This window comes from Leifsonia sp. Ger2509 (genome assembly GCF_055231915.1).
The window spans coordinates 568,061-623,870 of sequence record NZ_JBUYVB010000003.1 but is presented as its reverse complement, the minus strand read 5'-3'; the positions used below and the strand labels follow the sequence as shown (position 1 = coordinate 623,870).

Genomic DNA, 55,810 nt, shown 5'->3' with positions numbered 1-55,810 from the left:
GATGGTGCCGTCGGTGACCGCCAGCGAGTTCGCCACGACCGGGTCCGTGGCCGGCAGGATGCCGAGGCGCACGTACTCGAGGAAGCCGGCGTCGACGATCGAACGCTGATCGAGGGTCGGGCCGCCGTTGCCGACGTTGTACGAGATCGCAGCGTTCGGGTCGCCGGTCTTGGAGAGACGGATGAAGTACGGCGAGGTCGACAGCGGTCCGGTCGTCGTCACGCCCCAGGTCGTGATCGTGCGCTGGTACTGGTCGGCCGTCGCGCGCCATACCCGTGCGCTCGCCGCATCCCCGTGCGTATCGGCGATGGTGGCCGCGGCGATGAGGCCTGCGATCTCGGCGGCGATGGTCGACGGCGAGTATCCGGTCTGCTCCTCCCAGCGCTCGACGCCGAAGCTCGGGCCGTGGCTGATCAAAAAGTCGGCCGCGCTCCGGATGTGCGGCCAGAGTGTGTTGTCGGAGGCGAGGCCGGACTGGAGGGCCATGAGGATCGGGTAGGCCGTCTCGTCGAGCTGGTCGTTGAACGCATCCGCGGCCTTCGTGCCGTCGACGAGAGAGTTGCGCGGCTGCGACCCGTTCGCCTGCTGGCTCTTCGTGAGCAGGAAGCGCACGGTGTCGCGGGCGGTCGCGAGGTCGCCGTCGGTGTAGAGCGCGGTCCAGGCCTCGTAGAGGTCGCGCGAGAACACTTCGCGATAGCCGCTGGTGAAGAGGTTGTTCGGGTCGTTGGCCACGATGGACTGGCCCCACGGGGCGTCGAGCCCGGCGACGATCGCGCCGGGGAAGGTCTTGTCCTCCGAGGCTTTCACCACGTTCGCCGACTGGTAGTAGTCGAGCAGGGCCGTCCTGCGCTGGCTGCTGGTGAGCGCTGTGCCGTTCAGGGCGGGCCGCTTGAGACCGGCGTCGTATTTCAGCCAGCCCGCAAGGTAGGTGGCGGTCAGCAGTGCGAGCGGAGTGCGCGCGGTCGAGCCAGCAGTAGCGACGGCCTGGGCCTGTGAGGTTCCGAAGCCGAGAGCGACCGTGGCCGAGCCGCTGCGGTCGCGCTTCATGCCGACGGTCTGCTCGACGTTGCCTCCGGTGGCGGTCGCTGCGGCGGGGCTGAGCGAGTGGATGCTGTCCAGCTGCGTGATCGAGTCGCTCGCTGTCCCGACGAATCCACTGCTCACGGCCGAGAACGGCTGGTCCGCGCGCAGAGCGAGGAACGACGGTACGGCGTACGCCGTGCGGTTCGCCTGGCTGGTCGTGTGCGTGTCGTACGTGACGGGCACCGGGGTTCCCGTCGACGTGTCGACGACGGCACTGTCGGCGCCGCCGTTCGCGGAGCCGCCCCCGCCGTTGCCGCCGGCGTTCGCATCCAGTCGCAGGTAGAGCCCGTAGTCCCGGGCGCTCTTCGTCAGCGGAACGTACTTGGTGTGGACGACGACGCTGTCGCGGGCGGGGTCCGTCAGGTAGGTGTTCACGAGGCGGTAGGCGCCGCTCTTCGCGGTCGAGGTGACGGTGCAGGTCATGCCGGTCGGGTCGGACGCGACGGTGTAGGTCGTGTCGCGCTCCTGGAGGTCGGCGAAGGTCGAGCCGTCGGTGACGAGATACTGCATCGTCTCCACGTTCGTCGCGTCGACGGTCGGAGCGTAGACGTCGCTCAGGACGCCGTTCGCTACGGTGAACCAGATCTTCGAGCCCGTGTTGCGGGCGGTGCCGACGCAGTCCTTGCGCGACTGGCCCTGGTGACTGACCGCTCCCGGCGACCCGGTCGCTTCGGTCGCGGCCTGTGCGCTGACGGAGCTCAGGCCGATCGCGGCGAGCGCGAACGTGGTCACGGCGACGGGCAGGACGAAACGGCGACGGATCACGGTCCACTCCTTCGAGGTCAGCTCCCCTGCTGACACATCACAGGCGACGCTACGCCTGAGCGGCAGGAGAGACAACCACGGGTTTCGCACGGCCGCCTGCGCGCGTTGGGCGTACTATCCACACCGTGATCACACTCTCCTGGCTCCTGCTCATCGGCCTCGTCGGCGGAGTGCTCGCCGTCGTCGACGGCGCCGCACGCACCCGCGGGCGCGGCACGCCCATCCTCGCGGTCATCGAGATCATCGTCGGCGCGCTCTTCGTGCTCTCGCTCTTCTTCCCGGCCATCCCGTTCGGCTCGGTGACGCTCGCTGTCATCACGGTGATCGTGCTGGTGGTGCAGCTCGTGCTGCCCGGCCGGCGCGGTGGGAGCGCGATGACGATCGTCGCGCTCATCCTGACGGCCGCCTGGATCGTGCTCGCCCTGCGCTGGGTGGCGATCCCCGGCGTCAACTGACGCGAAGGGACCTGACGCGAAGGGTCAGAGTGCGCCCGGGCGCCCCCTGCGCTTGGCGGCGGTCCCTTCAGGGATTTCCTCGCGGATCTCCGCCCGGATCTCGTCGTCGAGTCGCAGACCCGAGGACGAGTTCGACGACTCCGTCAACAGCATCAGCCAGTCCTTGTTGACCGGGGGCATTCCGGGGCCCGAGTAGCGGAACAGCAGGCTGAGCGAGGGATCGATCCAGACGGTGCTCACGACGCCATCGCCGCCGCCGGTCCGGTCCGTCCAGGTCATCATGAAGCCTTCGCGGCGGCGGAGCTTGAGGCCGATCACGATCTGCAGGTGCCCGAGCACACGGTCGTCGAACGTGAACTCGGAGGTGCCGTTGTAGACGAGGGTTCCCATAGCCCGCTCCGCTCCGAACCGTTGTGCGGTGTGAACTCCCCGCGCTCCGAATGCTATTGGAAACGATCCCGTTCGCGCGCCCCCAATACGCGGATGGGCACAGGGTCCTCCCCGAAGAGACGTTGCCCCGGTGTCAGGACCCTGTGCCCGAGGGTGACGGCTTCGCGCTCAGCCCTGGCGGGCCTTGAAGCGCGGGTTGAGCTTGTTGATGACATATGTGCGGTTGCGGCGGCGGACGATCTGCGATCCCTGCTGGGTCTTCATCGAACGGAGTGAGTTGCGTACCTTCATGAGTGGTTTCCTTCCCTCTCATGAGAACGCTTCTCAGTAGGGATTCATTCCACGGTCGGTGCGCGGGGTCAGGCTGATGCGCGCTCCGGTGCCAGTCTCATCAGGCGCGTCGTGCTCGATTCGTCGAGCTCCGCGATCTCGGGGAGCGACTTCACGAAGTCCGAGAACGACCGGAAGCCCAGCGTCTTCTCGCTGAACGACGGATCCATGCGCTTCATCTGCGACTTGACCGACGAGCTGTGGAGCCAGTCGGCATCGTCCTTCTCGTGGCCGAGACGGAGCGCGCGCTCCAGCAGCCGGCTGGCGACGGCCTGCGGGTCCTCGGCAGGCTCCTCCGGCTCGGACTCTGCCTGCTCGGGTTCGGCGATCTCGAGCGCGTCGGCTCCTGCAGCGTCCGCCGGACCGGCCGACCGCGACCTGCGGCGTGAGCGCGGGGGTGCGGAAGCGGCCTCGGACTCGGTGCCCGGCTGGGTGTCAGCGCCGGCCGCAACCGGCTCGGCCTGCTCGACGACAGCATCCGCAACCACCCGCCCGGATGTCTTCTTCGCCGGCTTCTCCTTCGTCGGTGCCGCCGCAGGGGCCTGCGCGGCCGCAGGCGCCGCCTTGGCGGGCTCGCGCACCACTCGCTCGACCCCCGGCAGGTCGTCGTAGTTCACGAACTCGTCGCACGCCGCCGCGAGGGTCTTGCTCGTCGAGCCCGCCATCCCGACCCCGACCACGTACCGGCCGAGGCGCTTGCAGCGCTGCGCGAGCGCGATGTAGTCGGAATCGCCGGCCACGATCACTACGTGGGTCAGGTCGGGAAGACGGAACAGGTCCTCCACCGCGTCCACTGCGAGCCGGATGTCGGCCCCGTTCTTCGCATACGCGGCGGCCGGGAACAGCTGCACCAGGTCGACGGCCCTGCCCACGAGCTGGCCGCGGTAGTCCGCGTTCATCGGGGCCGACCAGTCCGCGTAGGCCCGGGTCAGCACCAGGGTGCCGAACGAGGACGCGAAGTCGATGACCGCACCGAGGTCGACCCGGGCGCGGGCGAGCCGCTCCGCGACATCCGGGTCCGAGTCCACGCCTGCAGCGATCTTCGCCCGGTCGCGCTGGAACGCATTGCGCCCGTTCACCTGGTCGTAACGCGACAGGATGATGTTGTCGAAGTCGATGTAGACGGCGACGCGGCCGTCACCCGGTTCAGCCATGGGTCCTCTTCTCGCCGATAGACCGCATCGTGCGGTGCGAGTCCAGTCTGGCCGAAGTTTCGCCCGGATCGACCATTGGACACCGATGAGGCGTACCGTGCCGCGTAAGGCCCCGTGCCGCGTGGGCCTTCACGGCAGGAGACGGCGAAATGACTTCTCTCTGGCTGGCACGCGCGGGCCGTGCCGACACCGATCCGTACCGGGCGGGCGAACACGTCGACACGATCGTCGTCGGCGCCGGGATCACCGGGCTCACCACAGCGCTCCTGCTCGCCAGGGCGGGCAAGCGCGTCGCCGTGCTCGAAGCACGCAGGATCGGTGCGGGCGCGACCGGGAACACCTCGGCGAAGCTCAGCCTTCTGCAGGGCGACGTGCTGGGCAGCATCCGCCACCACACCAACGACCGGGTGCTCCAGGCCTACGTCGACGGCAACCTGGCCGGGCGCCGCTGGCTCCTCGACTACCTCGATGCGCGCTCGGTCCCGGTCCAGCGCAGAGATGCCTGGACGTTCGCGACGACCGTGGACGGCGTCGCGCTCCTGGATGCGGAACTCGCGGCGTCCCGCGTCGCCGGTCTCGCGGTCGAACGCGACGACGACACGGAACTGCCCTTCCCGATCGAGGGCGCGCTTCGGCTGCGCGACCAGGCCCAGTTCGATCCGATGGACGTACTGCTCGCTCTGGCGGCCGACGTGCGGGCGGCCGGGGGAGTGATCGTGGAAGGCGAGAGGGTGGTGGGGGTGGATGCGGGCAAGCCGGCGACGGTGAGTTGCGCATCCGGGCCGATGACCGCTGACGCGGTGGTCCTGGCGACCGGCGCGCCCATCCTCGAGCGCGGCCTCTACTTCGCCAAGACCGACGTGCGCCGGTCGTACGTCATCGCGCTGCGGGTGCCGGGAGGGTCGGAGGCGATCCCCCGTGGCATGTACCTCTCGATCGAACGGCCCACCCATTCACTCCGCACGGCGTCCGATCCCGGCGGCGAGCTGCTGCTCGTGGGCGGCAACGGGCACCCCACCGGCCGGGTCGACTCGGAGCGCAGCTACGTCGACGGATTAGCGCAGTGGGGCATCGAGAACTTCCCCGGTGCCGTCGAGGCGCACCGCTGGTCGGCGCAGGACTACCGCTCCGGCAACCTGATCCCCTTCGTCGGGTGGTTCCCGCGTGGCCGCGGGCGCGTCTACGTCGCGACCGGCTACAACAAATGGGGCATGACGAACGGAGTCGCGGCAGCACTCAGCCTGACCGCCGACCTGACCGGAGAGAAGCTGGACTGGGCCGAGGTGCTGCATCACCGCGTGACACACGCAGCCGACCTCGCCGCCGGAATCGGACGCAACGCCGTGGTCGCCGCCACGATGACGAAGGACTGGGTCGCCACCGAGACCACAGGGCCGCAGATCGCGGAGGAGACGAGTCCGCCCGCAGAGGGCACGGGGCATGTCGGGCACGCCGGAAGGCACCCGGTCGCCGTCTCCACGATCGACGGCCGCACCTGCGCCCTATCGGCGGTGTGCACCCACCTCGGCGGCATCGTGCACTGGAACGACGCCGAGCTCTCGTGGGACTGCCCGCTGCACGGATCACGGTTCGCGCCCGACGGTGAGGTGCTGGAAGGCCCGGCCACGGAGTCGCTCCGCACTGCGTGAACGCTCAGACGGATGCGGCGAGCGGCTCGGGCTGTTCAGCGGTGTCGGGCGCGGGAGCGCCACATCCAGCCTCCCTCACCGGCCGGCTCAGCGACCGAGGTCACCTCGAGAACCTGGTGAAGCGTGGGAGCGTCCCGCAGCTGGGCCAGCGCCTCCTCGAACCGACGATGGTAGGTCCGCCTGCCCGGCCGGCAGATCTCGGTCACCTCGAACATCCCATCGACCTGCTGCACGAAACCGAGGAGGGAGCGGGGGTCGGCTTCGTCGCCGCCCGCCAGACTCACGCGCCATTCGGAGAGGGAGATCTCGACGACATCCACCCCGAGATGGGCATACGTCTGGAGTCTTCGGTGTTTCATGACGCTCACTCAACTCCCGCGGGCCCCCGCGCAGCAGGGGTTGACATCCGTCACTTTCGTGCTGGAGCAGCGGGCTAGGATCGCTGGAGCGAAGAGACGAGGGACTGTGACCACCGGCGCACGACGACCGCTGTATTTCGACTGCGACACAGGCGTGGACGACGCGCTCGCCCTGGCCTACCTGCTTGCGTCGCCCGAGGTCGAGATCGTCGGCATCGGCTCCGTGAGCGGTAACACCGACGCGGCCCAGGCGGCGCGCAACACCCTCGACCTGCTCGCGCTCGCGGGCCATCCCGAGGTGCCTGTTGCGGTCGGCGCGCACGACCCGCTTGTCGGGTCGTATGCCGGAGGGGCACCGGATGTCCACGGCGGGAACGGCATCGGCGGCGTCCAGCTTCCGCCGTCGGTACTGCAGCCGGTCGACGAGGACGCCGCGGCCATGCTCGTGCGCCTCGCCCACGAGTACGACGGCGACCTGACGGTTCTGGCCGTCGGCCCGCTCGCGAACCTCGCCATCGCACTGGAGCGCGATCCCACGATCGCGACACGGGTCCGCGAGGTGATCGTGATGGGCGGCGCCGTGTACGTGCCGGGCAACATCAATCCGATCGCTGAAGCGAACATCGGTCACGATCCCGAAGCGGCGCGCGCTGTCGTCGAGGCCGCGTGGCCGCTGACGCTCGTGCCGCTGGACGTCACACTGCAGCACCTGCTCGAGGAGCCGGACCGGCAGCGGCTGCTGGCGTCCTCGCATCCGCTTCCCCGGAACCTGGGGGTCATGCTGGAGCAGTACTTCGAGTTCTACGTCTCCTATCTCGGTCGGCCCGGGTGCGGGCTGCACGACCCGCTCGCTGCGGCGGTACTGGTCGGCGGACTCGGCTCCGTGCGCTCGCCGAGGGTCGCCATCGAGGTGGATGTGAGCGACGGCCCCGAGCGCGGACGCACCCGCGCGCTCGACACTGCTGATGCGTCGGGCTCTGCGCGACCGGTGACGGTCGTGCTCGAGACGGACGGATCACTGGCGCCCCATCTCATGGAGCGAATCCTCGCGACGTTCGGCTGAGCCCGAGACGCCGCTGAGCGGAGACGCAGGAGAATCCGGCACGAGATGTGAGCTCTGCACCGTCACCCCCGGCGTGTTGGGTGCAGAGCTCACAACCCGCCGCGACGGTAAGCGGCCGAGCCACATCCGAGCCGAAAGACTGACGAAATCTCGCCCGAGTCGGAGGACACTGGAAGAGCCGGCAACCGCGAAGGTGAGGAGGATGCCGTGACACGGACCGACGAGCACGACACCTGGGAGAGCGGCAGCGCCTATGAGCGCTATGTCGGCCGCTGGAGCACGGGCGTGGGCCAAGTGTTCCTCGAGTGGCTCGACCTGCCGGGTGGCCTGCGCTGGCTCGATGTCGGCTGCGGCACGGGCGCGCTCACCGCCGGGATCCTCGATCGTTGCGACCCTGCGTCCGTCGTCGGCGTGGAACCGTCCGAGGCGTTCCTGGCGGACGCGAAGCAACGGCTGGGTGCGAGAGCCGAGCTTCACCGTGCGGATGCGGAGGCGCTTCCCCTTCCCGACGAATCCGTCGATGTCACGGTCTCGGGGCTGGTGCTGAACTTCGTTCCGGATGCCCGAACCGCAGTCGCGGAGGCGAAGCGCGTGACGCGCGCGGGCGGCACTGTCGCCGCCTACGTCTGGGATTACGCCGGTCACATGCAGCTGATGCGGTACTTCTGGGATGCTGCGGTCGAACTGGACCCCCGCGCACCGGATGAGGGCACCCGGTTTCCGATCAGCGACCCCGGGCGGCTGGAGGAGCTCTTCGCGGGAGCCGGTCTCACGGGTCAGCACGCGCGATCGATCGACATTCCGACGACGTTCACCGACTTCGACGACTACTGGCAGCCCTTCCTCGGCGGCCAGGGCCCTGCACCGACCTACCTGCTGTCGCTCGACGAAGCGGCCCGCGGGCGGCTGCGCGACCGCGTCCGCGAGCGACTGCCGATCCGGCCGGACGGGTCCATCGCGCTCGTGGCGCGCGCCTGGGCCGTCCGCGCATCCGTCCCCGCCTGACGCTCACCGCCCGCCCCTCCCCGTCGCTGCTCGTCGCTGCTCGTCGCACGACTTTCGTCTCGCTGCACGCGGTAGACCACGTGCGGCAAGACGCATCTAGTGCGGCTGGACGGACGCCGACGTCGGCACCCGCGCCGGCCTGCTCAGCAGGGCCGCGATGAAGAAGCAGGCGGCGCCCAGGAGGGTGCCCGCGTTCGCCCAGAACAGGCTCAGCAGGTCGCCGGTCGACGGGATGACGTATGCACCGATCGCGGACACACCGAACAGCACGGATCCCGTCATGTTCAGCCACGTGCACTGCCACGTGCGCGCCTGCGGGTCCCAGAGCCGGTCCCGCTCGGTCGTGGCGACCCCGGCGAAGGCACTCGAGACCAGAAAGCAGATCGATCCGAACACGTCCGGGCGCCACCCGCTGTTCACCGTGGCCGCATCGTTGATCGCGTGCACGAGGGCATCCGTCGTGCTGACGTTGAAGAAGAGCGTCCCGACGAACTGCACGGCCGCCGACCACCAGTCGAACGTGTCCGGGCGGTTCGTCCGACGGCGCGGCGGACGCCGGCCGCTCAGGCCCAGCTGGATGAGTGCCGCGGCCGTGAAGAACAGCGCACCGACGAAGAACGTCAGGTTGTCGATCGTCGCGCCGACCGCCTCGGCGTAGAACGGCACAGCGCCGACCATGAAGAACAGCGAGCCGATCGCGAAGCCCCACGCCTCGCGCCGCAGCCGGAACACCGGGTCAGCTCTCACCCCACCGAAAGTAGTGCCCTGCCGCCGCGGCGACATCATCCTGTCCGGGTGAGCGCCGGGCACTGTGCAAGGACTACATTGTCGCCATGAGCGACGACAACGAACTCGACAAGTCTGCGGACGTAGTGCTGTCCGACCTGGTTCACGGACGCATCGTGCATCTGCCGGTCAGTGTGGACAGGGCCATCGAAGACTTCCACGACAGCTCCCAGGAGTGGCGGCGGCTCTTCTCCGAACTCTTCGGCACCTTCCTGCTGGTGCTCGTCGCCGCCGGTGGCGGCATGATGGGCCAGGCGTTCCCGAACACGATCACCCGGACGGACGCAGTGACCGCCCCGGGCCTCATGGTCTTCGCGATCATCCTCTTCATGGGCAAGGTGTCCGGCGCGCACCTGAATCCGGCCGTGAGCATCGCATTCGCCCTGCGCGGCGACTTCCCGTGGTCGCGCGTGCCCGGATACATCCTCGTGCAGCTGGCCGGTGCATCCCTCGCTGCCTGGTTCCTCACCGGTGTGCTGCCCGTCTCTGCGAAGTACGGCTCGAACTACCCGGCCAGCGGGTACGCGGCCGGGATCGCGTTCGTCATGGAACTGGTGCTGACATTCGGCCTGGTCAGCGTGATCCTCGGCACCGCATCCGGCGCCCAGAACCTGGGGATCATCGGCGCGTTCGGCGTCGGCGCCTACATCATCCTCGCCGGGCTCTGGGCGAGCCCGATCTCGGGCGCCTCGATGAACCCGGCGCGCACGTTCGGGCCGGACCTGCTCGCGGGCGACTGGACGTCCTACTGGGTCTACGTGTTCGGGCCGATCGCCGGCGCCGTGGTCGCCGTCGGCGCCGCCTTCCTCCTCCGCGGCCAGGGTGGGGGCGCGTCCGGCTCGGGTGCCGCCCAGGGAGCGCTGGACACGAAGGTCGCCAAGCCGGACAAGGCCTGAACCCGACACGCGCAGCACATCACCCCGATCGGATGATGCCCTCGCCCGCGTGAGTTCTTAGCGTGGCAGGCATGAGGACGGTCAAGACGACGACGAAGACGACTCTGAAACCCGGCGCTGTGCCCCAGGCTTTCACCGGCAACGGAGAGCAGAACCAGCTGAATCCACTTTTCAGCCGCCCGGGCGAATCGACGGACTTTCCGCTGAACACGATCCCGCCCGGCGAATCGCTCCCCGAGACCGCCTACCAGATCGTGCACGACGAAGCCATGCTCGACGGCAACTCCCGGCTGAACCTCGCGACGTTCGTCGGCACCTACATGGACGCGTTCGCGAGCCGGCTCTACGCCGAGTCGGCCGACAAGAACATGGTCGACAAGGACGAGTACCCGCAGACCGCAGCCATCGAGACGCGGTGCTGGAAGATGGTGGCGGGTCTGTGGCACGCGCCGGACCCGGAGAACGCCATCGGGACATCGACGATCGGGTCGTCCGAGGCGTGCATGCTGGCCGGCCTCGCTCTCAAACGGCGATGGCAGCTCGCGCGGCGTGCAGAGGGCAAGGCCGCCGACAAGCCCAACCTCATCCTCTCCAGCGCCGTGCAGGTCTGCTGGGAGAAATTCTGCAACTACTGGGATGTCGAAGCCCGATACGTCCCCATCTCGCTCGAGCACAAGGTCCTCGACGGCTCCGACCTCGAGAAGTACGTCGACGAGAACACGATCGGCGTCGTCGCCATCATGGGCGTCACCTACACCGGCATGTACGAGCCTGTCGAGAAGATCGCACAGGCTCTCGACCGCATCCAGGAGTCGACCGGGCTGAACATCCCCATCCACGTGGACGGCGCATCGGGTGGCATGATCGCTCCGTTCCTGCAGCCCGACCTGCCGTGGGACTTCCGGGTCCCGCGGGTCGCCTCGATCAGCACGTCAGCGCACAAGTACGGCCTCGTCTACCCGGGCTTGGGCTGGGTCGTCTGGCGCACCGTCGACGACCTGCCGAAGGAACTGATCTTCGACGTCACCTACCTCGGCGGCCATATGCCGAGCTTCGCCCTCAACTTCTCGCGTCCGGGCGCCCAGGTGCTGCTGCAGTATTACCAGTTCCTCCGCCTCGGCTTCGACGGGTACTACCGCGTGCAGAAGGCGTCGCAGGAGGTCGCGCTGTACTTGTCGGGCGAGATCGGCCGGATGCCCGCCTTCGAGCTCTGGAACGACGGCAGCGACATCCCCGTCTTCGCCTGGCAGCTGGCGAAAGGCCACACAGACAAGTGGAACCTGTACCACCTCTCGGAGCGGCTGCGTCTCAAAGGCTGGCTGATCCCCGCCTACCCGATGCCCGAGGACCTGACCGACATCGTCGTCCAGCGCATCGTCGTGCGCAACGGGCTCAGCCGCAACCTCGCCGAGAGTCTCGTGCGCGACATCGCCGAGGCCACCGCGTACCTCGATGCGCTCGAATCCCCGATGCCCACAGAAGGACTGGTCACGTCGTTCACCCACTGACCGCCGGGGTCAACTGAAAGGATCCGTCATGGTGTCGTCGATCGATGTCCCGTTGAACGACTTCGAAGCGAGGGAGTCGCTCGGCCGTGCCGCGCGCGAGCGGACGCCGCGATCCGTCCAGTCGCTGTGGGAGCCGCCGGACGACCGCCTCGATCCGGTGTCGCTGCTCGAGGCGCAGGCCGAGAGCCGCGTGCCCGAGCTGGTGCCCATCCGGTACGGACGGATGATGGTCTCGCCCTTCGCCTTCTACCGTGGCGCAGCACTGATCATGGCCTCCGACCTGTCCGGCACGCTCAACTCCGGGATGACCACCCAGCTCTGCGGTGACGCCCACCTCTCGAACTTCGGGCTCTTCGGCACCCCGGAGCGAACGATGATCTTCGACCTCAACGACTTCGACGAGACGCTGCCCGGACCGTGGGAATGGGACCTCAAACGACTGGTCACGAGCTTCGAGATCGCGGCACGGTATCGCGGCTTCACGCAGGAAGAGCGGCGCGAGTCGACGATCGCGGCCGCCCGCGGGTACCGCAAGCAGATGCGGTACTCCGCATCCATCCCCGTCCTCGACGCCTGGTACGACCACATGGATGCCAACCAGATGCTCGAGTGGGTGAAGCAGCAGCAGCGCGAGGAGAAGGCCGGCGCCCAGCAGACGGAGCGCACCGCCCAGATCATCGCGAAGGCCCGGACGAAGGACAGCATGGGCGCGTTCGAGAAGCTGGTGGGCGAGGTGGATGGCGAGTTGCGCATCCTGCCCGATCCGCCGCTGATCGAACCGATCGAGAACATCATCCCCGACCCGCTGGAGCGCCGGGAGAACGAAGCCATCATCGTGCGCCTCATAGAGGACTACACGAAAACCCTCCTTCTGAAGCAGCACCCGATCAACGAGTACTCCTACCTGCACATGGCGAGGAAGGTCGTCGGGGTCGGAAGCGTCGGTACCCGGGCGTGGGTCGTTCTGCTCAAAGGCCGCAATGCCAAGGACTACCTTCTGCTGCAGGCGAAGGAGGCGCAGCCGTCGGTGCTCGAGCGCTTCCTGTCGCCGAGCGAGTTCTCGTCGCACGGCGAACGCGTCGTCCGCGGGCAACGGCTGATGCAGTCGGCGAGCGATATCTTCCTCGGCTGGCAGACCGTGAAGGGCTACGACGGCCAGGTGCGCGACTTCTACCTCCGGCAGCTGCACGACTGGAAGGGCTCGATCGACATCGAGAAGGTCCGCGCGATCGGACTCAAGCTCTACGCGCAGATCTGCGGTGAGACGCTGGCGCGTGCCCACGCCCGCTCGGGCGACCGGGTGGCGATCGCCGCATACATGGGCGGCAGCAGCCGCTTCGATGAACTGATCGCCGATTTCGCCGATGCGTATGCCGACCAGAACGAACGGGACTACGAGACGTTCCTCGAGGCGATCGCGTCCCACCGCTTGGAGGCCCAGACCGGCCTCTAGCCCTGCACCCTCTACGCGAGCACAGGAAAAAGCACCTCATCCAGGCAGAATGAGGTGCTTTTCCTGTGGTCGACGAGTGCCCTCAGGCGTCGGATGGCGTGGGGGCAGCGGGAGGCGCGGGGTGCTTCTTGGCGTCGCGCCGATCCTTGCGCTCGTGCTTGGCCTCGGCCTCTTCGGCCTTCTGCAGATCGCGGGTCTCCGTCGTGGGGCCGAGTGCCGGTCGCCACCAGCGCGCCGCCGGATTGGAGTCGACGAGGATCGTCTTGCCGAGCAGCGTCAGCGGAATCGCAAGGATCGCGCCGATCGGACCGATCACGACCGCCCAGAACAGCACCGAGAAGAATGTGATCGTCTGGCTCAGCGAGACGGCGTGCCCGACGACGCGGGGCTGGATGATCGACTGGACCACCGCGTTGATCACACCGTAGACGATCACGACTGCGATCACGGTCGGCCAGCCGCCCACGAGGAAGCCGAACACGAGCGGCGGGATCAGCGCGAAGAAGTAGCCGATGTTCGGGATGAAGCTGCAGAGGAACGCCAGGAGGCCCCAGAGGAGTGCGGCGGGAACGTGCAGGATGTAGAGCGCTATCGCGTTCAGGGTTCCCTGTATGACGCCGAGCACCGTCGTCACCACCATGTAGCGGCGGACATTCGAGGCGTACGAGGTGAATGCCTCGACCAGGTCGGGATTGCGGGTCCCCAGCTGGTGGAGGATCGTGCGCGCGTATGCGGCATCGGCCGCCATCAGGATCATCATGGTCAGGATGATCACGAGCGCTCCGGTGATGCTGGCCACACTGCCGAGGACACCTGAGATGACGTGGCCCAGATTGGCGGGCGAGAGTCCGTTCTCGACCGCTTGCACCTGTTCGGGACCGACGCCGAGGCTGGCCAGCCACGACGAGATGGCCGCTCCGATCTGCTTGAACTGCTCAGAATACGTCGGAAGCATCGCGACGAATTGGGCTGTGGCGAGGATGAGCGTGTAAGTGAAGCCGGCCAGCAGCCCGAAGACCACGAGGATGACCGAACCGGTCGCGAGTCCGCCCGGCACTCCGCGTTTCAGCAATCCCGTCCGCACCGGGTTCGCGCAGATCGTCAGGATGAGAGTGAGCAGCACCGGCGCGAGGATGCCTTTGATCGAGCTGATGCCGATCGCGGTCAGCGTCGCCGCGCCCAGGGCGACGAGGATATTCGTGCCCCTGGGGAATCCCTGAGTGCCGCTCATGAGGCTTACGCTAGGGACGCGCGACAGTGGGTACATCATCCCAACGGGGTGATGTGGACGTGCGCGGGGTACGAACTATCTTTCACGAAGGGGCGTCCGCGCGCCGTCCCGGAAGGCGACGGGAACCATGCTGGCAGCTGTGGGGCATGTGCTGCCGCTCGCTGTCGCGTTCGCGCTCAGCTCCATTCCGATCATGGCGACCATCCTCATCCTGCTGTCGAAGAACAGGAACCGGTCATCGATTCCCTTCCTCATCGGCTGGATCCTCGGCATCGCCCTCGTGCTGGTGATCCTTCTCGAGGTCGCGCAGGCGGTCCCCGCAAGCGTTCCCAAGCGGTCGCAGGTCGTCCTCGGTACCGCGCTCATCGTCATCGGCGCCGCCCTCATCGCACTGTCGGTCTTCAACTGGGCGCGGGGGAGGCGCAAGCCGGCGACGGGTGTTCCCCGGTGGCTCGAGGCGGTGAGCTCGTTCGGCCCGTGGTCGTCGTTCGGCTTCGCCCTGCTCCTCAACGTGCGCCCGAAGGCCGTCCTGCTCAGCGCCGCGGCGGGTCTGTCGCTGCGCGGTGACGGACTCTCGCCCGGCGAGGCAGTGGTGGTGATCGTGATCTACACCCTCGTGTCAGCGTCCACGGTCGCCATTCCGGTCATCGCGCGGCTGGTGGCGCCCGGCCGCACAGAGATACCGCTGGTGAACGCGCGGAAGTGGCTGGAGAACAACAACCGGGTCGTGTCGGCGCTGATCCTCGTGCTCGTCGGTTTCGTGGTGATCGCGGACGGACTCACCCGGCTCTGAACGGATGCACGCGGCGGCGTCCTACGAAACGGGCCGCAGCTCGGCCTCGTCGGCGATCGCCGCGAGCGCGGACTGCCGGTGACGGAACGTCGTCCCCAGGATGAGCCCGTATGCGGCCGTGGCCGTCCACGTTCCGTCGTGCTCGACGAGGTGACCGACCAGGTAGCGGGAGTGGCCGCCGAGCACCTGGCGGTCGGCGATGGGCAGCGTCAGCGGAAAGGCGTACACGTCCCCGGCAGGGCTGACGGTGAGCTCCCAGCGGGCGCGGCCGGGGTTCGTCTTACTGGTGAAGATGCGAGACATGGTCCTACGGTCATAGCCGATGACCACCCTCGCCCGCACGGCATGTGACCCTGTGTTTCGCTTGCGGCGCTACAGGATGCGCTCGAAGCAGAGCGATTCGCGGATGGCGAGGTAGGGCTCGTACACCGGGATGCGCGTGAAACCCAGCCCCTCATACAGTCGCACGGCCTCGGGCTGGCGGTCACCCGTCTGCAGGATGAGCCGGCGTCCGCCGCGGAGCACGACATCCGACTCGACGGCGGCGATCAGCGCTCGGCTGTGGCCGCGACCCCGGCACGCGGGCAGCGTCACCAGACGTTTCAACTCCCACTCGCCGCGGAGCGAGCGTAGAGCGGCATGGGCGACCGGAGCATCGCCGTCGAGTACGAGGTAGGTGGCTGCGATGTCGGCGGGGTCGATCGCGAACGCCCGGGCGACCTCCGCAGCGCGCTCGGCGTCCGCACTGTCGGCCAGGTCGGCGTAGCGCGGCGCGATCTCCGCATCCATCGCCGCGCGCAGCGCGACAGCGCGTTCGTCGTTCCAGTCGACACGCACGATGGTCGTCTCTCCGCCAGCGGGCGCCGCGAGCTCGATGGTCGTGTCCGTCATGTGCTTTCCGTTCGTGGCGGGCACGGTCAGGCGAACCGCGCGAGGGAGAAGTCGGGATGCGCCGGCGTTCCGGTCAGCGCGAGGTCGGCCAGGATGCGGCCGACCGTGGGCGTGGACATGAAGCCGTGGCCGCTGAATCCCGCCCCGACGACGATAGGCCCGACACGGTCGAGAACGAAATCGCCCGACCCGCGACAATAGTGGGAGGGAACTGCGACGGAGGGGAATGGATGCGGGACTGGATGCGCTGGTTCGGACGCAGACGCCGCCCTGCCGCGCCAGCCATGCGCCCGTTCGACGAGTCCCTCCTCGAATCGCCCGCGCCGACGACCCTCGACCACGCCCTCGAGGAGGGCCTTATGATCGCTGAGTATTCGGCCCGCATGACGGTCAAGAACCGCATCGTCGTCGACGCCATCCGCACCGACATAGGGTTCGCGACCAAGCGCTACCTTCCGGTCGCGGCCGACGCGCTCCGGGAGCTCGCCGACGAATCGGATGCGGGTGGTGCGCGTATCGCCGAAGAGCGAAGGTTCGCCCTCGCACTCGAGGGCCAGGGCGAGCACATCCACGATTACCGGTCGATCGACACGGTCAACCTGCGCCGCCGCGAACGCGTCGCCGAAGAGCTGGCGGCAGCGCTGCGGCGGCGGGCTGAGGACGAGGACGCCCTCACCGAGCTCATCGAGACGGCCCGCGACGACGCGTGGCACGAGATCGGGTCGGCGATCGAGGCCTCCCTCGACGCCTTCTCCGGCGTCGAGGCGACCAAGGAGAACTACGAGCGGGAGCGCCCGGCCCGCCTCAACCTGCTCATCCGGCGCGACCTGGCCAAGCTCGCGGAGGAGCGCGCCGGGTACGGCGGCTACTGATCCGGCTCGTAGGCTGGACGGACCATGATCGTCTTCGCCGCCATCGTCCTGTTCGTCAACGCGCTCTTCAACGTGATCGCCTGGCCGCGCTTCTACAAGCGCGTCGCCGACGATCCGCGGGCGAGGGATGCCTCCGGCCGCCCGACGCGCTTCCTGCGGGTGCACGCGGCCCTGCTCTGGATCGCCATGCTCATCGCCCTGGCGTCGCTTGCCGCGGGAGTGCTGCTGCTCGTCGGCTAGACCCCCGTCGCCAACCTTCTGAACGACCGCCCACGGTCCACCCTGTGCGCTCGTTCAGTACCTGTGCGCGGGGCTAGGGCGACGCCGGACGCAGGTCGTCGAAGGCCACCTCAATGCCGAAGTGCCTCCGTGCGGCCTGGCGCGCCGCATACCATCCGTTCATCCCCTGCACGGACGGCCCGGGAGGGGTGGACGCCGAACACAGGTACACGCCGTCGGCCGGGGTCTCCCAGGGCGTCGGCGACAGCACCGGGCGGTCGACCAGTCGGTAGACGCTCATCGCGCCGCCCATGATCTCCCCGCCCACATCGTTCGGGTTGTTGGCCGCGACATCCCGCGCGGTCATCGTCGCGCTGGCGAGGATCGTCTCCCTGAATCCCGGCGCCACCCGTTCGATCTGGCGGATGATCGCCTCGGCAGGGTCGTAGATCGACCCGGCCGGTACGTGCACATACGCCCACAGGGTGTGCCTGCCGGCGGGCGCGCGGGTGTCGTCGAGGATGCTCGGCTGGGTGACCAGCACAAACGGGGATGACGGGATGCGTCCGCGCGTCACCTCGCGCTCGGCGCGGGCGATGGCACCCCGCGAGCCGCCGAGGTGCACGGTCGGGGCAAGGGCGACATCCGGATTCGTCCACGGAACCGGCGCTGACAAAGCGAAATCGACCTTCGCGACTCCGGGACCGCGGGGGAAGCGCCGCAGTGCACGCAGGTAGCCGTCGGGGAGCCGGTCGCCGGCGAACCGGGCGAGGAAGTCCGGGGAGGTGTCGAGCAGCGTCACCCGCGACGGTTCGAGATCGCCGGGGCCCCTCACCTCGCTGTCGAGCACGATGCGTCCGCCGTGGGCGCGCAGGTCGGCGGCGAGCGCATCCGCGATGGCCTGCGAGCCGCCGACCGGGAATCCCCATCCGGCCGCGTGGGCGTGGGCGCCGAGCAGCAGCCCTGTTCCCGCGGCGGCGAGCGACGGCTGGGCGACGATCGCGTGGGCGGACACTCCGCTCAGCATCGCGGGTGCCACGCGTTCCCGAAAGCGTTCGTTCCAGGCGGGAGTGCCCTGCTCGAGCACGCGCAGTCCGAACGCAAGTGCGTCCAACGGATGCGGTGGGATGCGCAGCAACTGCGACCCGGTGAAGCCGGTCAGGGAATCGATGCGCTCCACGAGCGGGCCGAACAGCGAGCGCCAGGCGTTGCCGTCCCGCCCGAGGTCCTCGGCCGTGCGATCGAGGTCGTGCCAGGCGATGCCGGCGATCCCGTGGTCGAGCGGATGCGCGTACGACGCGGTCGGAATGATGAACGGCACGCGCTCGGTCAGCCCGAACGCGCGGAAGAACGGTGACGCGAGCGCTGCAGGATGCACGGCGGAGCACACATCGTGACGGAATCCCGGCAGCGTCAGCTCGGCCGTGCGCATGCCGCCCCCCACGGTCGATGCCCGCTCCACGAGCGTGACCTCGAGGCCCGCCCTGGCGAGCGTCACCGCTGCCGCCAGGCCGTTCGGACCGGCGCCGACGACCGTCGCGTCGATCATCGTCCGTACCCGCGGCGGGCCTGCGTGGCCCGCGAGATCGGGGGGACCAGTATTCCGGCCTCTTCGCGCATCCACCACACCCCTTCATCCCGCCGCTCGCGTCGCGTCGCGAACCGGTACAGATACAGTCTGGCCCGAACCCAGTTCGGCGGTGTTCCCCCGAAAGGGTCGACACGCAGGAGTTTCAGCGTGCGAGGGTCGGCCTCGAGCAGCCGGGCCAGGAACGCGAGGAACCAGTGCGTGTCGCGGGAGCCGAGGGCGAGGAACCACATCAGCCAGTCGAGCCGCAGGTGGTACGGGGCGAACTGGCGGGGGATCCGCCGCGGGTCGCCGGGCTTGCCCTTGAACTCGTAGGCCTTCCATTCCGCGGTGCCCGTCGGCTGCTCGGCGCTCGTTCCCTCGACGACGACCTCGTAGCGCTCCTTGGTGACGCTCCCGAACGCTCCGTAGGCGTTGACGAGGTGCCAGCGGTTGAAGCTGGCATTCATCAGCTGGTGGCGCGACAGCAGGTTGGCGGCGGGCCACCAGCTGAGCGCGATCAGGAGCGCGGAGGCGGTCAGCGCCACGAATGCGAACCAGGGCGGCATCGCATCCGTCGGCCCGTGCGCCGGGATGACCGGCAGCACAGTGTGCAGGACCGGATTGCTCACCGCCGAGAACGCCAGGACGATCGTGATCACGTTCAGCCAGGCGAAGTTGCCGGTCAGCACCAGCCACGCCTGGGTGAGGATGACGATCGCCGCTGCGATGGATGCGACCGGCTGCGGTGCGAACAGGAAGAACGGCACGACCAGCTGGGCGAAGTGGTTGCCAAGCACTTCGATGCGGTGGAACCACTTCGGCAGCAGGTGGGCGTAGCGGCTGACCGGGTTCGGCATCGGCTGCGTCTGGTGGTGGTAGAACAACGCCGTGAGGTCGCGCCACGACCGGTCGCCGCGCATCTTGATCATCCCGGCGCCGAACTCGAGCCGGAAGACCAGCCACCGCACCAGCACGATCACCGTGATCGGCGCTGCCTCCTGACTGCCGCCGAGGAACGCGACGGTGAACCCGGCTTCGAGCAGCAGGCTCTCCCAGCCGAACGCATAGAAGGTCTGGCCGATGTTCACGATGGACAGGTAGGCGAGCCAGACCAGCAGGAACAGGATGAGCGGAACCCAGCCGGGCGCGAGCTGGGGGATGCCCGCCACCAGCAGGGCGGACACCGCCGCTCCCGACCATGCGACGGTCAGCAGGAGCCGGTCGGAGTAACGCCAGCGGAAGAGCGTCGGCTGCCGGCGGGCGTAGCTCAGCTTCAGGAACTCGGGGGCCGGCAGCAGGCCGTGGTCGCCGAGGAGCGCCGGGAACTGGTTGACGGCGGAGAGGAACGCGACCAGGTAGATCGCGGCCGTGCCGCGCTGCAGCACCTCACGTGCAAACCAGTAATCGCTCGCAGCCAGCCAGTCCATCGCCTCACCCCGTGGCTGGGCTCAACGGTACGCCGTCGGCGGCGCCCGGTCGAGGGCTCAGGCGGTGGCGGTGATGTGGGCGGCCAGACTGATCGGTCTGTGGTCAGAGGCTCCGGCGGGGAGCACATCCACGCGATCGATGCTGAACCCTGTCGAGGTCACGAAGTCGAAGTATCCGGTGAAGAACTTGTATCGCGCGTAGGTCGGCTCGGTGCTGCGCATGAGCTCGTACCCGGAGGTGGTCAGCCGCCGCTCGAGTCCGCGGATGAACCACGGATAGTTGAAGTCGCCCACCATGACCGCGGGCAGGCCGGCCGCGAGCGATCGCATGCCCTCGTGGGCTGCCGCGATCTGCTTGCGGCGCAGCGAATTGGATGCGGTCAGCGGCGCCGCATGGAACGACCCGACCAGCACATCCTGGCCTGTCTCGCGGTCGACGAGGTGGGCGGCGAGAAGGCGTTCGTGCGCCGGGGCGAGAACCCGGTCGTGCATCGACTTGTGTACCGCGAAGACCTTCGTCGACCGGATGTCGTAGCGCTCGGCGCTCGTGTAGATGGCAAGTCCCAGGCGGTTCGTCTTGGTGGAGTCCGCGAGCACGAGGTGGCCGAGCCGGTCGGGCAGCGCCTCGCTGTCGGCCTCCTGGAGGCACAGGACGTCGACGTCGTATTCGTCCGCAAGATCGGCGATCTCACCGCCGGCGGCATGTTTGCGCAGGTTGTAGCTGATGATCCTCATGACCGTGCCAGCCTACGACCGATGGGTGCGCGTTTCGTGCAAGCGCCCGGATGTGCACGGCGCGAAACCGTTCTCCAGCGAACTCCCAGCGAGTACGGTTGTCGCATGGCGAGCGAAGCTGTTGTCCTGACGGTGAAGGGTCCTTCCGGCGATCGCGAGGTGCGCATCTCGAGTCCCAGCCGCGTGCTGTGGCCCGAACTGGGCTTCACCAAGCTCGACCTCGCGAACTACCTCATCGCGGTCGGCGATGCCTTCGTCGCGGCGAACGGCGATCGCCCGGTGTCCCTGCAGCGCTTTCCGGAGGGAATCGACGGCGAACAGTTCTTCTCGAAGAACCCGCCGAAGGGCGCGCCGGACTACGTCCGCTCTGTGATGGTGGTCTACCCGAGTGCGCGGTCGCATCCGCAACTCGTCATCGACGAGCCCGCCGCTGCGGTGTGGGCCGCGCAGATGAACACCATCGTCTTCCACCCGTGGCCGTCTCGCGCCGAGGACTCGGACAACCCCGACCAGCTCCGTATCGATCTGGATCCGCAACCGGGCACGGATTTCGACGACGCGATCCCTGCCGCCATCGAACTGCGCAAAGTGCTCGCCGAAGCGGGACTGGATGCCTTCATCAAGACCTCGGGCAATCGCGGCCTGCACGTGTTCGCCCCGATCGAGCCCGTGCGGGAGTTCCTCGATGTGCGCCACGCCGTCATCGCAGCGGCCCGCGAGCTCGAGCGCCGGATGCCCGACCAGGTCACGACCGCCTGGTGGAAGGAGGAGCGCGGGGAGCGGATCTTCGTGGACTTCAACCAGGCGAACCGCGACCGCACGATCGCCGGCGCCTACAGCCCGCGCGCCCTCGCGCATGCTCCCGTATCGACGCCTCTCACCTGGGACGAACTGGAGACGACCGATCCGACGGCCTTCACGGTGCTGACGGTTCCGGACCGCCTGCGCACCGTCGGCGATCCGTGGGCCGATTTCGGGGCCGCCCCCGGTTCGATCGATCAGCTGCTCGGATGGTGGGCCCGCGATCTCGCGAACGGGCTCGGCGAGCTTCCGTTCCCGCCCGACTATCCGAAGATGCCGGGCGAACCGCCGCGTGTGCAGCCGAGCCGCGCACGCAAAGAACCGTAGGGAGCAGGGATGGCGCACGCAGCGGAGACTGTGACGGTGAACCGGCCGATCGCAGAGGTGTTCGAGTTCCTCGCCGACGGTATGAACGAACAGAAGTGGCGACCCGACGTCGTCTCGATCGAGCTGGTGGTGGATACCGGACCGGGCGTCGGGACGACCTACGCGCAGACGATGAAAGGCCCCGGCGGTCGCGCGATCAAGGGCGACTACCGGATCACGCGCTACGACGCACCGACCCGCCTCGATTTCGAGACCATCGCGGGCCCCGCCCGCCCGGTCGGCTCGTTCGTGCTGCAGGAGATCGTGCCGGGGACCACGGAGGTCACTTTCACGATCGACCTGACCCCGAAGGGTGCGATGGTGCTCGTGAAGGGCATGATCGCCAAGCAGGTCGCGACCGAGGCCGCGAACATCCACAATGTTCCGAAGGCGATGGGCGCCTGACGTGCACATCCCCAAGCCCGGCGAAGAGACGAAGGCGCTGTTCCGCTCGGTCGTTCCCGACGCGCCCGATGTCGAGGTCAAGCCCATGTTCGGCAACCTCGGTGCGTTCGTTCACGGCAACATGTTCGCGGGCCTCTTCGGCGACGTGATCGGCGTGAAGGTGCTCGACGACGACGCACGCGACGAACTCGCGGCGATCGAGGGGACAGGACCCTTCGGGCCGGCCGAACGGCCGATGGGAGGCTATGTCGGACTCCCGGCGGACTGGTCGGACAAGCCCGAGCTGATCGCTCCCTGGGTCGAGCGGTCCCTCGCCGCCGTGGCCGAGCTTCCGCCGAAGGCGCCGAAGTCGCGCAAGCAGGCGTAGCACCCGAGCCGTACATGCCCCTGAACGGGGGGTGACGAAGCGGTCTCGACAAGTCTGCAGTCATGCATAATTGCCGGAGAGCAGCGGACGCTCGTTCGCGCCGGAGATGAATGTAGATGCACATGCGCGAGCGGAACAGCGGATCCCGTACCCGAATCGAACGAGGACGGAGCGGATCGCGCAAGCTCGTCGCCGCGCTCTCCGTCGTCGCGCTGAGCGCGATCGGACTCGCGGCCGCGGGTCCGGCGTCCGCGACGAACTCGTACGTTCCGTCGGCCTTCCGGCTGGGCAACAACCCGGGGGGCGTGGCCTTCACCCCGGACGGTTCCCGTGCGGTCGTCGTGAACGATGACCCGAAGGCCCCCACCAGTACGATCGCGACCTACAGCACTTCGACCCACGCCAAGCTGTGGTCGACCGCGGTCGATGGCGTCGGATCCAATGGCATCGCGATCAGCCCGGACGGCACCCAGGCGTACGCGACGTACTCGAACGGGTCGGGGAACTCCGGCGGCCTTACCGTCATCAACCTGACCAACAACAGCAAGGTCGGCACGATCACCGGGTTCGACCCGCTCTTCGATGTCGCTTTCGCGCCCAACGGCTCAAAGGTCTACGCGCTGGACTGGAGGCCGAACGCACCTCAGGGGTACGCGGCCGTCATCGATCCGGCAACGCGCACGGTATCCACGTATATCGCGGTCGAAGGCCTCCCGTTCGATGTCGTCTTCAGCCCAGACAGCTCGAGGGCGTACGTGGTGAACGCGACCAGTGATACAGCTCAGGGCCAAATCGCCGTGATCGATGTCGCAACCAGCACGGTGCTCACCACCATTCCCCTCGGAATCGGGACCGATGGCATCGCGATCACCCCTGACGGCTCCACTCTGATCGCAACGAACGGCGGAGACGGCACGCATCAGGGGACGGTCTCGTTAGTGTCGACCGCGACGAACACGGTCACCGCGACGATTCCGAACGTTGGATACGGTCCCTTCCACATCCGGGTCTCGCCGGACGGCTCGCAGGCGTGGCTGCTCAACTGGAACGGTGGCACCATCTCGGTCATCGACGTCGCAACGAAGACCATCGTGAACAGCTACTCGGTGAGCGGCGGCGGCCCGTGGAACCTCGCGTTCACGCCGGACGGCACACAGGTCTGGGTCACCGTGGACGGGGGAGACGCGAACATCACCGGAACGATGGACGTATTCGATGTGAAGTCCGCGCGGTGGAACCCGTCAGTCACCCGGGTCTCCGGGACGGATCGCTACCTGACATCCGTCAAGGTCGCCTAGGCAGCGTTCCCGACCACAGCCCCTGTCGTCTTCATCGCCACCGGAACGGGCTTCGCCGATGCTCTCTCGGCGGCGGCACCCGCGGCGAAGCTCGGTGGACCGCTCCTGCTGACCGACCCGGCGAATCTGCCGGCGACCACCAAGCAGGAGATCCAGAGCCTGCACCCCTCGACGATCTACATCGTCGGTGGGACGGGCGCAGTCTCGACGGCCGTCGAGAACCAGTTGCGTCCGCTCGCCGCGACGGTCACGCGACTGGCGGGGACGGATCGTTTCGACACCGGCCGCAAGGTCGTCGCTGCTGCCTTCCCGACGTTCCAGAAGGTCTATGTCGCGACCGGCCTGAACTTCCCTGATGCGCTGTCGGCGTCCGCTGCTGCGGGCGCCGCCAAGATTCCGGTGCTCCTTGTGAACGGATCGAAGCCGGCGCTTGACACGGCGACCGCCGACTTCCTCACGGCCCGCGGCGCGAACGCCTTCACCGTCATCGGCGGCCCGACCGTCGTCTCCGCCGGCATCGCCACCCAGCTGGGGTCGTCAGGACCGGTCAAGCGCATCTACGGGGGCGACCGCTACACGACATCGCAGCTGATCAACGCCGATGCGTTCCCCACGGGAACGAGCGCGTACTTCGCCACGGGCACACAGTTCGCGGACGCCCTGTCCGGTGCCGTCCTGGCGGCGGTGAACGGTACGCCGCTCTACGTCGTGAACCCGACCTGCGTGCTGAGGGCGTCGGAGCACGACCTGGCGGCGCACGCCGTGACGAAGGTCACGTTGATCGGCGGAACGGGTGCCCTGAGCGCCGCTGTCGCCAAGCTCCACAACTGCTGAACCCTCGGAGGGCCGCTGCTGCCGAGCGGCCCTCCGACCTCAGCTGATGACCTCGCTGAGGTCGTAGGCGATCGGCCGGTCCAGCTGCTCGAACGTGCACGAGCGCGCCTCCCGGTCGGGGCGCCAGCGATCGAACTGGGCCGTGTGCCGGAACCGCATCCCTTCCATCTGGTCGTAGCGGACCTCGACGACGCGCTCGGGGCGCAGCCGCACGAAGGACACGTCCTTGCTCGCGGAGAAACGGCTCCGCTCGCCCTCGCCTTTGACGATCTCGCCGTCGGCGTCGCGTTCGACGAGCGGGTCGAGTTCGTCGATGAGTTCGAGGCGCCGGGCGTCGCTGAACGCGGACGCTCCGCCGACGCTGCGCAGCTGGCCGTCGTTGTCGTAGAGCCCGAGCAGCAGCGAGCCGACGCCTCGCCCGCTCGAATGGATGCGGTACCCGATCACGACGACATCCGCCGTTCGATGATGCTTGATCTTCAGCATGATCCGCTTGTTCGGCGCGTACGCCGCCGACAGAGGCTTGGCCACGACGCCGTCGAGACCGGCGCCCTCGAACTCGACCAGCCAGCGGCGGGCGAGGTCCACATCCGTCGTCGTCCTCGTGAGGTGCAGCGGATGCGGGAGCGGTCCGATGAGACGCTCCAGCTCTGCGCGGCGTTCGCCGAACGGAACGCCGGTCAGATTCCTGTCGCCCTCGGCGAGGAGGTCGAATGCGACGAACATCGCCGGGGTCTCGACCGCGAGCTTCTGCACGCGACTCGCGGCAGGGTGGATGCGCTGCGACAGCGCCTCCCAGTCCAGTCGTTCGCTGCCGCTCGCCCCGGTGGGGACGACGATCTCGCCGTCGAGCACGCAGGGGCCCGGCAGCAGTCGCGCGAACGCCTCCGTCAGCTCGGGGAAGTACCGCGTGAGCATTTTGGAGCCCCGGCTGCCGATCTCGACGGTCTCCCCGTCGAAGTAGACGATGGCACGGAAGCCGTCCCACTTCGGCTCGAAGAGCAGGCCCCCGGCTACGCTGTCCTGTTCCGGGACGGCGTCCACCGCCTTGGCGAGCATCGGAGCGACAGGGGACGATACCGAGGGTTCCATGGCTCGATCCTGCCGCAGCCGCGTCGGCGAGGCAACGAGGGCGGCTAGGGGAGGCTCTCGCAAGCGACGCCGTCGTGGTCGGAATCGAGTTTCGCGATGTCGCCGTAGTACGGGAAGTACGTGTTGAACCACGCCTGGGCCGCCGCGTGCGTTGCGAAGTCCGAGCAGTTCTTCGTGTCGCCGGGATTAGCGGGCTTCGTTACCACGGGCGGCTTCGGCGCGACCGGGGGCGGCGCCGTGACGCAGGTGGTCAGATTCGCGACCCCGGTTCCGAGCGAACCTGTGCCGCCGAGGAGGACGCGTTTCGTCACGCCGAGAGCCGTCAGGTCCGCCTTCACGAAGTCGGGCACGCACGTGCCGGGAACGATGTACAGCGCAGCGTGGTCGCGCCCGGCCAGGGCGGCCCCCGCCAGCGCGTCCGCGAACCCGGTTCCGTTGGCCAGGTACACCAGCGGCGAGGTCGTGTAGGTCGCCCGGTTGATGGCGCTCGCGGTGCGGTACCTGTCCGTCCCGGCAAGACGTGTCACGTTCGTGCTCCCGAACCGCGAACGCAACTGGTTCTCGATCCCCGTCGAGATCACCCCGGTGCCTCCGGCGATCGAGACGGATGTGACGCCCAGACTCGACATCAGGTCGAGGTTCGCCTGGTCGACTGAAGACGCGCGGCCGTTCACGAGCAGGACCGGCTCCCCGGTCGCGCCGGCTGCGGCGGACGCGCCCAGAGCATCCGGGAAGTTCGAGCCGGTAGCGAGGAACACCGACGGCGAGCCTGCCGGGAACGCCGCTCGGTTCAATGCGATCGACGTCGCATACCGGTCGCTGCCCGAATCGCGGCGGATGTGCGGTGCGAGCGTGCGCAGTTCGGTGAAGACAGCATCGGAGACGCTTCCGGCACCTCCCGCGACGACGATCGTGTCGGGAGCGAGACGCACGAGCTCGGCCCGCACGGTCGCGGGAAGGGAGCCGGGCGCGGTGAGAAGGAGCGGACCGCCCTGCTTGGCGGCCGCGGGCGCTGCACTGAGGGCATCCGGGAAGTTGGCGCCGGAGGCGACGTAGACGACGGGGACGCCGGTCGGATACTGGCCGGAGACGGCCGCGCCGGTCGCGTAGCGGTCCGGGCCGGCCAGGCGCGAGACCCCCGCGTTCACCGTGGTCCCCGCTTTGGCAGGGACCGTGACGACGGTGTTGCCGCAGGAACCGGAGAGAATTCCGGACAGAGCCGACTGCTCGGCGGTGTCGATCGTCAGGTTCCAGCGGTACTTCACCAGCACCCAGTCCGTCGCGTAGCGGCAGGCGACACCGGCGACCGGCGGCATCCACTGCGCGGGGTCGCGGTCGCCCTTCGCCTGGTTGACGTTGTCGGTGACTGCCTGCAGAGCGACAGGCAGCGCGAGGTCGTTCGCATAGGAACGACGCTGGTCAGCGGTCCACGTGTTCGCGCCGGAGGCCCACGCTTCGCCCAGCGGCACCAGGTGGTCGATGTCGACATCGGATGGCGCGGTCCACGTCGCGCCGTCGTACCAGGAGGTCCACTTCCCGGCCGTGATCGTGCATCCCGAGCTCTTCGTCACTGCGACCGCGGAATCGCGCATCAGCACCTCTTGGCGGGTGTCGCAGCCGTTGTTGTCGGCGTCGATCCAGTGCACGAAGAGGGTCCGGTCGTAGCCGGCGGGAGTTGCCGGGGCCACCGTCAGCTGGGCGAGGACGGTCGCAGCCGGTGCGGTTCCACTGAGGTCGGTCGCAGACGCCTGCGCCGTCGAGGTGAGAAGGGAGGCCGCGATGACGGGCGCGACGAAGAGAGCGATGGGTAAGCGCACGGAGACCAATCGGGTACGGGGTGGAGCAGTTCGGGCCGTATCAGGCTAGGCGCCGGTGTGGCGCGCCGGAAGCACCCGTTCGGGTGGGATGCGTGCTGGGACCGACTCAGGCGTCGCGCTCGGCGAGCACCGCGATGTCCTTCGCGCCGCGGCCGTCACGGGATGCGTCCTCCAGCGCATCGTGCACCACCGCCACCGCGGGAAGCGGCGAGCGGCTGCTGGCCATCATCAGGCGGGTGTCCTTGAGGAGCAGATCGACCGAGAACTGGGTGTCGTCGAATGACCGCTCGCGCACGGTGTCGCCTTTGGATGCGGCGAGCGGCGCGAGACTCGTAAGCGCAAGCATCGAGAGCACGTCCTCTGTGCTCAGGTCGTTCGAGTGGCCGAGCCGGAGCGACTCGACGAGACCCTCGAGGGAGACGGCCAGTGCGAGATTGGCGATCAGCTTGCCGGTCGCCGCCTTCTGCGCGCTGTCCACGATGCGCAGTTTGTCGGTGTCCGCCCAGAGCGAGACGATTCCTGCAGCCTCTGCGGCCGCATCCGCTTCTCCGCCGACGAGCACGGCGAGACGTCTGGCCCTGGCCGGTGCCAGCGAGCCGATCACGGGGGAGTGCACGTAGCGCACACCCGCAGTGGATGCCCAGGCCGCGAATGCCGTCGCGTCCGCCGGAGCCACGGTGGTCACGTCGATCCACAGCGCGGACGGGCCGAAGGGCAGACCGGCGTCGAGGACGATCTCGCGCACGGTGTCAGGCCCGAAGAGCGCGGTGACGACCACCTCGGCGTCGGCGACCGCCAGGGCGGGGGTCTGGGCGACGTTCGCTCCGCGCGCGGCGATCGCTCGGGTCGGCCCAGCACTCCGGTTCCAGACGGTCACCTCGTGTCCGGCGTCGATCAGGTGGACGACGAGTTCGCGGCCCATCCGCCCCAGCCCGATGAATGAGATTCTCATGGTCAGCCTCCCTGACCCATTCCACGCCCGATGGCGCGCGCAGACAAGCGGTGGGCGGCTCGTCTTAAGGGACGAGGACGACTTTGCCGGACACGGCGCCCGCCTCGATGTCCCGGTGAGCGGTGACGACGTCGTCGAGCGGATAGACCTTCGCGACGTCGATCCGGAACTCGCCCCGCTCGAGCAGGTCGCTCACCACCGCATACGCCTCGCTGCGCAGGGCCTGCTCCTCGGCCGTCAGTGGAACGGGGTTGCCTCCCGCCCAGGCGCGGATGCCGAGATCCGCTGCCCTCGCGCCGACGACGATCGTCCCGATCCGCGAGCGATCGGGGACGAGCTCGAAGGACGCTTCGAGGGCTTCGTCCGTGCCCGCCGCATCGAGCACCACATCCACGCCGTCGGGTGCGAGGGCGCGCACGCGCTCGACCAGCCCGGGTCCGTAGGTCGTCGGGATCGCGCCGAGCGAGCGCATCCGCTCCTGGCCGGCCGGGCTTCCGGTCGCGATCACCGTCGCGCCCCACGCGGTCGCGAACTGGATGGCGGCGCTTCCGACCGCGCCCGAACCCGCGTGCAGGAGGAGGGTCGTGCCGGGCCCCACCCCCAGCGACTTCAGGGTCTGGTACGCGGTGCTGACGGGCACTCCGATCGCGGCGGCCTGCTCCCAGCTGATCGTCGCCGGCTTGCGGACCAGCTGTGCAGGGGATGCGACCACATGGGTCGCGTACGCGCCGCGTGCACCACGGACGATCACCTCGTCGCCGACCGACCATCCGGTCACTGCGGCGCCCGTTGCGGCGACGACCCCCGCGGCATCCGATCCGATCCTTCGCGGTCCATCGCTCGGCGGGACCGCCCGGGCACCGGAACGCTGTTTCAGGTCGACGGGGTTGACGCCGGTCGCCCTGACCTCGACGAGCACCTCGTCATCGCCTGGAACGGGGGTATCCACCTCGACGATCTCGAGGACCTCCGGTCCACCCACCGTGTCGTACTGCACGTGACGAGCCATGATCTCGCTCCGTTTCCGATGCCGTTTGCGGTCCGTGTCGCTTCCATGGTGACAACTTCAGAGGTCGTCCGAATAGTCCGAACTCGGGGCGATAAACGGAAAGCAGGAGCGACGCGCGCATTGGTTCCCCCTTTTCGGGGGCTGCGTGACCCACACTGGGTGCATGCGCATCCATGTCCCCGAGGGCGTGCCTGCGGTGGTCAGCGGAGCCATCCAGGCCGCGAACGACCACGACACCGAGCGGTTCCTCGACGCGTTCGCCGTTTCGGGAACCGTCGACGACTGGGGCCGGGTGTTCACGGGACGCGATGAGATCCGCGACTGGAGCGACCACGAGTTCATCGGACTGCACGTCACGCTGGACGATCTGGTGTTCGTGGAGATCCCCGACGGGGTGGCCGTCAGGGCGCGGGTGGGCGGCAGTGGGTTCAACGGTCCGTCGACGTTCACGTTCCTCGTCGCAGGCGACACGATCACGCGGATGTCCATCACCGCCTGATCGCTTCCTCGCGCGGACTACGCCAGGAGGAGTGCGGGCACGGTCAGGCCCACGGCCCAGCCGAGGAGGACGAGCGTGAGGGCGGCGACCCCGACCAGGACTGACTCACGCCGGCTGCGATGCAGAGCGAACGCGATCAGGTCGGCCGCGACCGTGCCGAGGAACGGCACGAACCAGGCCAGGGCGAAGACGACCTGGATCGCCGTCGCGATGTGCTCCCGATCGCGCACGTCGACGGCGGGCGCCATGATCCAGCCGACGATGCAGAGCGCAGCGAGGGGCACGAGCAGGATCGACGCGACGGTCAGGAGGAGGATGGTCGGCAGCGGATTCGGCGCCACCCTGCGGACGGACAACAATGGTGCACGCGCAGTCATGGCGTGACTCGTGGTCGGGTGCCGGTCGCCATCGATCCAGCTTTTCAGTAACCCGGGCGCACGGGTCAGCCCCAACACAGGGGATGCGCGTGCCACGATGGATGGATGGCCCACGACCTTCACATCACCGGCGACGCCGAGGCGGACGCCCTCCTGTCAGCAGACCCGCTCGCTCTGCTCATCGGCATGCTGCTCGACCAGCAGATCCCCATGGAGACGGCGTTCTCCGGCCCTGCGAAACTGCGCGACCGGATGGGCGGGCTCGACGCGGCGACGCTCGCGTCCTACGACCCCGACGCGTTCCTCGCCGTCATGAAGCAGCCACCGTCGGTGCACCGGTTCCCCGGCTCCATGGCCGGGCGCATCCAATCCCTGTGCGCGGCGCTCGTCGCCGACTGGGGCGGGGATGCGTCTGCCATCTGGACGCAGGGCGATCCCGACGGTGCCGAGGTGTTCGCGCGGCTGAAGGCGCTTCCCGGGTTCGGCGACCAGAAGGCGAAGATCTTCCTGGCGTTGCTCGGCAAACAGTACGGACTGTCCGCTCCCGGCTGGCAGGACGCGGCGGCTCCGTACAGCGAGACCGGCTCGTATCGCTCGGTCGCCGACATCGTCGACCCGGAGTCGCTGACGCGGGTGCGCGAGTTCAAGCGGGCGGCGAAGGCTGCCGCGAAGAACGGCTGACGGGTCCGCCTCCTTGAGGCTCCGCCCTTTCGCGGCTCGCCCGACGGCAGTACCATCGGCCACATGACCAGCCCGCTCGCGCACCTCAACGCTCCCGACTGCGACGACGAGGACTTCGAAGCCCCCATCGGCAACCTGTACAGCTACAACGACGGCGAACGCTGGGTCGACGGGCTGGCCACCGGTGTGCGACCCCGGAGCGACCTGGACCCGACCGCCATGGTGCAGATCGATCATCGCGACTGGTATCCGGTCGGCGAGTTGCGCGCATCCAGCCACTACACGGCGGTGCTCGTGAACCCCGACGGGACGATCTACCGGGAGTCGATCGAATCGCTGTCCGGGGGAGAGCCCGCGAAGGTCATCCGCGACATCGGAACGTACGGTGCGGACAACCTCGCCGCGGAGTTCACGCTCGAGAAAGGGCGATGGGAGCCGGGCGGGCGGGTGCTCTACCGCTACGTCGGGTCGGCAGACCTGGGACCATCCAGCGAAAGCTGAGGCATGAAGTCCACCCGGACGATCACGACCGACGTCGCGCGGCCGCCGAGCGCGGTCTTCGCCCTGCTCGCCGACCTGCCGGGATTCTCGGACTGGCTCGACCCGTCGAACACCTACCACGCCACCGTTCGGATCTCCGAGGATCCGATCGCCAAGGGCACGACCTATACGGACGAGATCCAGGGCATGGAACTCCACGGAACCGTTCTCGAATACGAACCGGATCACCTGCTCGTCTTCCACCAGGCCCGGTCGGACGGCCACCTCGCCATCACGATCAGCTACGAGCTCGTGCCGATCGAGGGCGGGACGCGCGTCGTGCGAACCGGCGAGATCGCGACGAGCGGGTTTCTCGCGGCCCTCCATCCCATCGTCGTGAGGACGACCGTCAGGGAGAACATCCGCATGATGAACCGGGTCAAGGAGTACCTCGACAGCGGCGCTTCGGCGTGACTGGCCCGCGCTCTGGGGCTCGTGACGCGGATGGACGGCTCACTAGCCTGTGGATGCACTGCGATCGAAAGGCCTATGCATGACCGACGCCCGCGCTCCTGAAGCCGGCTGGTACCCCGACCCGACCGGACCGTTCGGCGAGCGCTGGTGGACCGGGGCGACCTGGAGCGAGCACACGCGGGAGGCCGGGAACTCGGTGTCCGAGATCATCGCGCCGGACGTCGAGCCCGATGCCATCGCTCACAGTGACGACGACTATCAGCCGATGCGACCGGGTGCCGCGACGGGGGTGGTCGGCACAGGCCGGCTGCGCAATGTGCTCGCCTACCGCAGCCTCAATTGCGGTGCGGCCGCCGCCATCCTGTTCGTGATCACCGTGGTGTGCGCCGACCTCGCCTGGCGCGTGTCGCCCTTCGGTGTGCTCGGCTGGATCGCCGTCGCGCTGTCCCTGATCGGCACGGGCATCGCGATAATGGCGATCCTCTACGCAGCGGTGAGCTTCTTTCGAGTGCGCGCCTATCGAGGGCTCGGTCCAGCGCTCACCGGGTTGGTCTTCGGCATCGTCTTCGCCTTCACCATCCCGCTCGCAGGTCTCGCCTTACGGGTCGTGCTCGACACGTTCGGCTGACCCGCGCATCCTGCCGTCGGTGGTTGCGCGTACTCTGGCCGGTGATGCAGACCTTCCTCCCATATCCGTCGTTCCGCGAGAGTGCGCGAGTCCTCGACCGCGCGCGGCTCGGCAAGCAGCGCGTGGAGGGGCTTCAGCTCCTGCGGGCGGTGACGATCCCGACCTACGGGTGGCAGAACCATCCGGCGACGAACATGTGGCGCGGCTACGTGCCGGCGCTCGCCAAATACACGCTGGTGATGACGGATGAATGGATCGCCCAGGGCCGCCCCGACACCGTTCGGGAGCAGGTCCTCCCGTTCGCGCCCGAGGTGGACACCGCCGAGGAGGACCAACTCGAGCTCCCGCGCTGGATCGGCGACGTCGAACTGCATCGCAGTCACCAGTCGAACTTGATCCGCAAAGACCCCGCCCACTACGCCCCGCTGTTTCCCGGGGTGCCGCCCGACCTGCCGTACATCTGGCCCAGCAAGCACCCCGAGCGATACCTCTAGCCACCGCGGTGCCGCACCGCTACCGTGTAACCCAACCGAGCTTCACGGCGACGTGCGGAGGTGTCCGATGGGCAAGAACCTGGTGATCTGTCTTGACGGAACAGGCGCACAGCCGCGCGCGACCGGCGACTCGAACGTCATCAAAGTCTTCTCGATGCTCGACCTGAGCGATCCGGCCAAGCAGATCGCCTACTACGATCCCGGCGTCGGTACGTTCGCATCCGCCGCGTCCTGGGGCGCGATCGCACGCGGCCTCTCGCGTGTCGGCGGCCTCGCCTTCGGCAACGGCCTTCGGCAGAACCTGGGGGAGGCGTACACCTGGCTCATGCAGGAGTGGAATCCCGGCGATCGCATCTTCCTGTTCGGGTTCAGCCGCGGAGCATACACAGCCCGCGCTTTGTCGGGGATGCTCCGGACCATCGGGCTCCTCTATCCGGGGTCGGAGAACCTCGTGCCGTACGCGGTCGCCGAGTTCGCACGCCGACGCGGGGACGACAAAGACCACTGGGCAGACATCGACGAATTCACGGCCAACTTCTCCCGCAAGGTCACGGGAGGGCGCACGACCGTGCCGGTCACCTATCTCGGTGCGTTCGACACGGTGAAGGCGGCGGGCATCCTGAAATGGGACATCAAGTGGCCGTACACGCGCAAGCTGGTGAATGACGCGCGGGTGAGGCACGCGGTGTCGATCGACGAGAAGCGTCGGCCGTTCCGTGAATACCTTGTGACCCCGACCGACGATTCGAAGCTCGAGGAGGTCTGGTTCGCCGGCGTCCACACGGATGTCGGGGGAACCTTCCCCGATGACCCGCGCCTGTCGACCGTGTCGCTGAAGTGGATCGTCGAAGGTGCGATCGAAGAGGGGATGCTGGTGGAGCCCGCTGCATACGCGAAGTCGTGCACGGTCACTGGCGACAACATCAACGGGATCATCCACAAGAACCCGTGGGTGTACAAGATCTTCGTCGACCGCACGCGACCGATCCCGGCGGACGCCGTGCTCCACTCGAGCGTGCGCGCACGGATCGAGGGAGCGTCGGGTTATGTGCCGCGGCTCACGCCGAGCATCCAATGGGCGGACCCGACCTGGGAGACGCTGACGCCATTGCCCGGCGAGGCCGCGTCGACGCAGCCCGCGTCCGTGCCGGCCGCGACGGCACCGGCCGCATCCGCGCCGGCCGCCCCTACGGGATCGTGAAAGTCACCTGGCTCCAGAGCTGATTCGGCCCCACCTCGATCTGCGGTGTTTCGGCGACGGGCGCATCCGCGCGGATCACGTGCGTCTTGTGGTCCGCGAGGGCGGTGAGCAGTTCAGCCTTCGGAATCGTGTCCGCCCACTTCTTGACGAGGCCCCACGGGAGCATCGCGTACGCGCCGTCGCCCAGCACCGATTCGACGAACGGCTTCGGCGTCGCATTGTGCGAGCCGTGGTGCCCGATCTTGTAGAAGGCGACGTTGCTCACCAGCTCGCGCGACGCGGGATCGCCCAGCACATGCTCCCACGCGCCTTCCTGCGAGTCGCCCACGAACAGCAGCCGCGTCCCTGCAACGTCGAGCACGAAGTACACACTCGTGTTGTTGACGGAGCGTTCCAGTACCGCGGCCGCCCCGAGCAGGGCCTCGTCGCTCGTCGCCAGCTGGGACAGGCGGAGCGAGGGGCGCGCTCGTGTCAGCTCCTCGGGGATCTCGTCGAGTTCGTCGTCCGGCACGACATAGATCGCCGGGAACAGCGCGGGAGTGTCGTCATCCTCCAGCCCCTGGTCCGGGTCGAGCTGCAGCCATTCTGCGGAGGCCGGCGGGTTCATCAGCGACAGCTGCTTCGGGTCGCGCGACGGTCCGAGGATGTGGATGGTCACGCCGTCGATCGGGGTCGCGATCACGTTCTTCGCCGGGTCACGATCGGGTGCGAAGAAGATGTCGTGGGTCGGTTCGAGGAAGTGGCTGCCGTTCTGGTGAAGCAACCGGTCGGTCGCGGCTGCGTTGCCCATCGAGTTGATCGCGAACGAGTTCGCGAGCGAGAGCGCATCCGTGAAGCCGCCACCGTTCTTCTCCTTGCGCTTGGCCGTCGCCTCGATGATCCCGTTCAGCTTGGTGGCCGTCGAGACCAGCGAGTTGCGGAGCGCCTGCGCATCCTTGTCCGCAGGGTTCTCGACGAACGGGATGAGGACCGTGCCGACCTGCACCGCCTCCCAGTCCGGCACGGCGAACCCGGTGATGTGATCCTGGTGGTGGTGGGTGGCGACGACGACGTCGAATCGCGGGGGAGAGCCTGCCGGCATGACGGCGGCCAGATCGGCGATGACCGCCTTGACCACCTCTCCGATCGGGCGCGAGACGCCATCCACTTTCGCGCGCCCCTGGCTGTGGACGCCGCAATCGACGAGCATCCGCCACACCTGGTCGCCGCGGCTCACGGTCACGACGAAGCAGTCGCCGAAGCCGACGTTGTACATCCGCACCGACACGGTCGTCTCAGACATGATCGGCCCCCTGCCGGCGACGGCCGTGGCCGTGCCGTCGCCTGCGCTCAGCCGCGGATTTCGCGGCGAGCAGCGAGTGGAGCTCCTGGTCCGCGTGCAGTTGCGCGAACGTGAGGCGCAGCTGGGAGGGCTGGTCGGTCCAGGCGGCCAGCGCATCCGCCGACGTGACCTGATCGCTCCAGTTCTGAAGTGCCTTGGCGCGTTTCTTCCCGATCTCGTTGCAGGACTGCGCGAAGGCGCGCACCGCATCCCCGAACGGACTGTAGCCGAACGCGTCGGGGTCGTCGAGCACCTCCGGTTTTGTGAGTGGAAGCGGCTTGAGCACGATGTGCACGACCTCGCCGTCGACGCGAGCTATCACCGTGGTTCCCGAGCGGATGGGTACCCTCTTGTTGCGGGGCAGCGACTGGTCCTCGAGCTCCTCGTGGCGTTGGGCGAACTGCGCGACCACGATCGGGCGCGGCTGGAGATCGGAAGCCTGGACGTAGACCGCGTGGACTCCGACCAGCTCGAGTTTCAGTTCGGGGTCGAGACCCAGTTCGTGGGCGTGCGCCTTTCCCCACGCGAGCAGGTCGACGGCGGTCGACGAGTTGTGTTCTGCCGACGGAGGCTCGGGCGGCGCATCCATCGTCAGGTCGTCCGGATCGTCCTCCGCGGCACTGGTCACCATCGTCGACGCCTCGCCGGAGGTGTCGAGGTTGCGGGTGGCGTCCTCGATCAGCGGTGCCAGATCGACCTTGTGGTCGCTGGCGGTCAGGCTGAGCGGCGCCGGGGGAGTCGGCCAGACCAGCGACGACTCGGCGAGCGAGGAGACGGCCGGCGGGTATATGCCGCGCCGCCGCAGGGCCTCGACGAGATTCGTGCGCAGGTGGAGTTTGTCATCGGGGTACAGCGCACGGTCGGCTGTGACGATGCCGCGCACCACATCCCCGAAGGTCACATCGACCACCGGAAGGTATTCGAAGGCGCGCACGACCATCCCGAGCAGCCTGTCCGCGTTGCGGATCGCTTCGATGGTGACGCGTTTCACCAGATCGGGAGGCAGAGCGCCCGGAGGCAGCACGCCGGTGCCGCCCGTCGCGATGCGCCGAAGGTCCGCGATCTGGTCGATATACGTGTCGAGGTATGCGTCGAAGACCGCGGCGACGAAACAGGATCCGCGTTCGTGCGGCTCGGTGGCGTTGAGGAACTGCTTCGGGGTGCGCGGCGAGCCGAGAGCGGAGCGGAGGGCTGCGCCTCGGCCGGTGGACTCTCCGAACTCCAGCGCGAGGTCGAGCAGCGCGGAGCCCTTCTTCAGTTCGCCGCGCGAGTTGGCGACCGCCTCGGACACGACCTCGGGGAACAGGAAATGGTGGAACAGGGCGACCAGGTCGGCGAAGGCTTCATGCCAGGCGAACACGTCGGGGTTCGTCGCCTCGGAGAAGTACTTGCGGATGCGGTGCACGATCGCGTGCGTCACCTCGTGAGCGACCACATCGACACTGAGACAGGTGAACATCACCTGGCCGGGAAGGTTCGACCCCGGGTCGCGTTCGTCGGCACGGTAGAAACCGAACAGCACGGCTCGCCGTTCCGGGTCGAAGAACGCATTGCGATCCTCGAAGGCGTGGGGCACGATCCGCAACTCGCGCCCGCCCCGCCAGCGGAATCGCCGCCCACCGAACCTCTCGAACCGCTCGATGACGCTCATCGCGACGGCGTACACCACCTGCTGGTGGGTGCGCGGATCGGACTCCGAGGGTGTCAGCCCGCTCTGCGCGAGGATCGAGGGATCGTTCAGGTCGACCGGCCGGTACCAGACGTCGTGTGCGGCGTCGTAGTCGATCACCTGGATGAGTTCGCCGGACGGCCCCGGGTCGAGGCCGCGTTCGAAGGGGATATCGAGCGTGAGAAAGCGCCCGGAGAGCCGGGTGGACATCGGGTCGAAGGCGTAGGTGCGCAGGAGCCGACGGTCGGGGAGACGGACCGGCGGCGTGTTGTGCGGTGGAAGTGGTTTCCGGGACCTGGGCTTCTCGCCGTGTGTGTGCGCCTGGGCGGCGGCGTGGACCTGCGCTGCGGCGTGGGCGCGGACTGCCGGAGATTCGGTCGCTTTGGGTGATCCGTGGTCTACATGGTCGCCCGTGTGGTCTGTATCGTCCGCCTTGTCGCGGGTCGGTTCCCCCATGATGCCCTCTTCCGCGTCGTCCTCAGCAATGAGTGTTGCTCAAGAAGTGCTGTTTCGATGATGGCGCGGGAGCGGCGGTTTGGGAAGGAGGAGACGTATCACGGGCGGGGCCGGATTACCGGGTCTCGTGCAACGCGATTTCGCCCGTTGACCCTTGTTATCGGATGAACACCATGATTCCGAGGATGGTCTTCGTCACAGCGGACAGGACTCGTTCGACCCGAAGCCGAATCGTCCACCTGTTCTCTGACCGCACACCGATGATCGTAGCCACGCCGCCGTGTCACCCCCTCCCGATACGCTCGATCCAGCGGATACCGCCGCAGCGAAAGGGGGTCGCGTGTTCATACTCGACGGCAGCGTCGTCACGAGCGCGTCCGACCTCACCGAGGCGTCGAAGTGCGAGTTCGCTTTCCTGCGCAAGCTCGACGCGAAGCTGGGGCGGATCGACAAGCTCGACGTTCCCGAAGACCCGATGTATGTGCGCACGAGCCGGCTCGGCGACGAACACGAGGCCCGCGTCCTCGCCCGGTACAGGATGGAGCACGGCGCCGGCACCGTTGAGATTCCGCGCCCGGAGAGTCCGCTGACGGCCGACAGCCTCGGACAGGCCGTCGCGAACACGCGCCAAGCCTTCGACGGCCAGGCCGAGGTCGTCTTCCAGGCGACCTTCTTCGACGGCAGCTTCCTCGGTTTCGCCGACTTCATCGTGCGGCAGCCCGATGGCAGCTACCAGGTGCAGGACACCAAGCTCGCGCGCAGTGCACGGGTGACGGCGCTCCTCCAGCTCGCCGCATACGCGCAGCAGCTCGAACAGCTCGGAGTCCGCGTCGCACCCACGGTCGAGCTGCTGCTCGGCGACGGCACGATCAGTATTCACCGCCTCGACGACATCGCGCCGGTCTACCGCAAACGCCGGCAACGCCTCCTGCGCATCGTGCAGGAACGCCTCGAGGACACGCAGGCGGTGCAATGGGGCGATCCGCGCTACGCCGTCTGCGGCCACTGCGACGACTGCGATGCGGAGATCCAGGCGACCCGCGACGTCCTGCTGGTGGCGGGGATGCGCGTGACACAGCGCGCCCGCCTGGCCGCTGTGAGCATCCTGACCATCGACGATCTCGCGGCCACCGAGCTCACGAGCGTCCCCGGCATCGCGGATGGGACACTCGCCTCCCTCACGCTGCAGGCGCGGCTCCAACGGGATGCGCTCCCGGACGCGCCGCCACCCGTGGTCGTCCACGACGCATCCGCTCTCGCCGTCCTCCCCACCCCGAGTCCCGGCGACATCTTCTTCGACTTCGAGGGCGACCCCCTCTACACCGAGGGCGCGGGCGAGCGCTGGGGGCTCGACTACCTCTTCGGCTCGATCGATGTCCACGAGGAATTCACGGCGTTCTGGGCGCATGACTTCGGCGAGGAGCGCGAGGCCCTGCGCGCATTCCTCGACTGGCTCGGCGAGCGCCGCCGGCAGTATCCCGATCTGCACGTCTATCACTACGCCGCCTACGAGCGGACCCACCTGCTCACCCTCGCCGCCCGTCACGGCGTCGGCGAAGACGAGGTCGACCAGCTCCTCCGCGAAAATGTGCTCGTCGACCTCTATCCGATCGTCCGCAAGGCGCTGCGCGTCGGTTCCCGGTCGTACTCGATCAAGAAGCTCGAGCCCCTCTACATGGGCGACCGGATACGGCAAGGCGACGTGCAGAACGCCGCAGCGTCGATCACCGAATACGCGGAGGCCCGCGACCTCATCGCGACGGGCGAGGTCGCCGAAGGGCAGCGGATGCTCGACTCCATCGCCGACTACAACCGGTACGACTGCGTGTCCACACTCCGACTCCGCGACTACCTTCTCGGGCAGGCGGCGCGCGTGGGCATCCCTGTCGGTGAGCTGGCGCCCGAGAAACCCGACAACGACCTGGGACCCTCGCCGATTCGCGACGGGCTGCTCGCGCTGGCCGGCAATCCGCTCGACCCGGACCGCACATCCGACCAGCGCGCCCTGGCGTTCGCAGCGGCAGCGATCGACTACCACCGCCGCGAGAACAAGACGTTCTGGCAGGAACACTTCACCCGCCTCGTGCAGCCCCTCGACGAATGGGGTGACACGCGGGACGCCCTGATCGTCGAGGGGGCCGCCGTCGTGCGCGACTGGCACCGCGAAGACGGGCAGCGCTCCGACCGGCGCGTGCTGTCGCTGCGCGGGCAGTGGGGGCCCGGGTCGAACGTCAAAGCGAGCGACCAGGCCGGACCGTACGTTCTCTACGACTACCCGGGACCGTTCGAGAATCCGTCGCCCGAACCCGGTGCGCGAACGTACAAATCCGTGCGCGTGATCGAGGTCGAGGACGACGGATCGCTCCTCATCGAGGAGACGCTGAACCGTGACGTGGCGCCGTATACGGTGCTTCCTGTCGCCATCACTCCGGCCAGCCCGCCACGAGCGGTTCGGCTGATCGAGGCCATCGACGAATGGGGGAGCGCGCTGCTGGCGGCGCAGACCGAGATCTCCGGCCCGACATGGCCCCGCGACCCGATGGTCGACATCCTGCGGCGCGTCCCGCCCCGGACCCGCACCGGCGCGCTCCCTCCACCCGGTCCTGACCTGGTGCCATCCGTCGTCGGCAGTCTGCTCGGGCTCGACCGCTCCTACCTCGCGGTGCAGGGGCCCCCCGGCACGGGAAAGACCTACCTCGGCGCGCACGTGATCGCCGAGCTCGTCACCAAGCACCGCTGGAAGGTCGGCGTCGTCGCGCAATCCCACTCCGTTGTCGAGCATCTTCTCGACGCGATCGTGCGTGCGGGGCTCGACCCTCGACTCGTCGGCAAGGTGCCGAAGGCGGATGCCGGGGGCGGTTCGCACCAATACACTGAGCTCGACAAAGATGGGCAGCTGATCTTCGGGCTTGAGCGCCGCGACATCGGATACGTGGTCGGGGGCACCGGCTGGGACTTCGCCAACGCTGCGCGCATCCCACGCAAAAGTCTCGACCTGCTCGTCGTCGACGAAGCCGGGCAGTACTCGCTCGCATCGACGATCTCTGCAAGCGTCGCCGCACGGAACCTCCTCCTCCTCGGCGATCCGCAGCAGTTGCCGCAGGTCAGCCAGGGAACGCATCCGGAACCGGTCGACCAGTCGGCGCTCGGCTGGGTGAGCGAAGGCCACGACGTGCTCCCGCCCGAGCTCGGCTACTTCCTCGCCGAAAGCCGTCGCATGCACCCGGCGCTGACCGTGCCGGTCTCGCGGCTCTCCTACGAAGGCAAGCTGAGCTCGCAGCTCGAAGCGTCGGAACGGTTACTCGATGGAGTCGAACCCGGGCTGCACGTCGTCCCGATCGAGCACTGGGGCAACGCGACGGAATCGCCCGAGGAAGCCGCAGCCGTCGTCGAGCTGGTTCGCACGGTTCTCGGCAGAGCCTGGACCGACCCCTCGACGGGACGGTTCGAAGAGCCACTGAGCGTGACGGACGTGATCGTCGTCACCCCGTACAACGCCCAGCTGGCGATGGTGCATGACGCGCTGGAGCAGGCCGGCCTCGGCGCGGTGCGGGTCGGGACGGTGGACAAGTTCCAGGGCCAGGAGGCTGCGGTTGCGATCATCTCGCTCGCCGCGTCATCGGCAGCCGACGTGCCGCGCGGAATGTCATTCCTCATCATGAAGAACCGGCTCAACGTCGCGATCTCGCGTGCCAAATGGGCCGCGTTCCTCGTCCATTCGCCCGAGCTGACGGAATATCTGCCGATCAGGCCCGAGGGCGTCGCCGAGTTGAGTGCGTTCATCCGGCTCGTCGAGTAACGGGTTATCCACACCCCGGAACGGTCGATCCGCGATTCTTCTACGCTCGAATGCAGAGCGCTGGGGGGAACGATTTGCGGCTCAAACTGTCACTGAGACACCCGGGTGGAACCACCCGAGACATCGAGGCGACCGTAGACGTGACGGCGACTGTGGGTGAGCTCGCCGGCTACCTGCTGCGTGCCGATCCGGAACGAACCGCTGCGACGGACCCGAACGGGTCTCGGGTCTCGCTTCGGGTCGATTTCCCGGGCGTCCCGCACACCCAGCAACTCAGCCCGCTTCTGACAGTGCACGAATCCGGGCTGCGATCCGGATCCACGATCGAGATCGTTCACCTGCCGGCGACGGGGCAGGGCGTCGCGAATGGGCGCGCGATCGCCGGTGCGTTTCACGTTGTGGCGGGGCCGGACACGGGCAGACGGTACGCGGTCACGGCCGGAGTGACCGTCATCGGACGCGATCCCGCGGCCGACGTCCGGCTCGCCGACGGTCTCGTCTCTCGGCGACACGCGAGTGTCAGTGCGGGTGAGACCGTCGTCATCGCCGATCTCGAGTCTGCGAACGGCATCGAGGTGGATGGTCGGCGAACCCTCCGCGCAGTTCTGACGTCCGGGTCACGCATCCGAATCGGAGACGACGAGTTGCGCTGGGTACCGCATCCGGACGGAATGCGATCGACGCATGGCCCGCGTGACGGGGCATCCGAGAACGCGGGTGCCATCCCGTTCAGCCGGTCACCCCGGGTGGAGACCGTGTACCGCGGAAAGTCCTTTGCGCTTCCCGAGCCGCCGGGCCCGGTTGACCGACCCCGGTTCCCGCTCCTCGCGATGGTCGCCCCGCTCGGTATGGGTGTTGCGCTCTTCGTGGCCACCCAACAGCTCATGAGTCTGCTCTTCATCGCCCTCTCACCCGTCATCATGATCGGAACCTGGGTCGACAATCGCATCCAGAACCGTCGGAAGAAGCGTGATTCGATGGCGCGATTCACCGGTTCCGTAGCCGCGATGCGCGAGGAATTGACGCTCGAACGTGAGCGCGAGCGGGCCGGCCGCGTTGTCGAGTCCCCATCGACGGCGGAGGTGATGGATGCCATCCGGTCCCGTTCGCCTGTGCTGTGGACCAGGAAGCCCGAGCACGCGACTTTTCTCGAGGTACGTTTCGGCGTGGGACGACTTCCGACCCGCAGCGTGATCGCCCTCCCTGCCCGACGGGATTCGGCGCCGGGCGACTGGGATGAACTCGCAGCTCTCGCCGACCAATACGCCGAACTCGACGGGCTTCCGGTCGTCGAGAATCTTGAACGGGCGGGGGCGATCGGTATCGCAGGAGCGAGCGGTCGCGCCGCAGACGTCGCACGCGCCATCGTGATGCAACTCATCGGACTGCACTCGCCCGCCGACCTCGCGATCGTTGCATTCATCGCTGAAGGCGCAGCCGAGGAGTGGTCATGGCTGGAATGGTTGCCTCACGTCGACTCTCCTCACACTCCGCTGATGCGTGGCAGTCTCACAGCCGAGATCGAGTCGGCGAATCGGGTGCTGGCCCAGCTGGAGGAGTTGATCGAGTCCAGGCGGGTAGCAGGTGCCGGCACGCGCGCGGCCGTTCGCTCCAGGCTCGACGAGGACCTCCTCCTCGACGCCGCGCACGGTGCTGCGGTCAGCCGGCTGCCCACCACACCCGTCGTCGTCGCCATCGTCTGCGCGGACGATTCGGTCGATCGCGCGCGCCTGGTCGCCGTCGCGGAGCGCGGGCCCGATTACGGAGTGTTCTTTCTGTGGGTGGCCGCGAATGCTGCAGCCCTGCCGGTCGCCTGCCGCACGTTCGTCGACGTCGACTCATCCGGTCGTTCCACCGTCGGCTACGTCCGCACGGGGCGCCGGATCCTGCTTTCTGCCGTCGAGTACCTGGACGTCTGCAGCGCCCAGCAGGCAGCCCGCTCACTCGCGCCGGTAGAAGACACCGGCGCTCACGTTCTCGACGAATCCGATCTCCCGCGACGCGTCTGTCTGCTCGACCTTCTGGATGGTGCCGCGGCGAGCGATCCGGGCGCGGTCATCCGACGCTGGCGCAAAACCGACAGCATCATGAGCTCGTGGTCGCGGGGCGCCCCGCGGGAGTCCGGCGGAATCCGCGCGCTCGTCGGCCAGGGCGTCGGCGGCCCCCAGCACCTCGATCTCCGGGCGCACGGACCCCATGCTCTCGTGGGCGGAACCACAGGTTCGGGCAAGAGCGAATTCCTGCAGAGCTGGATTCTCGCCCTGGCGACCGAATACTCACCAGATCGACTCACCTTCCTCCTCGTCGACTACAAGGGCGGAAGCGCGTTCGCCGACTGTGTCGACCTTCCGCACACGGTCGGTCTCGTCACCGACCTGACCCCGCGCCTCGTCCGGCGGGCGCTGACCTCGCTGAAGGCCGAGCTCCGGTTCCGCGAAGAGCTCCTGAACAGAGCCGGCGCCAAAGACCTCGAGACGCTCGAACGCCGTTCTGACACGGATGCGCCTCCCAACCTCGTCATCGTCATCGACGAGTTCGCTGCCCTCGCCACCGACGTTCCCGAGTTCGTCAGCGGCGTCGTCGACGTTGCCCAGCGTGGACGATCGCTCGGGCTTCACATCATCATGGCGACCCAGCGACCGGCGGGCGTCATCACCGAGAGCCTGAGGGCGAACACGAACCTTCGGGTCGCCCTTCGGGTCGCGGATGAAGCCGACAGCGTCGATGTGCTCGGTATCGACAGTGCTGCGCACTTCGACCCCTCTGTGCCCGGACGGGCTGCGGCGAAACTGGGCCCCGGACGCGTGCTCGACTTCCAGTCCGCGTTCGTCGGCGGCGTGACGGATGACGATAGAAGCGGTTCGGAGATCGATGTGGGCGATCTCGGTTTCGGACGCTCGGCACCGTGGCCGGGTGGCGGCTCGCCGCCCGCGCGCACCGGGCCTCCGGACAGCCGGAGATTCGTTGGGGCTATCGCGCGTGCTGCCGAGGAGTGCGGGGTAGCCACCCCGCGACGACCGTGGCTCGACGAACTGCCGGATGTGCTGGCGATGGAGTCGCTGGAGTCCGGCGCCGGCGAGGGCCTGGCCATCGGGTTGGTCGATGCGCCGGAGTCGCAGGGGCAGCGCTCGTTCGTCGTCGATCCGGCTCGCGAGGGCGTCCTTGCGGTCCTCGGAACCAGCGGCTCGGGGAAGACGACCCTGCTCTGCAGCATCGCCTTCGCGGCCTCGCGCCGAGCGGATGTGGAACCCGTGTGGATCTACGGGCTCGACTTTGCAGGTGGTGGGCTCCACACGCTCGAACGGCTTCCGACGGTCGGGTCGATCATCCCGGGGGACGACGAAGAGCGACTGACGCGGTTGATCGGGATGCTCGAGACAGTCGCCCGTGACCGCGCGGAGCGCTTCGAGGCTGTCGGTGCGGCATCCCTCGACGACTTCCGAAGGCTGACCGGAACGGCCGAGCCGGGCGTCCTCGTCCTGATCGACGGAATGGGCGCCCTGCGAACCGACTACGAGTTCCGCACCGCCGACTCGCTGTTCGACGATGTGGTGAGGCTCATCGGACTCGGCCGCCGCCTCGGCATCGGCTTCGTTCTCGCAGCCGACCGGCCTTCGGCGATTCCCACCTCGATCCAGGCGAACATTCAGACGACAATCGTCCTGCGGTTGGCGGGGGAGGGCGAGTACGCCGCCGCGGGTGTCGCCTCGGGTGTGCTGCAGGATGCGGTCCCCGGGCGCGGGCTGGTCGCCGGTCACGAGGTCCAGGTCGCGGTACCCGATGGAGATGTCGACGAGGTTCGACACGGTGGGTGGATCGCTGCGCTTGCCGGTGAACTTCAGGACGTGTCCGCAGCCCCGCCGATCGCGCGGCTCCCTGCCGTGATCCGCGCCGACGACCTGCCATCGACCGTCGACGGAGGCATCGTCGTCGGTCTCGGGCACGAGACCTTGAGCGCAGCGGCGATCGCACTCCGGGGGATCTTCGTCGTCACCGGTCCGCTCGGTTCGGGGCGCACATCGACGATGCGCACGATCCTCCGGAACACGCGGGCAGCTCGGCCGGAAGCCGAGTTCTATCTGCTCGCCGTCCGTGCGGGAGAGATCCGGAATGAGGTGGACTGGTGGCGTGCCTCGGCGTCACCGGAATCGGCTTGCGCACTGGCTGAGCACCTCGCTGCGTCATTCGCAGAGGGCGGTCCGGCCGACGCGGTCATTGTCATCGAGGACGTCGGGAACTTCGAGGGCTTGGCGGCCGACGCTGCTGTTGCCCGCCTCATGGGGATGGCCCGCAGGGCGGATGTCTCCCTCATCGTCGAGACCGACACCGTGACCGGGCCGGGAGCGTGGGCGATCCACGCCCAGCTGAAGGCTGCGAGATCCGGCATCGTCCTCCAACCCGACGAAGGCGACGGGATGGCGATCTTCCGGGTGCAGTTCCCGCGCATCCGCCGGTCCGACTTTCCCGTCGGCCGGGGAATCCTCGTATCCGCGGGGAGGCATGAGCGGGTCCAGGTCGCGCTCACCGAGCCTCTCGGTGCCTAGCAAGCGTAAAGAAACACTTGCAAGGCTTTTGTAACCGTCCACAGGGGCCCGAAACGCTGGACCCTGTCGACGCGGGCTTCCTAGACTCGAGGGGTCAGAGCATGCCGGGCGGGGCATGTATTTTCTGTCTCTTTCAACACACAAAATGCACAAGGGGAGATCATGTCCAATATCAACGTCTCGTACCAGGAGATCAACAGCAATGCAGAGCGTCTCGTGGCCGGTCGCGACGAGATCAGTTCGACCCTGACGAAGCTGCAGTCCCAGATCGGTGCGCTCACCGCAGCCGGCTTCACGACCGACAAATCGTCGGGCGCATTCGCCGATGCGTACAACCGGTTCACGTCGGGAGCGCAGAACACCATCGGCGGCCTCGACGATCTTGCACAGTTCCTCAGGACGACAGCTCACACGCTCCAAGAGGTCGATGCCAGCCTGGCCGCGCGTCTCGGCCGCTGATCGCGCCGAAATCCGCGTACTCGAAGGAATCAATTCATGTATGGCGAGATGGTCACGGTACGAGCGCGGGCGAAATCGCTCCGAGATATCGCAGACGAACTGAACGAGCGTGGACGTGCATTGGCGCGCCAGGGAGAGGGGATGATGTGGCGGTCGCCCGCCGCCGACGCGTTCCGCGACCGGTTGCGCGCACTAGCGGGCGATCTCGGCTCGCAGGCGGCCGCGCTGCACGACGCTGCCGGCGCGCTCGAGCGTCACGCGTCGACGGTCGAAGCGACGAAGCGTGCGATCTCAGACGCACAGGAGTGGGTCACGGCGCGCCTGAATGCCGCAGCTCGGGCGGTCCGTGACCTCACAGAAGGTGCTGTCGAGGGTGTCGAGCAGGCGATCGCTTCGGCAGGCAGGAACGCACCTGTTGGCGGGTCGAAGGACTGGCTCGATTTCAGACGGCTGTTCGAGCACAGAGGGTGGGCGTAGTAATGGCTGATAGCTGGAGATTCGAACTGTCCACGGACGAGCTTCGCGCCGTATGCGAACTCGTTCCCGAACTCGTTCTGCCTGCAGGGTACGGGGTCAGCGACCTCGGCGGGGTCAACGCCGACGATGAGGCCGAAGTCATGGCGGCGATCACGGCGGGGCGCGCCTCCTTGAAGGAGCGAGGGCTGGTCATCAGCCACCTGGACACCGACGAGGATGGGGTGGCCCCGGCGCTGCTGTTCGCGCTCTCGCTCCACGGAGTGGCGGAGAGCGCCATCCGTGTCTTCGCGTGGAGCCCACGGGATGAATCGCGCGAGTTGATCAGTGTCAATCGGGGTGCCTGCGCGGGCCTTCGCCGGATTCAGCCGCGAGGTACCGAGGCAGGCGGCTGCAACACCCGGATCGTCGTCACTTTCATGTACCTGGGCGAGCTCGCGAAGCACCTGCTCGAACTCGTCGCCGACAACTCGTCCGCCCAGAAGACACCTCCGAGATCGACCACTCTCGGCCTCGTCGAATCGCGAGCGATCGTCAAGGCGATCCGGGAGGGGGACCAAGCCTTCCTTGCGTCCCTCTCGACAGGAGCCGAGGTCGGGGCCGATGTCGAGCTCATGTCAGGACTGACGCGTCAGATGGACGCGGGATTCCACCTCGAATTGCTCGACAAGGACGCACGATGCCTGTACATGGGCGACTGGTTCCGCGGCGACGACGGGTGGATTTCGATGACAGTGGTCCCCGGCGAGTTCCCGGTTTCCGGAAAGTCGCTGGCTGAGAGCGGACGGATGCGCCTTGCCAAGGTCTCCCGCTCGCTTCTCCGCGCAGACCTGCTTGAGCTTGTGGCAGGACTTCGAAGGATCCGCGATGTCGCGTGAGGTCCTCACCGTCGCCTTCGACGATGTCGATCGAATGACTACGTCGATCCAGGTGCACACGGAGTACCTGCGGTCGTGCGTCGGTGTTCTGGGTAGGATCGGCGGCGATCCGGACTTCGCCGCATCGCTACCGTTGTCGCCGGTGACCGGCGCGCAGGTCGCGACCGCTGTCGCGGTCGCCATGAGCAAGCTCGTCATCCAGACCGGTGCTGCTGAAGCCTTGGTCACCATCTCGGCCACGGTGGTCTCGACCTACCACCTTGCTGACGAGGCCCTTGCCATCGGGGTGACGAACCTCAGTCTCGCGGGCAGTGCCTTGGGGTTGACGATCGCGCAGGATGTGGACGCTGCGAACGCGGGTATCGTCACCCTCGGTTCGGCTGGTGTTCTGCTCGGTTCGGTCGTCTTGGCCCTCGGTCTGGCTGTCGACTCGTTCATCGGTGGCCTCGGGGACGAGCTCGTCGACTCGCTCGGCCCGGGGCTGCAGAAGACGATCGATGACTTCGCGGAGGACCCGATGTGGCTCATCGGCAGCGGGGCACTCTTCGCTGCCTTGTTCGGCACGAACACAGGGAAAGCCTTCTCGATGAACGATGTCTTCGCGCGGACTGTCCTGCGGATGGAGTCGTCATTGGGGAAGGCAGGGCCGTTCTACGACGACCTCGTGCGGGGACTGATCGCGTGCGGCAACAACCTGGGCTGGTTCGTCGACGACGAGGCCGAGCTCGGCCCCTCCGGGCTGAGCGAGGACGGACTTGCACGGCTTGCAAACGATCGCGCCGCAATGAGTTCGAGCGCAATCTACGGGAGAGGCGATGGTCTCGAGGTGGATGTCAACGGTCGGATATTGCCCTCCGATATTGCGTCACTCTTTGCGAGTGGCCGCCAAATCGATGACATAGGCAAGGACCAGTTTGCGACGATACGCGTCATCACCTGCACCGACGATCTGGGGCGCATCACGGGCTACACGGTGCAGATCCCGAGCACCCAGGCGGCTCTTCCGTGGCGAGGACTTGCCCCCAATGACCTTACGGCTGATCTCCATGCCATGTTGGTGGGCAGTCAGACGGAACTCGCTCGCGTCGTGCTCGAAGCGATGAGGGAAAGCGGGATCCCATCCGGGCCCGGGGGGCCGCCCATTCTTCTCACGGGATTCAGTCTGGGCGGAATCACGGCGGCAGCGCTCGCAGCGGACGACACGGGATACAACATTCGCAACGTCGTCACCGCGGGCTCGCCGATCGGCTTGATCGGTATCCCTGATGATGTCGGCGTGCTTGCTTTCGAGGCAGCTCAGGACGCGGTCCCGACCCTCGACGGGACGCCGAATCCATCGACATGGACCACTGTCCGCCGTGATGCATTTGCCTTGGCGACCGAGAACCCAGGGGGCACGATTCGACCCGACCAAGCACATGACCTCGATCGTTACGCGCGAGCGGCCGTCGCGAACCCCGAGTTGAATTTCGATCCAGAGCTCGTCAAATTCTTCACGGGACATCTGGAGGTAGTCGACTATTACGCCAAGACCAGGCAGAGAGAGTGACGTGAAAAGCAACCGACCCCGATTTCTAGCAGCGCTATCATTTGCCATCGTGTTGCTGACTGCGGGATGCTCGCCGGGACGACTTGGTGGCCAGACCGAGGAAAGTGCGCTTACCCAGGCTCGTGGCGTCGATGGAATTGCAGACGCGATCATCGTCGTGGGTGGCAGTTATAGCGGGTTCCACCGTGACGCGGGCACCCTAGTCTCAGTGAAGCTTGTCCCCGGCTATAAGGTAGCCAAAATGCCAGACCTGGCCGAGTTTATGGTCCGCATCGGCTGGTCCGTGCACGTTGAGGAGCCCAACAGGGACCTAGCCTTCGAGATACAGGAAACGCCAAACGAGGAACTCGAGCAGGCTTTCAAGGACGCAGGCTGGAGCTTTCCGAGCCGTCCCGACGCGCCCTTCGTGTATATCCCCCCTCAGATCGTGCGGACACATCTCGGACCCTGGCCGGGACCTGTCCCTGAAACGCCGGAGGGCATGCTCGTCCGTGATAGCGCGGTTGCACATTGAGAAGTTGCCTGGCCGCGTGACGTCCAACAGCGGGAGAATGAGACAACGCGAAGGAGCACGGCTATGGCTGTCCAGACCCGCACCACAGAAGCGACCACCTACATCAGCGAACGGCGACACGTCGGCACCCGCGAACTCGCCGACTTCCGCCGTGCATCCACCGAACGCCTCAACCGCATTGCGACAGAACTCGGCGGCGTCGCGGGCCCGTGTACCACCATCTTCCACGGACCGGTTAGCGACGACGAGGACGGGGACGTGCAGAACGCGATGCCTGTCATCGGCGAGATCGCCGCGTCCGATATCGCCGAGCCGACCATCCTCCTCGTGGAACCGGCCCGCGAAGAGGCGTACCTGCGCATCACCAAAACTCAGTACGAGTACCCTGCGATCCTCGGCATCTACGACGAGGTCTACGGGTGGCTAACCCACCACGGCTACACGCCGTCCATGGCGCCGCGAGAGATCCTCCTCGTCGATGTCGAGACCGCCGGCCCCGACGATCATGTCTGCGACGTCGCGGTTCCCTTCACCCGCTGAAAACTGCCGCCCACACCCGGGACAGCACAGGCGAAAGTTCACCCGACGGGGGATGGCCGTGTGTCATGACCGCGCGTACCCTTCGACCATGACACGCAAGCATGGCCACCACGACGGCGAATACGAATGGGACGGCGAACCCATCGCCGACGGCGACGACATCGTCAGGGACTACGAAGACGGCACCACCGACACCGAAGAAGAGCGCGAACAGACCGCATACAACATCGCGCTCAACGCCTCCGGCGGAGGCTTCGTCAATGACGAAAAGTTCGACGACGGAGGCTTCAACGCCCAAAACAACCCGTGACCGGTGCCGTCGGGGAGACCCCAACGGCAATGTCCGCGACATCCCCGACACGCACACACAGCGATTGACGTGAAGGACTAGTCGTGCGAGAGTAGTCGCGTGTCATCTATCCGTCTGTTCATTCTGGGCTCGCTTGAGGAGCGCGGCCCGATGCACGGCCACCAGCTCAGGTTGCTTGCCGAGCAGGAACATGTGAACCTCTGGACCGACATCACCGTCGGTGCGCTCTACGGCGCCATCAAACGACTGGCGAGCGAAGGGCTCATCGCCGAGGAGCGGACAGAACGCGAAGGCGCCTACCCGGAACGGCAAGTCTGGCAGATCAGCGAAGCGGGTCGCGAATCCCTCCGGGGGATGCGTTTCGACGGCCTCCGCGCAATCGTTCTCAAGCCGGACCCGTTCGATCTCGCCTTCACGAAACTCGACAGCGCGAGCCTCGATCTGCTGCCCGAAACGATCCGGTCGCGCATCCGCGCGCTGGAGGCGATGATCGCCGACTCGGAATCGCATCTCAACCACGTCGAAAAGTACCTGACCAAAGCCGAGAAGTTCGTCATGAGCCACAAGACGGACCGCCTGCGCGCCGAAGTGGGATGGCACACCGAACTCCTCGCACAACTTCCGGACATCATCACGGACGAACGCGCCCGAAAGGACCACTGACCATGTCTGAAACGCCACCGAACGAACCAACCCAGCGCGACCTCGAACATCCCGCCGAACCACACCACGGTGCTCACGCGGGAGCGCACGCGCTACCCGACGTCGTGCCCGACGGCGCGAACCCCGAACCGCACGTGGGCGCTCACGCAGCCCCCGTGGATTCGGCCACGGAAGCCGGCGCTGCGGCTGACCCGGCGGCTCCGGCCGGTGTTCTGACCGAGACCGACACATCCGCGCCGGGCAGCGCATCCACCCCGGCCGCGGCAAGCGGACGACCACCCGCGCCGGTCGTCCCGCGGCGCGCCTGGAACGCCCTGATCGTGCTCATGGTCGGCATGTTCATGGCATTGCTCGACACCACCATCGTGAACGTCGCCCTTCCGACGATCCGCACGAGCCTCAACGCCTCCGAAGCTACGCTCTCCTGGATCATCTCGGGCTATGCGCTCGCGTTCGGTCTCGCGCTGATCCCGTCCGGGCGTGTCGGCGACCGCATCGGGCACAAATGGGTCTTCTTCACCGGCCTCGCGCTCTTCACAGTCGCAAGCCTCTTCTGCGGTCTCGCGCAGAACGACCTGCAGCTGATCGTCTCGCGTGTCGTCCAGGGTCTCGCCGGCGGTATCTTCGTCCCCGCGGTCACCGCCATGATCCAGTTGCTCTTCGTCCCGCAGGTCCGCGGCAAGGCGTTCGCGATCATGGGCGCCGTGATCGGTGTCTCGACCGCGCTCGGCCCGATCGTCGGCGGCCTGATCATCCAGGCGTTCGGAAACGAGAACGGCTGGCGCCTGGTGTTCTGGGTCAACCTCCCGATCGGTGTGGTCGCCCTGATCGCGGCCGCCATCCTTCTTCCGGCTGGCAAAGAGGGCCACGGCCGCACCGGCACCGACTGGTTCGGACTGGTACTGCTCTCGGGCGGGCTCATCGCGATCCTGGTGCCGCTCATCGAAGGCCAGGACCAGGGCTGGCCGCTCTGGACCTATGTGACCCTCGCCGCCGGCGTCCTCCTGATCGGTGCGTTCGCGTTCTGGGAGCTCCGGGTCGCGAAGGCGGACGGATCGCCCCTGGTTCCTCCGCACCTGTTCAGCCACCCTCAGTTCACCGGCGGCGTCGTGCTCGCCCTCGTGTACTTCGCAGCGTTCACCAGCATCTTCTTCACGATCTCGTTGCTCTGGCAGGCGGGCCTCGGGCACACCGCCCTCGAGTCCGGCCTCGTGTCGATCCCCTTCGCGATCGGCAGCATCATCGGCGCGGCCCTCAGCGACAGGCTCTCGAGACAACTAGGGCGCACGGTGCTCATCATCGGCACGGCGCTCGTGGTGATCGGACTCGTGTGGGTCTGGCTGGTGCTCCTGATCGTCGACGCGGCCGACCTCACCAACTGGGATCTCCTCGCCCCGCTGTTCATCGCCGGCTTCGGCAACGGCCTGTTCATCGCGCCGAACGCCCAGTTCATCGTCGCCACGGTCGATCGATCCGAGGCGGGCTCGGCCAGCGGTGTCATCAGCGTGATGCAGCGCATCGGAAGCGCCATTGGGATCGCGATCATCGGCTCCGTGCTCTTCGGAACACTGACCATTACCGCTCACACCCCGCAAGCCGTCGCCGACGGGTTCGTGACGGCGGCAGCCAACGCTCTCGCGGTCAGCGCCGCGTTCAGTGTGGTGGCGTTCCTCCTCGTGTTCGCTCTGCCGAAGCGCGTCTCCATCCCCGGCTGACCCGCGCCCCGAGCCCGTCGAGTCCGGGAAAAGTCCGCCTGATTGTCGCGAATCGGCGGACTTTTCCCGGACTCGACCGCAGGTTCAGCGCGAAAAGGCCTCCTGGCGCAGGAGGTCGATGACGCGGGGATGCGTCGAGACGGTCGCGACTGCGGCGCAGGTCCGGACGTACTCGTCTCCCGAAGCGAGGCGGAGCATGAACGCGGCGAGGTCGGCACGGGAGGTGAACCGCTCGGGGAGCTCGATCTCGGCGTCGATGTAGTCGGTCACCTGCGGCGTCTCGAACAGCCCGGAGGGACGCACGATCGTGAACGCGAGGTCGCTCTGCTGCACGAGGTGCTCCATCCGGAGCATGTCCGCGTACAGCTCCTTGCCCAGCGTCTTCGTGATGAACGGCTTCAGGACCTTCTCGAAGAAGAAGCCGCCGCCCGTGTCGTGGTAGCGGGTCGCCGGATCCGTTGCGCTGGAACTCACGCAGACCAGGCGCTGGATGCCGTGCCGGTCCATCGCGGCGATGATGTTCGCGATCCCCACGGAGTAGACGCTGATGGGTTTGCGTCCGTAGGGAACGCCCAGCGCCGACAGCACCGCGTCGTGATCGGCGACGGCACGATCGACCGCATGCGGGTCGTGCACATCGGTCGCGAGCACGGACAGGTTCTCGTAGGCGATCGGGAAGGCGTCGGGATGGCGGGTAATGGCCGTGACGGTGTGTCCGGCATCCAGCGCCTGACGCACCACGAGACGCCCGGTACCCCCATTTGCGCCGAAAACGACTATGTTCAACGTGTCCTCCTCAGTTCGCCGTACAATACGAAAAAGGTATCATATGGAAACCAAAATAAATGGGGATGCGGACGATACGCGCCGGCGGCGACGAATGGCGACCGCGATCAAGCTCACGATGCGCGAGTTCAACAACCAGATCTCGCTCCTCAACCACCAGGTCGGCTCGCGCGTCGACCTGCGGGACGTCGACCTCGACTGCCTGGACGTCATCGCGATGCACGGACCGATGAGCCCCAGCGAACTCGCCCGTCGTGCGGGACTCCACCCGGCGACGATCACGGGGATCCTCGACCGCCTGGAGAAGAACGGCTGGATCGTGCGCGAGCGCGACGCGACCGATCGCCGGGCCGTCCAGGTGCGTGCACTGCCCGACCGGACGGGTGAGCTCTTCCGGCTCTACTCCGGGATGAACGGCTCGGTGGACGGAATCCTCGACGGCTACGACGAAGCGCAGCTCGCGGTGCTCGCCGACTTCCTCGACCGTGCGACGGCGGCGGGCCGCGCCGCCACCGACGAGCTCGCCGACTGAGTCGAGGCCGCGCCGTCGAGTGTCGCCGCTACCGCCGAGAATCGCCCGTACGCCGGCGATTCTCGGCGCGGGCGGCGACGCTCGGCGGTTACGGCGACGCTCGGCGCTTGAGTCAGCGGCACCCGTCGAGCAGCGTGTCCGCCAGGTCGGAGTTGTGGCGGAGGGCTGCGCGCCGCGGCGCCGCCAGGTTCGTCAGGTAGACGAACACCAGGCCGCGCCCCGGATCGGCCCACGTATTGCAGATGCTGCTGCCGTTGTGACCGAACGTCCGCAGGTCCGCGTGGGTCCCGGTCGGTCGCCGCACACCCGTGGGGCCGCCGAGCTGGAAGCCGTGCGCCCACCGCACCGGATGATGCATCAGCTGGTCGACCTCGCCGTCGCTCGACACGCGCCTCGCCTCCTCGATCGTCCCGGCCGCAAGCACCCGCACATCGTCCAGCTCGCCGCCGCCCAGCAGCATTCGGTAGAAGGGCGCGACGGCCCCCGCGGGCGCCGAGATGCTCGCCGCCGGGATCACTGCCTGTCGCACGATTCGCCGATTGAAGACGACGCGCCGCACTCGGTCGGTCATCACCTGTTCGCGCAGCGGCACATGCCGCGGCCAGCCGTCGTCGGTCAACCCGAGCTGAATGTCGCTCAGCCCGAGGGGCGCGAGCAGGTTGGCCTCGACGAAGGCGCGCACGGGCATCCCGGAGACGCGCTCCATGACCTCGCCGAGCACGAACCCGTACGACAGGATGTGGTATCCCACGACCCGGCCCGCCGGCCACCAGGGCGTGGCGTTCTCGGCGAGTGCGATCGACCGGTCCCAGTCGGCCATGGCAGCGACATCCCCCAGGAGGCCACCGCTGGAGAACGGGATGCCCGCGCGATGGGTGAGCACGTGCCGGAGGGTGATCCGTTCTTTCCCGTTGCGCTCGAATGCCGGCCACTGCAGCGCAACCGGGTCGTCGAGGGCGAGTTGTCTCCGTTCGGCGAGCAGGTGCACGGCCAGGGCGACGAACGGTTTGCTGACCGAGAAGGTCCAGAACAGGGCGTCGGACGCGCATCCGAAGTTCCTGTCGAGCACGACCTGACCGTCGCGAAGGACGCAGAGCTGGGCGGATGCCCCACGCGCGTCGACGAGGGCGACCGCGCGTTCGAGGGCACCAGGATCCATGCCGACATCGCGGGCGGACGCCTCGACCCAGTC

55 protein-coding genes and 1 pseudogene (2 of these 56 cut by a window edge) are annotated in these 55,810 nt (G+C 67.7%); 35 read left to right on the top strand and 21 right to left on the bottom strand.

All coding sequences use genetic code 11. The features are described from left to right. Positions 1-1,848 carry the 5' portion of a glucodextranase DOMON-like domain-containing protein gene (locus ACV7NN_RS03275; protein ID WP_463348154.1) on the bottom strand. 1,461 nt of this gene lie to the left of the window's left edge, so only the first 1,848 of its 3,309 coding nucleotides appear in the window; it begins with the start codon at positions 1,846-1,848; the stop codon falls past the left edge of the window. 125 nt (positions 1,849-1,973) lie between these two features. On the opposite strand from ACV7NN_RS03275, the gene ACV7NN_RS03270 reads away from it, so the two are divergent. Next, a complete protein-coding gene (locus tag ACV7NN_RS03270; RefSeq protein ID WP_463348153.1) occupies positions 1,974-2,303 on the top strand; it encodes a hypothetical protein in 330 nt (109 codons plus the stop codon). Positions 2,304-2,327: 24 nt separating this feature from the next. Here ACV7NN_RS03270 and ACV7NN_RS03265 read toward each other — a convergent pair whose 3' ends face one another. From ACV7NN_RS03265 to ACV7NN_RS03255, 3 genes are all read right to left on the bottom strand, one after another. Next, positions 2,328-2,693: a DUF7882 family protein gene (locus ACV7NN_RS03265; protein ID WP_463348152.1), complete on the bottom strand. Its 366-nt coding sequence runs from the start codon at positions 2,691-2,693 to the stop codon at positions 2,328-2,330. 168 nt (positions 2,694-2,861) lie between these two features. Then, entirely contained in the window at positions 2,862-2,984 is a 123-nt protein-coding gene (ykgO, locus tag ACV7NN_RS03260) for a type B 50S ribosomal protein L36 (protein ID WP_463348151.1), read from the bottom strand. Between the two features lie 68 nt (positions 2,985-3,052). Beyond that, positions 3,053-4,177 (bottom strand): NYN domain-containing protein, encoded by a 1,125-nt coding sequence (locus tag ACV7NN_RS03255; protein ID WP_463348150.1) that lies wholly within the window; start codon positions 4,175-4,177, stop codon positions 3,053-3,055. Between the two features lie 149 nt (positions 4,178-4,326). On the opposite strand from ACV7NN_RS03255, the gene ACV7NN_RS03250 reads away from it, so the two are divergent. Beyond that, complete coding sequence (locus ACV7NN_RS03250; RefSeq protein WP_463348149.1) at positions 4,327-5,826, top strand: FAD-dependent oxidoreductase; 1,500 nt, start codon at positions 4,327-4,329, stop codon at positions 5,824-5,826. Between the two features lie 35 nt (positions 5,827-5,861). On the opposite strand, the gene ACV7NN_RS03245 is transcribed toward ACV7NN_RS03250, so the two are convergent. Continuing rightward, entirely contained in the window at positions 5,862-6,185 is a 324-nt protein-coding gene (locus ACV7NN_RS03245; protein ID WP_463348148.1) for a hypothetical protein, read from the bottom strand. Between the two features lie 106 nt (positions 6,186-6,291). Between ACV7NN_RS03245 and ACV7NN_RS03240 the strand changes: the two genes are divergently transcribed. Further along, on the top strand, positions 6,292-7,248 hold the full coding sequence (locus ACV7NN_RS03240; RefSeq protein WP_463348147.1) for a nucleoside hydrolase: 957 nt from the start codon (positions 6,292-6,294) through the stop codon (positions 7,246-7,248). 207 nt (positions 7,249-7,455) lie between these two features. Beyond that, positions 7,456-8,253, top strand: a complete 798-nt coding sequence (locus ACV7NN_RS03235) for a class I SAM-dependent methyltransferase (protein ID WP_463348146.1) — start codon at positions 7,456-7,458, stop codon at positions 8,251-8,253. Positions 8,254-8,349: 96 nt separating this feature from the next. Here ACV7NN_RS03235 and ACV7NN_RS03230 read toward each other — a convergent pair whose 3' ends face one another. Next, positions 8,350-9,000, bottom strand: a complete 651-nt coding sequence (locus ACV7NN_RS03230; protein ID WP_463348145.1) for a hypothetical protein — start codon at positions 8,998-9,000, stop codon at positions 8,350-8,352. A gap of 86 nt (positions 9,001-9,086) precedes the next feature. On the opposite strand from ACV7NN_RS03230, the gene ACV7NN_RS03225 reads away from it, so the two are divergent. The 3 genes from ACV7NN_RS03225 (at position 9,087) to ACV7NN_RS03215 (ending at position 12,896) form a co-directional block, all read left to right on the top strand. Further along, a complete protein-coding gene (locus ACV7NN_RS03225) occupies positions 9,087-9,935 on the top strand; it encodes an MIP/aquaporin family protein (protein ID WP_463348144.1) in 849 nt (282 codons plus the stop codon). A gap of 71 nt (positions 9,936-10,006) precedes the next feature. Beyond that, entirely contained in the window at positions 10,007-11,443 is a 1,437-nt protein-coding gene (locus ACV7NN_RS03220; RefSeq protein WP_463348143.1) for a glutamate decarboxylase, read from the top strand. 28 nt (positions 11,444-11,471) lie between these two features. Then, positions 11,472-12,896 carry a DUF2252 domain-containing protein gene (locus ACV7NN_RS03215; RefSeq protein ID WP_463348142.1) on the top strand — a complete coding sequence of 475 codons (1,425 nt, stop codon included), beginning with the start codon at positions 11,472-11,474 and terminating at the stop codon, positions 12,894-12,896. 82 nt (positions 12,897-12,978) lie between these two features. Here the strand turns inward: ACV7NN_RS03215 and ACV7NN_RS03210 are convergent, their stop codons facing one another. Continuing rightward, positions 12,979-14,127 (bottom strand): AI-2E family transporter, encoded by a 1,149-nt coding sequence (locus ACV7NN_RS03210; RefSeq protein ID WP_463348141.1) that lies wholly within the window; start codon positions 14,125-14,127, stop codon positions 12,979-12,981. A 127-nt stretch (positions 14,128-14,254) separates the two neighbouring features. Between ACV7NN_RS03210 and ACV7NN_RS03205 the strand changes: the two genes are divergently transcribed. Then, positions 14,255-14,920, top strand: coding sequence for a GAP family protein (locus ACV7NN_RS03205; protein ID WP_463348140.1), 666 nt, complete (start codon positions 14,255-14,257; stop codon positions 14,918-14,920). Positions 14,921-14,941: 21 nt separating this feature from the next. On the opposite strand, the gene ACV7NN_RS03200 is transcribed toward ACV7NN_RS03205, so the two are convergent. Continuing rightward, positions 14,942-15,223: a hypothetical protein gene (locus ACV7NN_RS03200; RefSeq protein WP_345761169.1), complete on the bottom strand. Its 282-nt coding sequence runs from the start codon at positions 15,221-15,223 to the stop codon at positions 14,942-14,944. Between the two features lie 69 nt (positions 15,224-15,292). Further along, on the bottom strand, positions 15,293-15,811 hold the full coding sequence (locus tag ACV7NN_RS03195) for a GNAT family N-acetyltransferase (protein ID WP_463348139.1): 519 nt from the start codon (positions 15,809-15,811) through the stop codon (positions 15,293-15,295). Positions 15,812-16,041: 230 nt separating this feature from the next. Here ACV7NN_RS03195 and ACV7NN_RS03190 point away from each other — a divergent pair, with 230 nt between their 5' ends. Both ACV7NN_RS03190 and ACV7NN_RS03185 read left to right on the top strand, forming a co-directional pair. Beyond that, positions 16,042-16,683, top strand: a complete 642-nt coding sequence (locus tag ACV7NN_RS03190) for a hypothetical protein (protein ID WP_463348138.1) — start codon at positions 16,042-16,044, stop codon at positions 16,681-16,683. A gap of 24 nt (positions 16,684-16,707) precedes the next feature. Further along, entirely contained in the window at positions 16,708-16,923 is a 216-nt protein-coding gene (locus ACV7NN_RS03185) for an SCO4848 family membrane protein (RefSeq protein WP_463348137.1), read from the top strand. A gap of 73 nt (positions 16,924-16,996) precedes the next feature. Here ACV7NN_RS03185 and ACV7NN_RS03180 read toward each other — a convergent pair whose 3' ends face one another. Genes ACV7NN_RS03180 through ACV7NN_RS03170 form a run of 3 tightly spaced genes read right to left on the bottom strand, consistent with a single transcriptional unit; the run spans position 16,997 to position 20,634 of the window. Beyond that, positions 16,997-18,451, bottom strand: coding sequence for a phytoene desaturase family protein (locus ACV7NN_RS03180; RefSeq protein ID WP_463348136.1), 1,455 nt, complete (start codon positions 18,449-18,451; stop codon positions 16,997-16,999). After that, positions 18,448-19,899 (bottom strand): lipase maturation factor family protein, encoded by a 1,452-nt coding sequence (locus tag ACV7NN_RS03175; RefSeq protein ID WP_463348135.1) that lies wholly within the window; start codon positions 19,897-19,899, stop codon positions 18,448-18,450. The genes ACV7NN_RS03180 and ACV7NN_RS03175 overlap by 4 nt, the downstream gene beginning before the upstream one ends. A 57-nt stretch (positions 19,900-19,956) precedes the next feature. Continuing rightward, positions 19,957-20,634: an endonuclease/exonuclease/phosphatase family protein gene (locus ACV7NN_RS03170; RefSeq protein ID WP_463348134.1), complete on the bottom strand. Its 678-nt coding sequence runs from the start codon at positions 20,632-20,634 to the stop codon at positions 19,957-19,959. 105 nt (positions 20,635-20,739) lie between these two features. On the opposite strand from ACV7NN_RS03170, the gene ligD reads away from it, so the two are divergent. The 6 genes and pseudogenes from ligD to ACV7NN_RS03140 all read left to right on the top strand — a co-directional run bounded on the left by ligD (position 20,740) and on the right by ACV7NN_RS03140 (position 24,705). Then, positions 20,740-21,762 carry a non-homologous end-joining DNA ligase gene (ligD, locus tag ACV7NN_RS03165; RefSeq protein ID WP_463348133.1) on the top strand — a complete coding sequence of 341 codons (1,023 nt, stop codon included), beginning with the start codon at positions 20,740-20,742 and terminating at the stop codon, positions 21,760-21,762. Positions 21,763-21,771: 9 nt separating this feature from the next. After that, positions 21,772-22,206: an SRPBCC family protein gene (locus tag ACV7NN_RS03160; RefSeq protein WP_463348132.1), complete on the top strand. Its 435-nt coding sequence runs from the start codon at positions 21,772-21,774 to the stop codon at positions 22,204-22,206. Between the two features lies 1 nt (position 22,207). Beyond that, positions 22,208-22,573 carry a TfoX/Sxy family protein gene (locus ACV7NN_RS03155; protein WP_463348131.1) on the top strand — a complete coding sequence of 122 codons (366 nt, stop codon included), beginning with the start codon at positions 22,208-22,210 and terminating at the stop codon, positions 22,571-22,573. 122 nt (positions 22,574-22,695) lie between these two features. Continuing rightward, positions 22,696-23,871: a YncE family protein gene (locus ACV7NN_RS03150; RefSeq protein ID WP_463348130.1), complete on the top strand. Its 1,176-nt coding sequence runs from the start codon at positions 22,696-22,698 to the stop codon at positions 23,869-23,871. 33 nt (positions 23,872-23,904) lie between these two features. Next, positions 23,905-24,078, top strand: a pseudogene (locus ACV7NN_RS03145) (cell wall-binding repeat-containing protein); the annotation flags it as partial. An 18-nt stretch (positions 24,079-24,096) separates the two neighbouring features. After that, positions 24,097-24,705 carry a cell wall-binding repeat-containing protein gene (locus tag ACV7NN_RS03140; RefSeq protein WP_463348129.1) on the top strand — a complete coding sequence of 203 codons (609 nt, stop codon included), beginning with the start codon at positions 24,097-24,099 and terminating at the stop codon, positions 24,703-24,705. Positions 24,706-24,744: 39 nt separating this feature from the next. On the opposite strand, the gene ACV7NN_RS03135 is transcribed toward ACV7NN_RS03140, so the two are convergent. From ACV7NN_RS03135 to ACV7NN_RS03120, 4 genes are all read right to left on the bottom strand, one after another. Further along, on the bottom strand, positions 24,745-25,797 hold the full coding sequence (locus ACV7NN_RS03135; protein WP_463348128.1) for an ATP-dependent DNA ligase: 1,053 nt from the start codon (positions 25,795-25,797) through the stop codon (positions 24,745-24,747). Between the two features lie 44 nt (positions 25,798-25,841). Then, a complete protein-coding gene (locus ACV7NN_RS03130; protein WP_463348127.1) occupies positions 25,842-27,614 on the bottom strand; it encodes a cell wall-binding repeat-containing protein in 1,773 nt (590 codons plus the stop codon). A gap of 106 nt (positions 27,615-27,720) precedes the next feature. After that, complete coding sequence (locus ACV7NN_RS03125) at positions 27,721-28,566, bottom strand: NAD(P)-dependent oxidoreductase (RefSeq protein ID WP_463348126.1); 846 nt, start codon at positions 28,564-28,566, stop codon at positions 27,721-27,723. Between the two features lie 64 nt (positions 28,567-28,630). Then, entirely contained in the window at positions 28,631-29,575 is a 945-nt protein-coding gene (locus ACV7NN_RS03120) for a quinone oxidoreductase family protein (RefSeq protein ID WP_463348125.1), read from the bottom strand. Between the two features lie 163 nt (positions 29,576-29,738). On the opposite strand from ACV7NN_RS03120, the gene ACV7NN_RS03115 reads away from it, so the two are divergent. Beyond that, positions 29,739-30,074, top strand: a complete 336-nt coding sequence (locus ACV7NN_RS03115) for a nuclear transport factor 2 family protein (RefSeq protein ID WP_463348124.1) — start codon at positions 29,739-29,741, stop codon at positions 30,072-30,074. 17 nt (positions 30,075-30,091) lie between these two features. On the opposite strand, the gene ACV7NN_RS03110 is transcribed toward ACV7NN_RS03115, so the two are convergent. After that, positions 30,092-30,451 carry a hypothetical protein gene (locus ACV7NN_RS03110; RefSeq protein WP_463348123.1) on the bottom strand — a complete coding sequence of 120 codons (360 nt, stop codon included), beginning with the start codon at positions 30,449-30,451 and terminating at the stop codon, positions 30,092-30,094. A gap of 105 nt (positions 30,452-30,556) precedes the next feature. Between ACV7NN_RS03110 and ACV7NN_RS03105 the strand changes: the two genes are divergently transcribed. The 6 genes from ACV7NN_RS03105 (at position 30,557) to ACV7NN_RS03080 (ending at position 34,409) form a co-directional block, all read left to right on the top strand. Next, entirely contained in the window at positions 30,557-31,132 is a 576-nt protein-coding gene (locus ACV7NN_RS03105) for an HhH-GPD-type base excision DNA repair protein (RefSeq protein ID WP_463348122.1), read from the top strand. A gap of 63 nt (positions 31,133-31,195) precedes the next feature. After that, positions 31,196-31,633, top strand: coding sequence for a hypothetical protein (locus tag ACV7NN_RS03100; RefSeq protein WP_463348121.1), 438 nt, complete (start codon positions 31,196-31,198; stop codon positions 31,631-31,633). A 3-nt stretch (positions 31,634-31,636) separates the two neighbouring features. After that, positions 31,637-32,086: an SRPBCC family protein gene (locus ACV7NN_RS03095; protein WP_463348120.1), complete on the top strand. Its 450-nt coding sequence runs from the start codon at positions 31,637-31,639 to the stop codon at positions 32,084-32,086. Between the two features lie 79 nt (positions 32,087-32,165). Further along, on the top strand, positions 32,166-32,714 hold the full coding sequence (locus ACV7NN_RS03090) for a DUF2510 domain-containing protein (protein ID WP_463348119.1): 549 nt from the start codon (positions 32,166-32,168) through the stop codon (positions 32,712-32,714). Between the two features lie 44 nt (positions 32,715-32,758). Then, positions 32,759-33,208 (top strand): MSMEG_6728 family protein, encoded by a 450-nt coding sequence (locus ACV7NN_RS03085; protein ID WP_463348118.1) that lies wholly within the window; start codon positions 32,759-32,761, stop codon positions 33,206-33,208. Between the two features lie 67 nt (positions 33,209-33,275). Further along, positions 33,276-34,409 carry a T6SS phospholipase effector Tle1-like catalytic domain-containing protein gene (locus ACV7NN_RS03080; protein ID WP_463348117.1) on the top strand — a complete coding sequence of 378 codons (1,134 nt, stop codon included), beginning with the start codon at positions 33,276-33,278 and terminating at the stop codon, positions 34,407-34,409. On the opposite strand, the gene ACV7NN_RS03075 is transcribed toward ACV7NN_RS03080, so the two are convergent. Then, positions 34,396-35,691 (bottom strand): ComEC/Rec2 family competence protein, encoded by a 1,296-nt coding sequence (locus ACV7NN_RS03075; protein WP_463348116.1) that lies wholly within the window; start codon positions 35,689-35,691, stop codon positions 34,396-34,398. The genes ACV7NN_RS03080 and ACV7NN_RS03075 overlap by 14 nt on opposite strands. Further along, the gene (locus tag ACV7NN_RS03070) at positions 35,684-37,855 is read right to left on the bottom strand and encodes a hypothetical protein (protein WP_463348115.1); all 2,172 of its coding nucleotides are present in this window, start codon (positions 37,853-37,855) and stop codon (positions 35,684-35,686) included. The genes ACV7NN_RS03075 and ACV7NN_RS03070 overlap by 8 nt, the downstream gene beginning before the upstream one ends. 340 nt (positions 37,856-38,195) lie before the next feature. On the opposite strand from ACV7NN_RS03070, the gene ACV7NN_RS03065 reads away from it, so the two are divergent. The 11 genes from ACV7NN_RS03065 (at position 38,196) to ACV7NN_RS03015 (ending at position 53,300) form a co-directional block, all read left to right on the top strand. Beyond that, on the top strand, positions 38,196-41,654 hold the full coding sequence (locus tag ACV7NN_RS03065; RefSeq protein WP_463348114.1) for a TM0106 family RecB-like putative nuclease: 3,459 nt from the start codon (positions 38,196-38,198) through the stop codon (positions 41,652-41,654). Positions 41,655-41,794: 140 nt separating this feature from the next. Next, a complete protein-coding gene (locus tag ACV7NN_RS03060; protein WP_463348113.1) occupies positions 41,795-46,198 on the top strand; it encodes an FtsK/SpoIIIE domain-containing protein in 4,404 nt (1,467 codons plus the stop codon). A 162-nt stretch (positions 46,199-46,360) separates the two neighbouring features. Continuing rightward, the gene (locus ACV7NN_RS03055) at positions 46,361-46,657 is read left to right on the top strand and encodes a WXG100 family type VII secretion target (RefSeq protein WP_463348112.1); all 297 of its coding nucleotides are present in this window, start codon (positions 46,361-46,363) and stop codon (positions 46,655-46,657) included. 36 nt (positions 46,658-46,693) lie between these two features. Beyond that, positions 46,694-47,134, top strand: a complete 441-nt coding sequence (locus tag ACV7NN_RS03050; RefSeq protein WP_463348111.1) for a putative T7SS-secreted protein — start codon at positions 46,694-46,696, stop codon at positions 47,132-47,134. 2 nt (positions 47,135-47,136) lie between these two features. Next, a complete protein-coding gene (locus ACV7NN_RS03045) occupies positions 47,137-48,009 on the top strand; it encodes a hypothetical protein (protein WP_463348110.1) in 873 nt (290 codons plus the stop codon). A 142-nt stretch (positions 48,010-48,151) separates the two neighbouring features. Continuing rightward, complete coding sequence (locus tag ACV7NN_RS03040; RefSeq protein WP_463348109.1) at positions 48,152-49,558, top strand: hypothetical protein; 1,407 nt, start codon at positions 48,152-48,154, stop codon at positions 49,556-49,558. A gap of 208 nt (positions 49,559-49,766) precedes the next feature. Beyond that, a complete protein-coding gene (locus tag ACV7NN_RS03035) occupies positions 49,767-50,072 on the top strand; it encodes a hypothetical protein (RefSeq protein WP_463348108.1) in 306 nt (101 codons plus the stop codon). 63 nt (positions 50,073-50,135) lie between these two features. After that, positions 50,136-50,612 carry a hypothetical protein gene (locus ACV7NN_RS03030; protein WP_463348107.1) on the top strand — a complete coding sequence of 159 codons (477 nt, stop codon included), beginning with the start codon at positions 50,136-50,138 and terminating at the stop codon, positions 50,610-50,612. Between the two features lie 88 nt (positions 50,613-50,700). After that, positions 50,701-50,922, top strand: a complete 222-nt coding sequence (locus tag ACV7NN_RS03025; protein ID WP_463348106.1) for a hypothetical protein — start codon at positions 50,701-50,703, stop codon at positions 50,920-50,922. A gap of 99 nt (positions 50,923-51,021) precedes the next feature. After that, complete coding sequence (locus ACV7NN_RS03020; protein WP_463348105.1) at positions 51,022-51,585, top strand: PadR family transcriptional regulator; 564 nt, start codon at positions 51,022-51,024, stop codon at positions 51,583-51,585. 2 nt (positions 51,586-51,587) lie between these two features. Then, positions 51,588-53,300 carry a DHA2 family efflux MFS transporter permease subunit gene (locus ACV7NN_RS03015; protein ID WP_463348104.1) on the top strand — a complete coding sequence of 571 codons (1,713 nt, stop codon included), beginning with the start codon at positions 51,588-51,590 and terminating at the stop codon, positions 53,298-53,300. Positions 53,301-53,384: 84 nt separating this feature from the next. Here the strand turns inward: ACV7NN_RS03015 and ACV7NN_RS03010 are convergent, their stop codons facing one another. Then, on the bottom strand, positions 53,385-54,086 hold the full coding sequence (locus ACV7NN_RS03010) for an NAD(P)-dependent oxidoreductase (RefSeq protein ID WP_463348103.1): 702 nt from the start codon (positions 54,084-54,086) through the stop codon (positions 53,385-53,387). Between the two features lie 94 nt (positions 54,087-54,180). Between ACV7NN_RS03010 and ACV7NN_RS03005 the strand changes: the two genes are divergently transcribed. Continuing rightward, positions 54,181-54,618 carry a MarR family winged helix-turn-helix transcriptional regulator gene (locus ACV7NN_RS03005; protein WP_463348102.1) on the top strand — a complete coding sequence of 146 codons (438 nt, stop codon included), beginning with the start codon at positions 54,181-54,183 and terminating at the stop codon, positions 54,616-54,618. 112 nt (positions 54,619-54,730) lie between these two features. Here the strand turns inward: ACV7NN_RS03005 and ACV7NN_RS03000 are convergent, their stop codons facing one another. After that, positions 54,731-55,810 carry the 3' portion of a serine hydrolase domain-containing protein gene (locus tag ACV7NN_RS03000; RefSeq protein ID WP_463348101.1) on the bottom strand. 12 nt of this gene lie beyond the right edge of the window, so the window shows 1,080 of its 1,092 coding nt (coding positions 13-1,092); its start codon lies beyond the right edge, outside the window; its stop codon occupies positions 54,731-54,733.

Bases quoted from the DNA above. Each gene is read 5' to 3' on its own strand.
- ACV7NN_RS03215 (WP_463348142.1), top strand. From the start codon at position 11,472: ATGGTGTCGTCGATCGATGTCCCGTTGAACGACTTCGAAGCGAGGGAG.
- ACV7NN_RS03115 (WP_463348124.1), top strand. From the start codon at position 29,739: ATGCGCATCCATGTCCCCGAGGGCGTGCCTGCGGTGGTCAGCGGAGCC.
- ACV7NN_RS03225 (WP_463348144.1), top strand. From the start codon at position 9,087: ATGAGCGACGACAACGAACTCGACAAGTCTGCGGACGTAGTGCTGTCC.
- ACV7NN_RS03050 (WP_463348111.1), top strand. From the start codon at position 46,694: ATGTATGGCGAGATGGTCACGGTACGAGCGCGGGCGAAATCGCTCCGA.
- ACV7NN_RS03210 (WP_463348141.1), bottom strand. From the start codon at position 14,127: ATGAGCGGCACTCAGGGATTCCCCAGGGGCACGAATATCCTCGTCGCC.
- ACV7NN_RS03120 (WP_463348125.1), bottom strand. From the start codon at position 29,575: ATGGCTCGTCACGTGCAGTACGACACGGTGGGTGGACCGGAGGTCCTC.
- ACV7NN_RS03170 (WP_463348134.1), bottom strand. From the start codon at position 20,634: ATGAGGATCATCAGCTACAACCTGCGCAAACATGCCGCCGGCGGTGAG.
- ACV7NN_RS03125 (WP_463348126.1), bottom strand. From the start codon at position 28,566: ATGAGAATCTCATTCATCGGGCTGGGGCGGATGGGCCGCGAACTCGTC.
- ACV7NN_RS03220 (WP_463348143.1), top strand. From the start codon at position 10,007: ATGAGGACGGTCAAGACGACGACGAAGACGACTCTGAAACCCGGCGCT.
- ACV7NN_RS03100 (WP_463348121.1), top strand. From the start codon at position 31,196: ATGACCAGCCCGCTCGCGCACCTCAACGCTCCCGACTGCGACGACGAG.
- ACV7NN_RS03005 (WP_463348102.1), top strand. From the start codon at position 54,181: ATGGCGACCGCGATCAAGCTCACGATGCGCGAGTTCAACAACCAGATC.
- ACV7NN_RS03190 (WP_463348138.1), top strand. From the start codon at position 16,042: ATGCGGGACTGGATGCGCTGGTTCGGACGCAGACGCCGCCCTGCCGCG.
- ACV7NN_RS03185 (WP_463348137.1), top strand. From the start codon at position 16,708: ATGATCGTCTTCGCCGCCATCGTCCTGTTCGTCAACGCGCTCTTCAAC.
- ACV7NN_RS03255 (WP_463348150.1), bottom strand. From the start codon at position 4,177: ATGGCTGAACCGGGTGACGGCCGCGTCGCCGTCTACATCGACTTCGAC.
- ACV7NN_RS03015 (WP_463348104.1), top strand. From the start codon at position 51,588: ATGTCTGAAACGCCACCGAACGAACCAACCCAGCGCGACCTCGAACAT.
- ACV7NN_RS03250 (WP_463348149.1), top strand. From the start codon at position 4,327: ATGACTTCTCTCTGGCTGGCACGCGCGGGCCGTGCCGACACCGATCCG.
- ACV7NN_RS03135 (WP_463348128.1), bottom strand. From the start codon at position 25,797: ATGGAACCCTCGGTATCGTCCCCTGTCGCTCCGATGCTCGCCAAGGCG.
- ACV7NN_RS03090 (WP_463348119.1), top strand. From the start codon at position 32,166: ATGACCGACGCCCGCGCTCCTGAAGCCGGCTGGTACCCCGACCCGACC.
- ykgO (WP_463348151.1), bottom strand. From the start codon at position 2,984: ATGAAGGTACGCAACTCACTCCGTTCGATGAAGACCCAGCAGGGATCG.
- ACV7NN_RS03105 (WP_463348122.1), top strand. From the start codon at position 30,557: ATGGCCCACGACCTTCACATCACCGGCGACGCCGAGGCGGACGCCCTC.
- ACV7NN_RS03085 (WP_463348118.1), top strand. From the start codon at position 32,759: ATGCAGACCTTCCTCCCATATCCGTCGTTCCGCGAGAGTGCGCGAGTC.
- ACV7NN_RS03180 (WP_463348136.1), bottom strand. From the start codon at position 18,451: ATGATCGACGCGACGGTCGTCGGCGCCGGTCCGAACGGCCTGGCGGCA.
- ACV7NN_RS03200 (WP_345761169.1), bottom strand. From the start codon at position 15,223: ATGTCTCGCATCTTCACCAGTAAGACGAACCCCGGCCGCGCCCGCTGG.
- ACV7NN_RS03175 (WP_463348135.1), bottom strand. From the start codon at position 19,899: ATGGACTGGCTGGCTGCGAGCGATTACTGGTTTGCACGTGAGGTGCTG.
- ACV7NN_RS03070 (WP_463348115.1), bottom strand. From the start codon at position 37,855: ATGGGGGAACCGACCCGCGACAAGGCGGACGATACAGACCACACGGGC.
- ligD (WP_463348133.1), top strand. From the start codon at position 20,740: ATGGCGAGCGAAGCTGTTGTCCTGACGGTGAAGGGTCCTTCCGGCGAT.
- ACV7NN_RS03205 (WP_463348140.1), top strand. From the start codon at position 14,255: ATGCTGGCAGCTGTGGGGCATGTGCTGCCGCTCGCTGTCGCGTTCGCG.
- ACV7NN_RS03245 (WP_463348148.1), bottom strand. From the start codon at position 6,185: ATGAAACACCGAAGACTCCAGACGTATGCCCATCTCGGGGTGGATGTC.
- ACV7NN_RS03265 (WP_463348152.1), bottom strand. From the start codon at position 2,693: ATGGGAACCCTCGTCTACAACGGCACCTCCGAGTTCACGTTCGACGAC.
- ACV7NN_RS03030 (WP_463348107.1), top strand. From the start codon at position 50,136: ATGGCTGTCCAGACCCGCACCACAGAAGCGACCACCTACATCAGCGAA.
- ACV7NN_RS03110 (WP_463348123.1), bottom strand. From the start codon at position 30,451: ATGACTGCGCGTGCACCATTGTTGTCCGTCCGCAGGGTGGCGCCGAAT.
- ACV7NN_RS03095 (WP_463348120.1), top strand. From the start codon at position 31,637: ATGAAGTCCACCCGGACGATCACGACCGACGTCGCGCGGCCGCCGAGC.
- ACV7NN_RS03045 (WP_463348110.1), top strand. From the start codon at position 47,137: ATGGCTGATAGCTGGAGATTCGAACTGTCCACGGACGAGCTTCGCGCC.
- ACV7NN_RS03075 (WP_463348116.1), bottom strand. From the start codon at position 35,691: ATGTCTGAGACGACCGTGTCGGTGCGGATGTACAACGTCGGCTTCGGC.
- ACV7NN_RS03195 (WP_463348139.1), bottom strand. From the start codon at position 15,811: ATGACGGACACGACCATCGAGCTCGCGGCGCCCGCTGGCGGAGAGACG.
- ACV7NN_RS03150 (WP_463348130.1), top strand. From the start codon at position 22,696: ATGCGCGAGCGGAACAGCGGATCCCGTACCCGAATCGAACGAGGACGG.
- ACV7NN_RS03160 (WP_463348132.1), top strand. From the start codon at position 21,772: ATGGCGCACGCAGCGGAGACTGTGACGGTGAACCGGCCGATCGCAGAG.
- ACV7NN_RS03080 (WP_463348117.1), top strand. From the start codon at position 33,276: ATGGGCAAGAACCTGGTGATCTGTCTTGACGGAACAGGCGCACAGCCG.
- ACV7NN_RS03025 (WP_463348106.1), top strand. From the start codon at position 50,701: ATGACACGCAAGCATGGCCACCACGACGGCGAATACGAATGGGACGGC.
- ACV7NN_RS03055 (WP_463348112.1), top strand. From the start codon at position 46,361: ATGTCCAATATCAACGTCTCGTACCAGGAGATCAACAGCAATGCAGAG.